41 protein-coding genes and 1 pseudogene are annotated in these 47,827 nt (G+C 62.4%); 19 read left to right on the top strand and 23 right to left on the bottom strand.

What is annotated here, in order from left to right:
- Positions 1-1,385 (top strand): methylenetetrahydrofolate reductase C-terminal domain-containing protein (locus tag APH35_RS20970; RefSeq protein ID WP_060515386.1); only part of this gene is annotated, 1,385 nt, incomplete at its 5' end.
- Here the strand turns inward: APH35_RS20970 and yjiA are convergent.
- The 3 genes from yjiA to APH35_RS20955 all read right to left on the bottom strand — a co-directional run bounded on the left by yjiA (position 1,345) and on the right by APH35_RS20955 (position 4,682).
- Positions 1,345-2,322: a GTPase gene (yjiA, locus tag APH35_RS20965; protein ID WP_060515383.1), complete on the bottom strand. Its 978-nt coding sequence runs from the start codon at positions 2,320-2,322 to the stop codon at positions 1,345-1,347. The two genes, APH35_RS20970 and yjiA, sit on opposite strands and share 41 nt — an antisense overlap.
- Positions 2,323-2,400: 78 nt before the next feature.
- Positions 2,401-2,598: a YbdD/YjiX family protein gene (locus tag APH35_RS20960; protein WP_003251633.1), complete on the bottom strand. Its 198-nt coding sequence runs from the start codon at positions 2,596-2,598 to the stop codon at positions 2,401-2,403.
- A 17-nt stretch (positions 2,599-2,615) separates the two neighbouring features.
- On the bottom strand, positions 2,616-4,682 hold the full coding sequence (locus APH35_RS20955) for a carbon starvation CstA family protein (protein ID WP_060515382.1): 2,067 nt from the start codon (positions 4,680-4,682) through the stop codon (positions 2,616-2,618).
- A 177-nt stretch (positions 4,683-4,859) separates the two neighbouring features.
- Between APH35_RS20955 and APH35_RS20950 the strand changes: the two genes are divergently transcribed.
- The gene (locus tag APH35_RS20950; protein WP_012274173.1) at positions 4,860-5,225 is read left to right on the top strand and encodes a PilZ domain-containing protein; all 366 of its coding nucleotides are present in this window, start codon (positions 4,860-4,862) and stop codon (positions 5,223-5,225) included.
- Between the two features lie 263 nt (positions 5,226-5,488).
- Positions 5,489-7,006 (top strand): nucleobase:cation symporter-2 family protein, encoded by a 1,518-nt coding sequence (locus tag APH35_RS20945; RefSeq protein WP_012274174.1) that lies wholly within the window; start codon positions 5,489-5,491, stop codon positions 7,004-7,006.
- A gap of 107 nt (positions 7,007-7,113) precedes the next feature.
- Here the strand turns inward: APH35_RS20945 and radA are convergent, their stop codons facing one another.
- Complete coding sequence (gene radA / locus APH35_RS20940) at positions 7,114-8,484, bottom strand: DNA repair protein RadA (protein ID WP_012274175.1); 1,371 nt, start codon at positions 8,482-8,484, stop codon at positions 7,114-7,116.
- 176 nt (positions 8,485-8,660) lie between these two features.
- Between radA and mscL the strand changes: the two genes are divergently transcribed.
- A complete protein-coding gene (gene mscL, locus APH35_RS20935; RefSeq protein WP_012274176.1) occupies positions 8,661-9,080 on the top strand; it encodes a large-conductance mechanosensitive channel protein MscL in 420 nt (139 codons plus the stop codon).
- A gap of 33 nt (positions 9,081-9,113) precedes the next feature.
- Here mscL and APH35_RS20930 read toward each other — a convergent pair whose 3' ends face one another.
- Positions 9,114-9,890 carry a ferredoxin--NADP reductase gene (locus APH35_RS20930; protein ID WP_041166589.1) on the bottom strand — a complete coding sequence of 259 codons (777 nt, stop codon included), beginning with the start codon at positions 9,888-9,890 and terminating at the stop codon, positions 9,114-9,116.
- A 210-nt stretch (positions 9,891-10,100) separates the two neighbouring features.
- Between APH35_RS20930 and APH35_RS20925 the strand changes: the two genes are divergently transcribed.
- Both APH35_RS20925 and APH35_RS20920 read left to right on the top strand, forming a co-directional pair.
- On the top strand, positions 10,101-10,808 hold the full coding sequence (locus tag APH35_RS20925) for an autoinducer binding domain-containing protein (RefSeq protein WP_060515381.1): 708 nt from the start codon (positions 10,101-10,103) through the stop codon (positions 10,806-10,808).
- A gap of 96 nt (positions 10,809-10,904) precedes the next feature.
- Entirely contained in the window at positions 10,905-12,029 is a 1,125-nt protein-coding gene (locus tag APH35_RS20920) for a methyltransferase (RefSeq protein ID WP_060515380.1), read from the top strand.
- Between the two features lie 117 nt (positions 12,030-12,146).
- Here APH35_RS20920 and APH35_RS20915 read toward each other — a convergent pair whose 3' ends face one another.
- Genes APH35_RS20915 through APH35_RS20905 form a run of 3 tightly spaced genes read right to left on the bottom strand, consistent with a single transcriptional unit; the run spans position 12,147 to position 14,759 of the window.
- Complete coding sequence (locus APH35_RS20915; protein ID WP_012274180.1) at positions 12,147-12,302, bottom strand: DUF2474 domain-containing protein; 156 nt, start codon at positions 12,300-12,302, stop codon at positions 12,147-12,149.
- Positions 12,303-12,311: 9 nt separating this feature from the next.
- The gene (gene cydB / locus APH35_RS20910) at positions 12,312-13,319 is read right to left on the bottom strand and encodes a cytochrome d ubiquinol oxidase subunit II (RefSeq protein ID WP_012274181.1); all 1,008 of its coding nucleotides are present in this window, start codon (positions 13,317-13,319) and stop codon (positions 12,312-12,314) included.
- Positions 13,320-13,322: 3 nt separating this feature from the next.
- On the bottom strand, positions 13,323-14,759 hold the full coding sequence (locus APH35_RS20905) for a cytochrome ubiquinol oxidase subunit I (protein ID WP_012274182.1): 1,437 nt from the start codon (positions 14,757-14,759) through the stop codon (positions 13,323-13,325).
- 344 nt (positions 14,760-15,103) lie between these two features.
- Between APH35_RS20905 and APH35_RS20900 the strand changes: the two genes are divergently transcribed.
- Positions 15,104-16,333: an MFS transporter gene (locus APH35_RS20900; RefSeq protein WP_012274183.1), complete on the top strand. Its 1,230-nt coding sequence runs from the start codon at positions 15,104-15,106 to the stop codon at positions 16,331-16,333.
- Positions 16,334-16,358: 25 nt separating this feature from the next.
- On the opposite strand, the gene APH35_RS20895 is transcribed toward APH35_RS20900, so the two are convergent.
- Positions 16,359-16,838, bottom strand: a complete 480-nt coding sequence (locus APH35_RS20895; protein WP_012274184.1) for a GNAT family N-acetyltransferase — start codon at positions 16,836-16,838, stop codon at positions 16,359-16,361.
- 199 nt (positions 16,839-17,037) lie between these two features.
- Between APH35_RS20895 and APH35_RS20890 the strand changes: the two genes are divergently transcribed.
- Positions 17,038-18,333, top strand: a complete 1,296-nt coding sequence (locus tag APH35_RS20890) for an NCS2 family permease (RefSeq protein ID WP_012274185.1) — start codon at positions 17,038-17,040, stop codon at positions 18,331-18,333.
- The gene (gene trmA / locus APH35_RS20885; RefSeq protein ID WP_012274186.1) at positions 18,330-19,415 is read left to right on the top strand and encodes a tRNA (uridine(54)-C5)-methyltransferase TrmA; all 1,086 of its coding nucleotides are present in this window, start codon (positions 18,330-18,332) and stop codon (positions 19,413-19,415) included. The genes APH35_RS20890 and trmA overlap by 4 nt, the downstream gene beginning before the upstream one ends.
- A gap of 43 nt (positions 19,416-19,458) precedes the next feature.
- On the opposite strand, the gene pcaG is transcribed toward trmA, so the two are convergent.
- Both pcaG and pcaH read right to left on the bottom strand, forming a co-directional pair.
- Positions 19,459-20,064, bottom strand: a complete 606-nt coding sequence (pcaG, locus tag APH35_RS20880; protein WP_012274187.1) for a protocatechuate 3,4-dioxygenase subunit alpha — start codon at positions 20,062-20,064, stop codon at positions 19,459-19,461.
- Positions 20,065-20,074: 10 nt separating this feature from the next.
- Positions 20,075-20,794: a protocatechuate 3,4-dioxygenase subunit beta gene (gene pcaH / locus APH35_RS20875; protein WP_012274188.1), complete on the bottom strand. Its 720-nt coding sequence runs from the start codon at positions 20,792-20,794 to the stop codon at positions 20,075-20,077.
- A gap of 200 nt (positions 20,795-20,994) precedes the next feature.
- Between pcaH and ypfJ the strand changes: the two genes are divergently transcribed.
- Both ypfJ and APH35_RS20865 read left to right on the top strand, forming a co-directional pair.
- Positions 20,995-21,888, top strand: a complete 894-nt coding sequence (gene ypfJ, locus APH35_RS20870; RefSeq protein ID WP_060494435.1) for a KPN_02809 family neutral zinc metallopeptidase — start codon at positions 20,995-20,997, stop codon at positions 21,886-21,888.
- 173 nt (positions 21,889-22,061) lie between these two features.
- Complete coding sequence (locus APH35_RS20865) at positions 22,062-23,981, top strand: methyl-accepting chemotaxis protein (protein WP_060515379.1); 1,920 nt, start codon at positions 22,062-22,064, stop codon at positions 23,979-23,981.
- 130 nt (positions 23,982-24,111) lie between these two features.
- On the opposite strand, the gene ggt is transcribed toward APH35_RS20865, so the two are convergent.
- From ggt to APH35_RS20850, 3 genes are all read right to left on the bottom strand, one after another.
- Positions 24,112-25,779 (bottom strand): gamma-glutamyltransferase, encoded by a 1,668-nt coding sequence (gene ggt, locus APH35_RS20860; RefSeq protein WP_060515378.1) that lies wholly within the window; start codon positions 25,777-25,779, stop codon positions 24,112-24,114.
- Between the two features lie 117 nt (positions 25,780-25,896).
- On the bottom strand, positions 25,897-26,793 hold the full coding sequence (locus tag APH35_RS20855; protein WP_060515385.1) for a LysR family transcriptional regulator: 897 nt from the start codon (positions 26,791-26,793) through the stop codon (positions 25,897-25,899).
- 87 nt (positions 26,794-26,880) lie between these two features.
- On the bottom strand, positions 26,881-27,471 hold the full coding sequence (locus APH35_RS20850; RefSeq protein ID WP_060515377.1) for an NAD(P)H-dependent oxidoreductase: 591 nt from the start codon (positions 27,469-27,471) through the stop codon (positions 26,881-26,883).
- A gap of 162 nt (positions 27,472-27,633) precedes the next feature.
- Here APH35_RS20850 and APH35_RS20845 point away from each other — a divergent pair, with 162 nt between their 5' ends.
- On the top strand, positions 27,634-27,948 hold the full coding sequence (locus APH35_RS20845; RefSeq protein ID WP_060515376.1) for a putative quinol monooxygenase: 315 nt from the start codon (positions 27,634-27,636) through the stop codon (positions 27,946-27,948).
- On the opposite strand, the gene APH35_RS20840 is transcribed toward APH35_RS20845, so the two are convergent.
- Positions 27,938-28,702 carry a sulfite exporter TauE/SafE family protein gene (locus tag APH35_RS20840; RefSeq protein ID WP_060515375.1) on the bottom strand — a complete coding sequence of 255 codons (765 nt, stop codon included), beginning with the start codon at positions 28,700-28,702 and terminating at the stop codon, positions 27,938-27,940. The two genes, APH35_RS20845 and APH35_RS20840, sit on opposite strands and share 11 nt — an antisense overlap.
- Before the next feature lie 78 nt (positions 28,703-28,780).
- Between APH35_RS20840 and APH35_RS20835 the strand changes: the two genes are divergently transcribed.
- The 6 genes and pseudogenes from APH35_RS20835 (at position 28,781) to APH35_RS20815 (ending at position 32,422) form a co-directional block, all read left to right on the top strand.
- The gene (locus APH35_RS20835; RefSeq protein WP_060494439.1) at positions 28,781-29,662 is read left to right on the top strand and encodes a LysR substrate-binding domain-containing protein; all 882 of its coding nucleotides are present in this window, start codon (positions 28,781-28,783) and stop codon (positions 29,660-29,662) included.
- A 24-nt stretch (positions 29,663-29,686) separates the two neighbouring features.
- Positions 29,687-29,853: pseudogene (locus tag APH35_RS28500) on the top strand (cation transporter); the annotation flags it as partial.
- Positions 29,854-29,949: 96 nt separating this feature from the next.
- On the top strand, positions 29,950-30,294 hold the full coding sequence (locus APH35_RS20830) for a cupin domain-containing protein (protein ID WP_003258412.1): 345 nt from the start codon (positions 29,950-29,952) through the stop codon (positions 30,292-30,294).
- 295 nt (positions 30,295-30,589) lie between these two features.
- Positions 30,590-31,078 carry an Hcp family type VI secretion system effector gene (locus APH35_RS20825; protein WP_012274197.1) on the top strand — a complete coding sequence of 163 codons (489 nt, stop codon included), beginning with the start codon at positions 30,590-30,592 and terminating at the stop codon, positions 31,076-31,078.
- 10 nt (positions 31,079-31,088) lie between these two features.
- Positions 31,089-32,066: a hypothetical protein gene (locus APH35_RS20820; RefSeq protein ID WP_012274198.1), complete on the top strand. Its 978-nt coding sequence runs from the start codon at positions 31,089-31,091 to the stop codon at positions 32,064-32,066.
- A complete protein-coding gene (locus APH35_RS20815) occupies positions 32,066-32,422 on the top strand; it encodes a hypothetical protein (RefSeq protein ID WP_256213805.1) in 357 nt (118 codons plus the stop codon). Before APH35_RS20820 ends, APH35_RS20815 begins: the two co-directional genes overlap by 1 nt.
- Before the next feature lie 136 nt (positions 32,423-32,558).
- On the opposite strand, the gene mmsB is transcribed toward APH35_RS20815, so the two are convergent.
- Positions 32,559-33,446: a 3-hydroxyisobutyrate dehydrogenase gene (gene mmsB / locus APH35_RS20810; RefSeq protein WP_012274200.1), complete on the bottom strand. Its 888-nt coding sequence runs from the start codon at positions 33,444-33,446 to the stop codon at positions 32,559-32,561.
- A 9-nt stretch (positions 33,447-33,455) separates the two neighbouring features.
- Positions 33,456-34,982, bottom strand: coding sequence for a CoA-acylating methylmalonate-semialdehyde dehydrogenase (locus APH35_RS20805; RefSeq protein ID WP_012274201.1), 1,527 nt, complete (start codon positions 34,980-34,982; stop codon positions 33,456-33,458).
- Positions 34,983-35,114: 132 nt separating this feature from the next.
- Here APH35_RS20805 and APH35_RS20800 point away from each other — a divergent pair, with 132 nt between their 5' ends.
- Positions 35,115-36,065 (top strand): LysR family transcriptional regulator, encoded by a 951-nt coding sequence (locus APH35_RS20800; RefSeq protein WP_012274202.1) that lies wholly within the window; start codon positions 35,115-35,117, stop codon positions 36,063-36,065.
- Between the two features lie 31 nt (positions 36,066-36,096).
- Here APH35_RS20800 and APH35_RS20795 read toward each other — a convergent pair whose 3' ends face one another.
- The 6 genes from APH35_RS20795 to recC form a co-directional block, all read right to left on the bottom strand.
- The gene (locus APH35_RS20795; RefSeq protein WP_060494114.1) at positions 36,097-36,588 is read right to left on the bottom strand and encodes an OmpA family protein; all 492 of its coding nucleotides are present in this window, start codon (positions 36,586-36,588) and stop codon (positions 36,097-36,099) included.
- 4 nt (positions 36,589-36,592) lie between these two features.
- Complete coding sequence (locus APH35_RS20790) at positions 36,593-37,864, bottom strand: diguanylate cyclase domain-containing protein (RefSeq protein WP_012274204.1); 1,272 nt, start codon at positions 37,862-37,864, stop codon at positions 36,593-36,595.
- Positions 37,861-38,427 carry a YfiR family protein gene (locus APH35_RS20785; RefSeq protein WP_060515374.1) on the bottom strand — a complete coding sequence of 189 codons (567 nt, stop codon included), beginning with the start codon at positions 38,425-38,427 and terminating at the stop codon, positions 37,861-37,863. Before APH35_RS20785 ends, APH35_RS20790 begins: the two co-directional genes overlap by 4 nt.
- Positions 38,428-38,507: 80 nt before the next feature.
- The gene (recD, locus tag APH35_RS20780) at positions 38,508-40,583 is read right to left on the bottom strand and encodes an exodeoxyribonuclease V subunit alpha (protein WP_060515373.1); all 2,076 of its coding nucleotides are present in this window, start codon (positions 40,581-40,583) and stop codon (positions 38,508-38,510) included.
- Positions 40,580-44,254: an exodeoxyribonuclease V subunit beta gene (recB, locus tag APH35_RS20775; RefSeq protein WP_060515372.1), complete on the bottom strand. Its 3,675-nt coding sequence runs from the start codon at positions 44,252-44,254 to the stop codon at positions 40,580-40,582. Before recB ends, recD begins: the two co-directional genes overlap by 4 nt.
- The gene (gene recC, locus APH35_RS20770; RefSeq protein WP_060515371.1) at positions 44,251-47,730 is read right to left on the bottom strand and encodes an exodeoxyribonuclease V subunit gamma; all 3,480 of its coding nucleotides are present in this window, start codon (positions 47,728-47,730) and stop codon (positions 44,251-44,253) included. Before recC ends, recB begins: the two co-directional genes overlap by 4 nt.
- Between the last annotated feature and the right edge of the window lie 97 nt (positions 47,731-47,827).

Genomic DNA, 47,827 nt, shown 5'->3' with positions numbered 1-47,827 from the left:
TGGCCCGTGCGCACCTGTGCGGCTGGCCGATGACCGTGGCCATCGGCGATCGCGTCGGCAGCCCGCTGGACATGTCGCCGCTGGACGCCCTCGCCTCGTTCGCCAACCCTGTGCCTGCCCTGCCGCATTTTTCCGGCAAGGATCGCGAACGCCATCACCTGCTCGCGCAACTGCAGCGTATGGACGCCACAGGCCTCGATCAGCTGTTGCTGCTTACCGGCGACCGCCTGCCCGGCCATGAACCAGGCCTGCGCCCGGTGCGCTACCTGGAATCGGTCGCCGCCCTGCAGATTGCCCGCCAGGCCTGCCCGCACTGGCTGCTGGGCGCGGCACTGAACCCGTTCAAGTACCACGAGGAAGAAGGCGGCGCCCAGTATTTCAAGGCCGAGAAAAAGCTGGCGGCTGGGGCTGACTTCTTCACCCTGCAACTGGGCTTTGATGCCGCCAAGCACCAGGAAGCCATGCACTGGATGCGCCGCCAGCCCACGCCCAAGCCCATGCTGGCCTGCCTCATGAGCCTCACCCACGGGCGCGCGACGATGCTCGACCATGTGGCCGGCGTCACCGTCACCCCGTCCATGCGCGACATGCTCGAAGCGGAGACCGCGCAGTCCAAGGTATTTGCCCAGGCGCGCAGTGTTGACCGCCTGGCCTTGCAGATCATCGGTGTAAAGCTGATGGGCTACGCCGGTGTGCACCTCTCAGGGGTGCACGAACTCAAGCAGTTGCTGGCCCTGGAAGCCCGTATCGAGCACTGGCAAACCCGGGTTCACACGCTGGAGCAATGGGCGCCCGCCTGGCAGGCCAGCTGGCAGATGCCCGGCCTGCCGGCAGTGATCTTCCATCCGCCGCAGGCGAGCTGGCGCCAGGGCGAGTCACAGGTCGATGCCTCGTTCAAGGAGAAAGCGCGCTATCACCTGATGCACGGCATGCATTCACTGCTGTTCAGCCGCCGCAACGGCCTGAGCAAGGCATTTGGCTGGGCGGTGCGCCAGCCTCTGTGGGCTACGCGCCTTGGCGCACAGGTGCTGCACAAGGTGGAGCGTGCGGTGAAACGGCCACTGGTGGGTTGCGATACCTGTGGCCGCTGCCGCCTCGAAGATACCTTGTACGTCTGCCCAGAAACCTGCCCCAAAGGCCTGGCCAACGGCCCCTGCGGTGGAACCGCCCTGAACCGCTGCGAGTTCGGCGACCGCGAGTGCATCCACAGCGTCAAGTACCGCACCGCCAAAGCCGTGCGGCAAACTGCCGTGCTGACCGAGCGGCTGATCCCGTGCATCGAGGTCGAAACCCGCCACCGCAGCTCCTGGCCGCAGTGGTTCGCAGCGCAGACGCCTCGGCGGCTCAGCCCGCAGCCAACGCCTCGAAGCCAGCCCGAATCGTAGCTTCGGGTAATTCATCGGCGATGAACACCATCACACTCTCGCGCGTTTCGCCAGCGCCCCACTCGGCGTCCCAATCGAAGCCATAGAGCTTGAGCACACCTTGGAATACCAGCTTGCGCTCCTCGCCGGCAATGTTCAGCACGCCCTTGTAGCGCAGCAGTTGTGTGCCGTGGGTTTCCAGCAGTTCGTTCATGAAGCCGCTGAGGCGATCGATATCCAACGCAGTGTCCGTGCGCAGCACCATCGTGGAGATACGGTCCGGCGTGGCGGGTTTGAGCACCGGGCGCAGTGTCGGTTTCAAGTTCGCACCCAGGTCAGGGTTGAGGTTGAAACCTCGCACATCCAGTAGTTCAGCCAGGTCGATGCATCCGTGTTCAACCACCCGGATCGCGGCCCGACCATTGATGCGGGCCAGGCGCTCGCGCAGCGCGTCTACCGCAGCCGGCTCGACCAAGTCTGTCTTGCTCAGCAGCAAGCGATCGGCAAAGCCGACCTGGGCCTGAGCGATGGTCTGGGTCAGGTGCAGTTCGGCATGCGCGGCATCGACCAGGGTGATGATGCCGTCGAGGATGTAGCGCTCACGCAGTTCCTCGTCGATGAAGAAGGTTTGCGCTACCGGCGCCGGGTCGGCCAGGCCGGTACATTCGATCACCAGGCGGTCGAAGGCGATTTCCCCGGCATCCAGGCGCTCGAGCAGCAGGTACAGGGCGCGGGTCAGGTCGCCATGGATGCTGCAACACACACAACCGTTGGCCAGGGTCATTACCTGCACCGGCTGGTCGCCCAGCAATTGGCTGTCAATGCCGGCCTCACTGAATTCGTTTTCGATCACCGCGAGCTTCAGGCCGTGCTCGGCCTTGAGCATGTGCTTGAGCAAGGTGGTCTTGCCGGCACCGAGGAAGCCCGTGAGGACGGTTACGGGAATAGGCGTCTGCACGCAGAAAGTCTCCTGAATCTGAAAATGACTGTGGGAGCCGGTTACCCAGGCTCCCACAGGTTCACACGTGTCGCAGGCTCAACAGCACTTGGGCCCGGACTTGCCGCCGTAACGCGCTTCTTGCCGTTCGCGGAAGAACGCTTCGTAGCTCATCACCGGCTTGTCCGGGTGCGTCTTCTGCATGTGCTCGACATAGTTGTCGTAGTCGGGCATGCCGACCATCAGGCGGGCTGCCTGCCCCAGGTATTTTCCCAGTCGACCCAAGTCGTTGAACATAACTGCAGTCCTCTCGATTACGCGTCAGGCAACGCCTGGAACGGGGTTTCCTTGTCGGTGCGCTCCTTGCGGCCCAGGGCGGCGTAGCCGACCTTGATGGCGAAGAACAGGATGCTGAAGACCACCAGCAGGAACAGAATCGTCAGGCCCGCGTTGGTGTAGGCGTTGAAGATCACGTGCTGCATCTGCCCGATGTCCTTGGCCGGGGCCAGCACTTGGCCTGCGTCCAGCGCGGTGCTGTACTTCTTGGCCAGGGCCAGGAAGCCAACCGCCGGGTTCGGGTCGAACAGCTTGATCAGGCCAGCAGCAGTGGTGCAGATCAGCAGCCAGACGGCCGGCAGCAGGGTGACCCAGATGTAGCGCTGACGCTTCATCTTGATCAGCACCACGGTACCGAGCATCAAGGCGATACCGGCCAGCATCTGGTTGGAGATGCCAAACAGCGGCCACAGGGTGTTGATGCCGCCCAGCGGGTCGATCACGCCCTGGTAAAGCAGGTAGCCCCAGAGTGCCACGCAGCCAGCGGTGGCGAGCAGGTTGGCACCCCACGATTCAGTGCGTTTGAATGCTGGCACGAAGCTGCCCAGCAGGTCCTGCAGCATGAAGCGCCCGGCTCGGGTACCGGCGTCCACTGCGGTGAGGATGAACAGCGCCTCGAACAGGATCGCGAAGTGGTACCAGAAGGCCATGGTGTTTTCACCTGGCAACACCTGGTGCAGGATCTGCGCGATACCGACCGCCAGGGTAGGCGCACCACCAGCACGGGCCAGGATGGTGTGCTCGCCGATGTCACGGGCGACGGCTTCAAGCTGCTCGGGTGTAATCAGGAAGCCCCAGCTGCTGACTGTCTGCGCCACCGACGCTACGTCTGCACCGACCACGGCAGCCGGGCTGTTCATGGCGAAGTACACGCCAGGCTCGATCACCGAAGCGGCGACCATGGCCATGATGGCGACGAACGATTCCATCAGCATGCCACCGTAGCCGATGTAGCGGGCGTTGGTTTCGTTATCCAGCAGCTTGGGGGTGGTCCCCGAGGAAATCAGCGCGTGGAAGCCGGACACCGCACCACAGGCAATGGTGATGAACAGGAACGGGAACAGGGTGCCCTTCCACACAGGGCCCGTGCCGTCGGTGAACTGGGTCAGCGCCGGCATTTTCAGCTCGGGGGCAATGATCAGGATACCGATGGCCAGGCCCACGATGGTGCCGATCTTGAGGAAGGTCGACAGGTAGTCACGTGGTGCCAGCACCAGCCAGACCGGCAGCACGGCGGCGACAAAGCCGTAGCCCACCAGCATCCAGGTGATCTGCACCCCGGTGAAGGTGAACGCCGGGCCCCATACCGGGTCCGCAGCGATCACGCCGCCCAGCCAGATAGACGCCAGCAGCAGCACTACGCCAACCACCGAGATCTCGCCAATGCGGCCCGGGCGGATGTAGCGCATGTAGATGCCCATGAACATCGCGATCGGGATGGTCGCCATCACCGTGAACATGCCCCACGGGCTTTCGGCGAGGGCCTTGACCACGATCAACGCCAACACCGCGAGGATGATGATCATGATCAGGAAGCAGCCGAACAGGGCGATGGTCCCCGGAATGCGGCCCATCTCCTCGCGCACCATGTCGCCCAGCGAGCGACCATTGCGGCGGGTAGACATGAACAGGACCATGAAGTCCTGCACCGCACCGGCCAGCACCACGCCGGCAATCAGCCACAACGTGCCGGGCAAGTAGCCCATTTGCGCGGCAAGTACCGGGCCGACCAAGGGGCCTGCGCCCGCGATGGCGGCGAAGTGGTGACCGAAAAGAATGTGTTTGTTGGTCGGAACGTAGTCCAGACCGTCGTTGTTGAGCACCGCCGGGGTGGCACGGCGAGGGTCGAGTTGCATCACCTTGGTGGCGATGAACAAGCTGTAGTAACGGTAGGCAACCAGGTAAATGGCCACCGCCGCGACCACGATCCACAAGGCGTTGATTGCCTCGCCGCGACGCAGGGCAACCACACCCAGCGCGCAGGCCCCTATGACTGCCAGCGCCAACCACGGAATGTGGCGTAGCAGGCTATTATTGTTGTTCATGGTTAGCTTCCAGCTGGTGGATTGGAAAGACCGCCCACCGAGTCTAGGGCGAGTCATCGCGCATTGCCACACTTGCTTTGGTCTAGAGCCTCTGCGGCCAGATTGCGGTACCTGATGCACATAACATTCTAACTATAGTCAGGATGTCACCTTAGGACCTACCCAAGGATCCATGCCATGAGCGATCACGACGAACGCCGCCGTTTCCAGCGTATCCAGTTCGACGCCCCGACCAGGCTTTGCCAGGGCGAACGTTGCTGGGAGGTGAAACTGCTCGACCTGTCCCTCAAAGGCCTGCTGGTCGAAAGCCCGAAAACCTGGGATCCCGACCTGAGCCAGGATTTCGAAGCCTACATCGTGCTCAACGACGAAGTGACCGAGGTGCAGATGCAGGTCGAACTGCGCCACGAAGAACCGAGCCGGCTGGGCTTCATCTGCCTGTACATCGACATCGATTCGATGAGCCATTTGCACCGTCTTGTGGAATTGAACGTGGCCGACAGCACCGAAATGATGCGCGAGCTGCGCGAACTCATCGAATAATGAAATCTCTTAGCTAGCTAATATCATTCCCACCGAGTGTTTCCTGTCTACCCAGACAGCTTTAAGCCTGGGTAGCAGAACTTTGTACACAGCTTTCCAATACAGCTTCTGACAAGTTGGTACGCCTTCTGCATTGGGATTTAGCACCCAATGCGGTCGTATCTGTGCGCGCTCCGATCAAAATATTGTATACAATTCTTGTGGCAATCATTTGAGGTAAGTGTCTACAGTAGCGGCACAACAATAAACAGAGAGCCTGCTCCATGACTACGTCCCCTAGCACGTCTCCCGCCAAGCGCCCCGAGGATGAAAACCTCGGCCTTGGTGCCAACCTGGCTTATGGTCTGCAGCATGTGTTGACCATGTACGGGGGGATCGTCGCGGTACCCCTGATCCTGGGGCAGGCCGCGGGCCTGAACGGTGCCGAAATCGGCATGCTGATCGCCGCCTCACTGTTTGCCGGTGGCCTGGCCACCCTATTGCAAACCCTTGGCCTGCCGTTCTTCGGCTGCCAGTTGCCGCTGGTGCAGGGCGTGTCGTTCGCCGGTGTGGCGACCATGGGTGCGATCCTCAGCAGCGAGGGCGGCGGTGGCCTGCCTGGCGTGCTTGGCGCGGTCATGGCGGCGTCGCTGATCGGCTTCCTGATCACCCCGGTGTTCTCGCGCATCACCAAGTTCTTCCCTCCCCTGGTGACCGGCATCGTCATCACCACCATCGGCCTGACCCTGATGCCAGTGGCCGCACGCTGGGTGATGGGTGGCAACAGCGCCTCGCCAGAGTTCGGCAGCGTGGCCAACATCGGCTTGGCCGGGTTGACCTTCGCCATCGTGCTGCTGTTGAGCAAGCTGGGCAGCGCGACCATTTCGCGCCTGTCGATCCTGCTGGCCATGGTGATCGGCACACTGATCGCCTGGTCGCTGGGCATGGCCGACTTCAGCAAGGTCACCGAAGGCCCGATGCTGGCCTTCCCCACGCCGTTCCACTTCGGCATGCCGGAGTTTCATATCGCCGCGATCCTGTCGATGTGCATCGTGATCATGGTAACCCTGGTGGAAACCTCGGCCGACATCCTCGCCGTGGGTGAAATCATCGACACCAAGGTTGACTCCAAGCGCCTGGGCAACGGCCTGCGTGCCGACATGGCATCGAGCATCCTGGCACCGATCTTCGGCTCGTTCACCCAGAGCGCGTTCGCCCAGAACGTCGGCCTGGTGGCCGTGACCGGGGTCAAGAGCCGCTACGTGGTGGCCACCGGTGGTGTGATTCTGGTGGTACTCGGCCTGCTGCCGATCATGGGCCGGGTGATTGCCGCCGTGCCTACCCCGGTACTGGGTGGCGCTGGCATCGTGCTGTTCGGCACCGTGGCGGCCAGCGGTATCCGTACTTTGTCCAAGGTCAGCTACAAGAACAACGTCAACCTGATCATCGTCGCGGCCTCGCTGGGCTTCGGCATGATCCCGATTGCCGCGCCGACCTTCTACCACCACTTCCCGAACTGGTTCGAAACCATCTTCCACTCGGGCATCAGCTCGGCGGCGATCATGGCCATCCTGCTGAACCTGATCTTCAACCACTTCACCACCGGCAACTCGGAAAACCAGTCGGTGTTCGCTGCGGCGTACGAGCGCACCATCCAGTATTCGGACATTTCCGCGCTGCGTGATGGCGACTACTTCAAGGACGGCAAGCTGTTCGATGCCGAGGGTAACGAAGTGCCGATGCTGGAGCTGGACGAGCATGGCAATGAAACGGTCAGGCGCGCTGCGGTTGCGGAGCATTGACTGCTGACTGAGCGGTGAGGTGGAGGGGGCCGATGCGCATCATCGGCCCCTTTTTCGTTTGCCTGTTCTGGCCTATCGCCGTCGATAGGGCCAGAACAGGCTACAAGTTACTCGAACAATGCATCCAGGGCTTGCTCCAGCCGGGTCACGGCAATCACCTGCAACCCCGCCGGTGGCTCTTTCGGCGCATTGCCCTTGGGCACGATGGCCCGCTTGAAGCCGTGCTTGGCCGCTTCCTTCAAGCGCTCCTGGCCACTGGGCACCGGCCGCACCTCACCCGACAGGCCGATCTCGCCAAACACCAGCAGACCATGGGCCAGCGGCCGATTACGCAGGCTGGACATGACCGCCGCCAGCAGCGCCAGGTCCGAAGCCGTTTCCAGCACTTTTACCCCGCCCACCACGTTGAGGAACACGTCCTGGTCATGGGTAGGAATACCGCCATGGCGGTGCAGCACCGCCAGCAACATGGCCAGGCGGTTCTGGTCCAGGCCCAGGGTTACCCGTCGCGGATTGGCCAGATGGCTATCGTCGACCAGCGCCTGCACTTCAACCAGCATTGGCCGGGTGCCCTCCCAGGTAGCCATCACCACGCTGCCAGGCACTTCTTCCTGGGTACGGTTGAGGAAGATCGCCGACGGGTTGGACACTTCTTTAAGGCCACGGTCGGTCATGCCGAACACGCCCAGCTCGTTGACCGCGCCAAAACGGTTCTTCACCGCCCGTAACAAGCGCAGTCGGCCATCGGACTCGCCTTCGAAATACAGCACGGTATCGACCATGTGCTCCAGTACCCGCGGGCCGGCCAGCGAGCCTTCCTTGGTCACGTGGCCAACCAGGAAGATCGCCGTGCCGCTCTGCTTGGCGTAACGCACCAGCAACGCCGTGCTTTCGCGCACCTGGGCCACGCCGCCGGGGGCCGATTGCAGTTGCTCGGTGAAAATCGTCTGGATCGAGTCAATCACCATCACCCTGGGTTTCTCGACGCGTGCCGTAGCGATGATGGTCTCGATGCAGGTTTCGGTCATTACCTTGAGCTGGTCCTGGGGCAGGCCCAGCCGCCGTGAGCGCATGGCAACCTGTTGCTGCGACTCCTCACCGGTGACATACAGCGCCGGCATGCCGACGGCGATGTTGCATAACGTTTGCAACAAAATGGTCGACTTGCCGATACCGGGGTCACCACCAATCAGCACCACAGAGCCATCCACCAGGCCACCGCCCAGTACGCGGTCCAGTTCAGTGCTGCTGGTGGTGAAGCGCGGGATTTCTTCGACGCTGACTTCGGCCAAGGTCTTGATCTGTGCCTGCTGCCCGGTCCAACCCGCGCGGCCGCTGCTGGGCGCAGCGGCGCCGCCGCTTTCGATCATGGTTTCGACCAGCGTGTTCCAGGCCCCGCATTCGCCGCACTGGCCGGCCCATTTGGGGAAGGTCGCGCCGCACTCGGTGCAGCCATACAAGCGCTTGGCCTTGGCCATGGGTGGGGTCTCCTGGAAAAAATCGCCATGATAGCCGAGCAGGACGTGTCTCGAACGCTTCGGGATGCGACAAAACTATTCGTTCTAACTGCAGTCAGTAGCCCTGAACACAACGCATGAAGCGTTTTAGTGGCTTACACTGCGTTAACCTTACCTTTTGTTACAAGGAACCAAACATGGGCATGCTCAACGAGTTCAAGGCTTTCGCGGTCAAAGGCAATGTCGTCGACATGGCGGTCGGTATCATCATCGGCGCGGCCTTCGGCAAGATCGTCTCGTCCTTCGTCGGCGACGTGATCATGCCACCACTGGGCCTGCTGATCGGTGGTGTGGACTTCAGCGACCTGGCCATTACCCTGAAGGCTGCCGAAGGTGACGTACCAGCGGTAGTGCTGGCGTATGGCAAGTTCATCCAGACCGTGATCGACTTCGTGATCGTGGCCTTTGCCATCTTCATGGGGGTGAAGGCGATCAACAGGCTCAAGCGTGAGGAAGCCGTGGCGCCGACTACGCCGCCGGTGCCTTCGGCTGAAGAGACACTGCTGACCGAGATTCGCGACTTGCTCAAGACGCAGAATCAGAATCGCTTGCCGTGAGGTAGCAGGGGGCTGCCTTGCAGCCCCCTGGCCTTACCAGTAGTTTTCGACCGCTACCTGCCCTGGCCGCTTGCTCAGGCTCAGTTGCAGGTCACGCGCTTTCAGCACTTTACGGGTTTCGTCGATCATTTCCGGGTTACCGCACAGCATCACCCGTGAATGCTCTGGCGACAGCGCCAGCCCCGCCGCCTTCTCCAGTTCACCATTCTCGATCAACGTGGTAATGCGCTGGTTCAACGCCCCTGGGTGTTGTTCACGGGTCACCACCGGAATGAACTGCAACTTGCCCGCATGCTCCGCCAGGTACTCGCGTTGCTCCAGCCCGGCGATTTCATCTACGTAGGCCAGCTCTTTGGCTTCGCGCACCGAGTACACCAGCTTGATGTTGTCGAAACGCTCCCAAGCCTCGAAGTCCTGCAGGATCGACATGAACGGCGCAATGCCCGTGCCCGTGGCCAGCAGCCACAGGTCGCGACCACCGACGAAACGGTCGAGGGTGAGGAAACCGAAAGCCTGACGGTCGATCAGCAAGGTATCGCCCGCACCCAGCCGGCTAAGCTCGCTGGTGAACTCGCCACCGGGTACCACGATGGAGAAAAAGTCCAGATGCTCATCATGGGGCGCGCTGACCATTGAATAGGCGCGCCACACCACGCTGCCATCGGCCTTGGTCACGCCAAGGCGGGCGAACTGACCGGAACGAAAGCGGAACCCCGCATCGCGCGTAACCCGCAGGCTGAAGAGGTTCGGCGTCAGCGGCTGAACATCGAGCAGGGTCTGGCGGGTGAACTTTTCGGCGCTAGCGGTCATATCGGGCTCCAGGGTTGGCGTGTGCACAGTGTCGCTTAAAGTGGCCTGGATAAAAACCACCGCTTTGTAGGGCCTCACCAGGGGTGATCGTGCCGAACTCGCAGAAAATCCTAAGTGCTATAACAAAAAAATCCCAACACCCAGGTAGGACTTTCCTACAATCATCGGGTACCCAAATGGATTGGATCCTACGCCCCGAGGAATGTCTCGATGCTTCACTGGAAACCCGAGCATCTTCATGCGTTCGTCAGCGAGCGCAACCCGCAGAAGCTGTTCGACATCGCTGTCCATCTGGCCCAAGAGCTGGGCATGGATTACCTTGGGCTCAATATCCGCATCCAGATCGCCACGCAGACACCAAGGCTGTACCTCTACAGCAACTACCCAAGTGAGTGGATCGAGCGCTATCAGCGCGACGACTTCTACAAGCAGGACCCAGCAGCGCACATGAGTCACAGTTCGACCACGCCCGTACTGTGGACTGACGACCTGTACCGAGAAGCCCCTCAATTTCGCGAAGCGGCCTGTCAGCACGGCTTGCGTCACGGTTGGACGCAATCGCTGCACGACCTGCAGCACAACGAAAGCCAGATCAGCGTGGCCAGGCCAGCCGAAAAGATCGACATCGTCGAGCTTTACGACAAGGCCGGCAGCGTCCAGTGGCTGTGCCATACCCTGCATGCCGTGCTTGGCGAACACCACCTGAACGCACTGTGCCCACCTCAACCAAGAATGAGCGAGCGTGAACTGGAAGTGCTGAAATGGTCGGCTGCCGGCAAGACCGCTGCCGACGTTGCCTGCATCCTGTCGCTTTCGCAAAGCACGGTGAACTTCCACATCCGCAGCGTGATCACCAAGACCAACGCTGCCAACAAGGCTGGCGCCATCGCCATCGCCGCCCTGCGTGGCTGGATCTGACCTTCACACCTGCGACCTTGGGCAAAGCCCTGTAGAATCGCCCGGCAAAGCCCGGAGCGAACCGCAACGGGCAGTTTCGTACCCGAGCCAGACGCCATGCCCCTGTTGACCACCCCCTACGCCGAACTCGACCTGATCCGCCAGCCGGAGCAGGCCAACGACCCGCTGCAGGCCTTCGATGCCGCCGACGAGTACCTGCTAGCGCAATTGCACGAACAGGCACCTGACGCCAACTGCCGGGTACTGGTGCTCAATGACAGCTTCGGCGCCCTGGCCGTCAGCCTGGCGGGCCGTCTGCAGGTGGTCAGCAGTGGTGACTCACATCTGGCGCACCTTGGCCTGGAAAAGAACCTGACGCGCAACGGTTTGACGTTCGATAGCGTGCCGTTCGTGCCCGCCAGCGAGCACTGGCAAGGCCTATTCGACCGAGTGCTGGTGCGCGTGCCCAAGACCCTGGCCCTGCTTGAAGAACAACTGATCCGCCTGCAGGGCCACCTGGCGCCTGGCGCGCAGGTGATTGCCGGGGCCATGATCAAGCACCTGCCACGGGCGGCCGGTGACCTGATGGAGAAGTACATCGGCCCTGTGCAGGCTTCGCTGGCACAGAAGAAGGCCCGCTTGCTGACGGCAACGGTGGCCGAACGCCCGCTCGCCCGCTCACCCTACCCTAGCCGCTACAACCTCGACGCGCCGGTGCTGGAGTTGGTCAACCACGCCAACGTGTTTTGCCGTGAGGGGTTGGATATCGGCACAAGGGCGTTCTTGCCCCACTTGCCCCGCGACCTGGGCAACGCGCGGGTCGCAGACCTGGGCTGCGGCAACGGCGTGCTGGCGATTGCCAGCGCCCTGGCCAACCCGGACGCTGAGTACACCTTGGTCGATGAGTCGTACATGGCCGTGCAATCAGCGCAGGAGAACTGGCGAGCTGCACTGGGCGAACGTGCCGCCAATTTCGTCGCGGCCGATGGGTTGGCCGGGGTAGAGAAACAATCGCTGGACGTGGTGCTATGCAACCCGCCGTTCCACCAGCAGCAGGTGGTGGGGGACTTCCTTGCCTGGCGCATGTTCCAGCAGGCGCGAGAAGCGCTGGTGGTGGGTGGGGCGCTGTACATCGTGGGCAACCGCCACCTGGGCTATCACAGCAAGCTGGCGCGGTTGTTCCGAGGGGTTGAGCAGGTGGCGGCTACGCCCAAGTTCGTCATTCTGAAAGCCCGCAAATAAGAGCCCGCGCCGCCCCTGTGGGAGCGGGCTTGCCCGCGAACACCGGCGAAGCCGGTGCCATCTATCGCGATGCCTGCTTCGCGGGCACGCCCGCTCCCACAGGCGCCCCCGCTGCTCTCAATGGGTGGTCAATCCCGCAGCCCCCATGAACAGCCGCATCACCCATGCCGCCACGCCCAGCGCGGCAACACTCATCGCCCAAATCAGCAGCAGCCAACCCAGCCGCTGCCACAGCGGTTTCTTGTCTTCCAAGCCATGTTTGCCCGTCATCATGCGGCCCTCCTAGTGATAACCGTCTTCGTGGGTCACCTTGCCGCGGAACACGTAGTAGCTCCAGAAGGTGTACATCAGGATGAACGGCAGGATGAACAGGGTGCCCACCAGCATGAAACCTTGGCTTTGCGGGGGCGCTGCGGCCTCCCAGATCGAGATCGACGGCGGGATGATGTTCGGCCACAGGCTGATGCCCAGGCCACTGTAACCCAGGAAGATCAACACCAGGGTGAGCAGGAACGGCGTGTAGTGTGCATTGCGCGCTACCGCCTTCAGCAGCCCGTAGAAGGTCACCAGCACCAGCAGCGGCACCGGCATGAACCAGAGCAGGTTTGGCATGCTGAACCAGCGGTCGGCGATTTGCGGGTAGGCGATGGGGGTCCACAGGCTGACGATACCGATCACCGCCAGCAGCACCAGCGCCAGCGGCCGGGCCATGTCGTGCATCTTCTGTTGCAGCGGCCCTTCGGTCTTCATGATCAGCCAGGTGCACCCCAACAACGTGTAGGCAACGATCAGCCCCAAACCACAGAACAGACTGAACGGGGTAAGCCAGTCGAGTGTGCCACCGGCGAAATGGCGGTCGACCACTTTGAAGCCTTCGAGGAAGGCACCCAACGCCACACCCTGGAAGAAGGTGGCGACCAACGACCCCCAGATGAATGCCTTGTCCCAGATATGCCGCTTGTCGGCCTTGGCCTTGAAGCGAAACTCGAAGGCCACGCCACGGAAGATCAAACCGATCAACATCAGGATAAGCGGCAGGTACAAGGCCTCGAGAACGACCGCGTAAGCCATCGGGAAAGCCCCGAACAGCCCCGCCCCGCCCAGGATCAACCAGGTTTCGTTGCCGTCCCACACTGGCGCGACAGTGTTCATCATCACATCACGGTCCTGCTCGCCCTTGACGAAGGGGAACAGCATGCCGATGCCCAGGTCGAAACCGTCCATCACCACGTACATCATGACGCCGAAAATGATGATCACGGCCCAGATCAGCGGAAGGTCGATACCCATGGCTCAGTTCCCCTTGTTCAGGCTGGCAGAGGTGGCCTCTCGGCCATCATCGGCGGCGGACAACGGCCGCGCCGGCGTGCGTTTCTGGCCAGGGCCACCCGGTGTGTGCTCGTCACCTTCCCCGGTCTGCGGCCCTTTGCGCACCAGGCGCATCATGTAGCCAAGGCCGGTGCCGAACAGGGCGAAATACACCACCACGAAGGCCACCAGGGTGAAACCAAGCTGGGCGTAGCTGTGGTTGGACACGCCGTCAGCCGTGCGCATCAGGCCATACACCACCCAAGGTTGGCGGCCGATTTCGGTGGTAAACCAGCCGGCCAGCAGCGCGACCAGCCCAGACGGGCCCATCCACAGGGCCACATGCAGGAACGGGCGCGAGCTGTACAGCGTGCCGCGCTTGCGCAACCACAGGCTCCACAGGCCGACGAAGATCATCAGGAAGCCGAGCCCGACCATGATCCGGAACGACCAGAACACGATGGTCGAGTTAGGCCGGTCCTCGGGCGGGAACTCCTTCATCGCCGGCACCTGCTTGTCCAGGCTATGGGTCAGGATCAGGCTGCCCAGCGCGGGAATCTCGACCTTGAAGCGGGTAGTCTCGGCCTTCATGTCGGGGATGCCGAACAGAATCAGCGGGGTCGGCTCGCCGGGTACGTTCTCCCAGTGGCCTTCGATCGCGGCAATTTTCACCGGTTGATGCTTGAGCGTGTTGAGGCCATGGAAGTCGCCAATCACCGCCTGGATCGGGGCGACGATAAGCGCCATCCACATGGCCATCGACAGCATCTTGCGCACGGCCGGGTTGTCACGCCCGCGCAGCAGGTGCCAAGCCGCCGAAGCACCGACGAAGAACGCGGTGGAAACGAACGCGGCTGTGGCCATGTGCATCAGGCGGTAGGGGAACGAGGGGTTGAACACCACTGCAAACCAGTCCACCGGCACCACCCGGCCATCGATGATCTCGTGGCCTTGTGGGGTTTGCATCCAGCTGTTGGAGGCAAGGATCCAGAACGTCGAAACCAGTGTGCCGAGCGCCACCATCACCGTGGAGAAGAAGTGCAGGCCACGGCCGACGCGGTTCCAGCCAAACAGCATGACACCCAGGAAGCCCGCCTCGAGGAAGAACGCAGTGAGAACTTCGTAGGTGAGCAGCGGGCCGGTGACGGCGCCGGCAAAGTCGGAGAAGCGGCTCCAGTTGGTGCCGAACTGGTAGGCCATGACCAGGCCAGAGACCACGCCCATGCCAAAGTTGACGGCGAATATCTTCGACCAGAAATGATAGAGATCACGGTAGACCTGGTTGTGGGTCCTCAGCCAGAGGCCTTCGAGGACTGCCAGGTAGCTCGCCAAGCCAATGGTGATGGCCGGGAACAGGATGTGGAACGACACGGTAAAGGCAAACTGCATTCGGGCGAGCTCTAAGGCCTCTATTCCGAACATGGTGCTTCCTCTTCAGATAATCCGGCGTCCGGGCTTGTGGCCCCAGTCGCCCACTGCCCCCACTGGGTCGAGTACGGCGCGTTGGAATTGTTCTGTTCGATCGCAGGGATTTCGGCCCAAGGGCCCGATCGTTACATCTGGAACGATTGATCCAGATCAACGACTGCTAGGAAGCATAGTCCCGAATGGCCTGACGGGCCGTGTGGTTGATTGCCGCGTGACCGGTTGCCCCACCCTCTTTCATAAACCGTGGAAAAGTGCCGACCTGGGCAAACAGTAACCGTTTGTTACAAACAGATGATACGCTGCGCACCCCTCTACTGCGCCGAGGCCCCTGGTTTCCGATGTCCGATTCCGCACCGCAGTTGTTGCGTCACCACCGCCCTTTCCTGGCCTTCTGGCTGGCCCGCGTGTTCACCGCCAGCGGCTTCCAGATGCTCACCGTGGCCATTGGCTGGCACCTCTACCAGTTGACCGGCAATGTGCTGGACCTGGGCCTGGTCGGTCTGGTCGAATTCGCCCCACGGGTGTTGTTCATGTTGCACACCGGGCATGTCGCCGACCGCTATGACCGGCGCAAGGTCGCTGCCTTGTGCCAAAGCCTGCAGGGGCTGATTGCCCTGGCGCTGGCGGTGGGCAGCGCGACCGACAACGTCACCCGCGAACTGATCTTTGCCCTGGCCTTCCTGCTCGGAGCCACGCGTTCGTTCGAAATGCCGGCAACCCAGGCCTTGTTGCCCAATGTGGTGCCACCTGGGCTGTTCCCGCGGGCGGTGGCGGCTTCGGCGTCGGCCACCCAGTCGGCCACCATCGTGGCGCCGGCAGTGGGCGGTTTCCTGTATGCGTTCGGCAGCATCTGGGTGTACGGCCCGACCGTTGCCCTGTACGCCATTGCCTGTGTGCTGACCCTGAGCCTGCAGGCACGCGGCCAAGTCGCCCAACGTGGGCGCGCCAGCATCGAATCGCTGCTGGCCGGCATCCGCTTCATCCGCAGCCGGCCCGATATCCTCGGCGCCATCTCGCTGGACCTGTTTGCAGTGTTGCTGGGCGGGGCCACCGCGCTACTGCCGGTGTTCGCCAAGGACATCCTGCTGACCGGCCCGATGGGCCTTGGCCTGCTACGTTCGGCACCCGCGGTGGGGGCGTTGCTGATGTCGCTGTGGCTGGCACGCTTCCCGTTCGAGCGCAAAGTCGGGCGGACCATGTTCACCGCCGTTGGCGTGTTCGGCGTGGCGACCATCGCCTTCGGCCTGTCGACCTCGTTCTGGTTCTCGCTGGCGGTGCTGGTGGTGCTGGGCGCGGCGGACATGATCAGCATGGTCATTCGCAGCTCGTTCGTGCAACTGGAGACACCGGATGAAATGCGCGGGCGGGTGAGTGCAGTGAACGGCTTGTTCATCGGTGCCTCGAACCAGCTCGGTGAGTTCGAATCGGGGGTGACGGCGCACTGGTTTGGCACAGTGCCGGCGGTGGTGATGGGCGGGGTGGGCACCTTGGTGGTGACCGGGGTATGGATAAAGCTGTTCCCGACCCTGGCCAAGCGCGATCAACTGCACAGCAAGCCCACCAACTGAACGCCGTGGCCCGATCACTGGCCGCTCAGAGCATCAAGGTCATGCAACGTTCATGGCCGCTGCGGGCCGTGTAGCCATCGCCACTGTCCATCCAGCCGGTGGCGCGGTACAAACCCAACGCCGCATGGTTGTCGCGGTCCACTGACAATTGCAGGCATTCGACATCCGGCCACATCGCGCGCACCACTGCCGGCAAGGCCTGCATGCACCCACGGCCCAAGCCACGCCCCTGCAAGCGTTTGTCGACCTGCAAGGCCGTTATCATCGCCGCACCAGGCTTGGCCCAGGCGGGTAGAAATGCCCCGCACTGAAGCAACAGCAACCCTTGCGGCACGCTGTCGAGCACAATCACCAGTGCACGCCGTTGATCGCTTTTGCAGTTGAGCAGCAGATACAACGCACTGGCCACATCACCGGCATGGCGTTGCTGCGCTGGGTGCAGCTGGATATCGAGCAATTGGGCGCGCTGGGCCTGGTTCAGGTCACGGTAGTCAATCAACTGCACAGCGCTGCTCCCACGAGGCCGCATGCCGCGCGGCGCAGAATCGGCAGTATATCGCGACATTGATTACCGCTCACCGAGCATGCTGGTATGATGCGCGGCTTTTTTCCTCCCCACACAAAACCACGGCAACCGGTACGGTCTGTGCTTTGCTGATGGGGTCGATACATTCATGGCGCCGGGGGCGCCTTGGGGAGCGGGCATGCTGGAAAGGCTGTTTCAACTAAAAGCACACAACACCAACGTGCGCACCGAGATTCTTGCGGGCGTTACCACCTTCCTGGCCATGGCCTACATCCTGTTCGTCAACCCGAGCATCCTCGGCGAGACCGGCATGGACAAAGGGGCGATCTTCGTCGCCACCTGTCTGGCTGCAGCCATCGGTTCCACCACCATGGGCCTGATCGCCAACTACCCGATTGCCCTGGCACCGGGCATGGGCCTGAACGCGTTCTTCACCTACACCGTGGTGCTGCACATGGGCCACACCTGGCAGGTGGCGCTGGGGGCGGTGTTCCTGTCGGCGGTGATGTTCTTCCTGCTGTCGATCTTCCGCATCCGCGAATGGATCGTGAACAGTATCCCGTTGCCGCTGCGTTCGGCGATTGCCGCCGGTATCGGCCTGTTCCTCGCGCTGATCGCCCTGCATAACGCTGGCATCGTCGTCGATAACCCGGCCACTCTGGTGGGCCTGGGCGACCTCAAGCAACCCGCACCGATCCTCGCCACCCTGGGCTTCTTCCTGATCGTCGGCCTGGAGTCGCTGAAAGTGCGCGGCGCCGTGTTGATCGGCATCCTGGCGGTGACCATCGCCTCGATCGTGATGGGCGTGACGCCGTTCGGTGGCATCGTCTCCATGCCGCCGTCGCTGGCCCCAACCTTCTTGCAGTTGGACATCGCTGGCGCGCTGGACGTCGGCCTGGTCAGCGTGATTTTCGCCTTCCTGTTCGTCGACCTGTTCGACAACTCCGGCACCTTAATCGGCGTGGCCAAGCGCGCCGGGCTGATGGGCAAGGACGGCCACATGCCGAAGATGGGCCGTGCCCTGATCGCCGACAGCACCGCCGCCATGGCCGGTTCGCTGCTGGGCACCTCGACCACCACCAGCTACATCGAATCCGCTGCGGGCGTGAGCGCCGGTGGCCGCACCGGCCTGACCGCCATCGTGGTGGCCGTGCTGTTCCTGCTGGCGTTGTTCTTCGCCCCGCTGGCCGGTAGCGTACCGGCATTCGCCACCGCCCCGGCCCTGCTGTTCGTCGCAGTGCTGATGGCCTCTGGCCTGGCGGAAATAAACTGGGACGATGTCACCGAAGCCGCACCGGTGGTGGTGACCGCCCTGGCCATGCCGCTGACCTACTCGATCGCCAACGGCATTGCCTTCGGCTTCATCTCCTGGACCGCCGTCAAGCTGATTTCCGGCCGCCACCGCGACCTGAACCCGGCCCTGGTGATCCTTTCCATCCTGTTCGTCATCAAGCTGGGCTGGTTCAACGCATGAGTGCTGCTTTCGACCCCTCCTCCTACGCCACCCAGCTGGACGCCAAGGTGGCCCGGCTGCGCGAGCTGCTGGCGCCGTTCGGCGCGCCGGAGCCGGCCGTTTTCGACTCGCCGCGCGAGCACTACCGCCTGCGCGCCGAATTCCGCCTGTGGCGCGAGGATGGCCAGCGCCACTACGCCATGTTTGCCCAGGGCGATAAGCACAAGGCGATCTTGATCGACGATTTCCCCATTGCCAGCCAGCGCATCAATGCCCTGATGCCGCGCCTGAAGGCGGCTTGGCAGGCCAGCGAGGAACTGGGCAACCGCCTGTTCCAGGTGGAGTTCCTCACCACCCTGGCTGGCGATGCGATGATCACGATGTGCTACCACCGCCCGCTGGACGAGGCATGGGAAGTGGAAGCGCGGCAACTGGCTGAAGCGCTGGGCGTAAGCGTCATTGGCCGCTCCAAGGGCAAGCGCCTGGTGATCGGCCGCGACTACGCGATTGAAGAACTCGACGTGGCCGGCCGTGTGTTCAGCTACCGCCAACCGGAAGGCGCGTTCACCCAACCCAACGGTGCGGTGAACCAGAAGATGCTCAGTTGGGCCTTCGAGGCCATCGGTGAGCGTGAGGACGACCTGCTGGAGCTGTACTGCGGCAACGGCAACTTCACCCTGCCGCTGGCTACCCGTGTGCGCCAGGTGCTGGCCACCGAAATCAGCAAGACATCGGTCAATGCCGCGTTGAGCAACCTCGACGAGAACGCTGTGGATAACGTGCGGCTGGTGCGGTTGTCGGCAGAGGAGCTGACCCAGGCGCTGAATGAGGTGCGACCCTTCCGTCGACTGGAAGGCATCGACCTGAAAAGTTATGAGTTCGGTACCGTGTTCGTCGACCCGCCGCGGGCGGGGATGGACCCGGATACCTGCGAGCTGACCCGGCGCTTCGAGCGGATCCTGTACATCTCGTGCAACCCGGAAACGCTGGCGGCAAACATTGCCCAGTTGCAGGACACACACCGTATCGAGCGGTGTGCGTTGTTTGACCAGTTCCCCTATACCCACCATATGGAGAGCGGGGTTCTACTGGTCAGGCGCTGACCGTCGCACATTTGGGGCCGCTTTGCGGCCCCAAAGGTTTGAATCAGAAGTCGAAGAAGACTGTCTCCCCTTCCCCCTGAATACGGATATCAAAGCGATATGCCGTCTTCCCATCCACTTCGCAACGCTTGGCAATCAAGGTTTCACGCCGCTGTGGCTGTTCGATCAGGTTGAGCACCGGGCATTTGGCATTGGCCTGGGCCTCATCATCGAAATACAGGCGCGTGTGCAGGTGAATGTTGATGCCACGGGCAAACAGGCTGATGTTGATGTGCGGCGCCATTGGCACGCCAGCAGCGTTGTTCACCACACCCGGCTTGACCGTGTGCAGCGTCCACTCACCGGCATCGAAGGTGGTAGCGGTGCGGCCAAAGCTGTTGAAGGCGTTTTCCAGGTTGTAGGCATCCTGGTACTCGCCGTTGGCATCTGCCTGCCACACCTCCAGGAACGAATCGCGCACCAGGTGGCCGTTACCGTCGTACACCTGGCCGATCAGCAGAATGTGCTCGCCCGGCGCGTCAGGCTTGGCCAGGCGGTTCCAGATTTCCTGGTCGCGGGTCGGGTTGCCGGCCGCTTCCAGGGCCAGGCCGATGTGCACGTAGGGGCCGGCAGTCTGCGAAGGGGTTTCCGGCAGCAGTTCGATTGGCATGGCGGGTTCCTCAGCAGTTTTCGAAGTGGGTCTTGCGCTGGCCACGCAGCACGATGTCGAAGCGGTAGGCCAGGCAGTCCATCGGGTTGGCGTTGCTCATGTCGAGCTTGGCGATCAACTGCTGCACGGCTTCAGGGTTGGCGATCGACTTGACGATCGGGCACATCGGGATCAGCGGGTCACCCTCGAAATACAACTGGGTAATCAGCTTGGTGGCGATCGACGGGCCGCTGATGGCGAAGTGGATGTGCGCCGGGCGCCAGTCGTTGGGGCCATTGCGCCATGGGTACGGGCCCGGCTTGATGGTGCGGAAGCTGTAGTAGCCGTCACGGTCGGTCAGGCAGCGGCCAACGCCGCCGAAGTTCGGGTCCAGCGGGGCCAGGTAACGGTCGTTCTTGTGGCGATAGCGGCCGCCGGCGTTGGCTTGCCACATTTCTACCAGGGTGTTCGGCACAGGCTTGCCATACTGGTCGACGACACGGCCGGCGACGATGATACGCTCACCGATCGGCAAGCCACCGTTGTTGAAGTTCAGCAGCAGGTCATGGTCGTGGGTGCCGAAGCCCAAGTGGGAAAAGTCCGGACCAGTGGTTTCGCTGATCGACTGCGGAATGCTGACCAGTGCCTGGCGCGGCGAGCGGGCGATGGACGTTTTGTAGTCAGGCGTAAGGGCTTTGGGGTGCCAGTTGCGATCACGGATCACGAAGCGGCTGTTGTCCTGTGCGGGCATGCCGGTTTCCTCTCTTGGAATTATCTGAACGCCTGGGCGTGGCAGGCGGACTTACAGTTTCCGACAGGTCGCGCACGATGAATATTGAAATCAACCACACGAAACATAACCAAATGGTTATACATAAACACTTTGCCCTGACACTTGCCGCTGTCGTGAACTAATCTTTGTCTTCTTGTTTCACGCTCGGGAGAGCACTCATGGAATGGCGAAAAGGCCGACGCAGCGACAACGTGGTCGATGCCCGAGGCGAGGGTGGCGGTGGCGGCGGCATGCGTTTCGGCGGCGGCAAAGGGCTGGGGCTCGGGGCGATTCTGCTGATCGTCGGTATCGGCTGGCTTACCGGGCAGGACCCCTTGCAGATTCTTGGCCAGCTCACCGGCCAGATGGAACAGCAGCAGCAACAAACGGCGCCCAGTGGTGCGGGCGGCAAGGCGCCGCCGGCCAACGACCAGCAGGCCGAGTTCGTCGCCTCGGTACTGGGCGATACCGAAGACACCTGGAAGGCCCTGTTCGCCGAGGCCGGCAAACAATACCGCGACCCCAAGCTGGTGCTGTTCAGCGGCCAGGTCAACTCGGCGTGTGGCTTTGCCTCCGCAGCGGTCGGGCCGTTCTATTGCCCGGCGGACCAGCGGGTGTACCTGGACATGTCGTTCTTCCGCGAAATGGAAACCCGCTTCGCTGCGGCCGGCGACTTTGCCCAGGCCTATGTGATCGCCCACGAAATCGGCCACCACGTGCAGACACTGCTGGGCGTTTCGGCCAAGGTCGATGCCGCACGTCGCAGTGGCCAGCGGATGGAGGGCGACAACGGCTTGCTGGTGCGCCAGGAGTTGCAGGCCGACTGCCTGGCCGGTGTTTGGGCCTACCAGGCCCAAAAGCGCCTGAATTGGCTGGAGCCAGGTGACGTCGAGGAAGCGCTGAATGCGGCCAATGCCATTGGCGATGACCGCCTGCAACAGCAGGGCCGTGGGCGTGTGGTGCCGGACTCCTTCACCCATGGCACTTCGGCGCAGCGGGTGCGCTGGTTCAAGACCGGGTTTGCCGAGGGTGAAGTGAACAGCTGCGATACCTTCAGTGCACGTAACCTCTGACACGGATTGGGGCCGTTTGGCGGCCCCAATCATCCAGTTACAAATCTGCTGAAAAAGCGTTTCAGCTTCCCCCATCATTGCCGATAACTCCTGCACGAGTCAGCGGGCATCCAGAACAACAACGCCTGGCGATCGAAGATCAAAAGAGCGAAATCAACTTCTGGAGAGCGTGCATGAACAGCTGGTTCGCCAACATCAGCGTCAACCTCAAACTCGGCCTGGGCTTCGGCCTTGTGCTGGTCCTCACTGGCCTGCTGGCCCTCACCGGCTGGACCAGCCTGGGCAGCCTGATCGACCGCAGCAACTGGATGGGCGATATCGGCCAGTTGAACAAGGATCTCACTGACCTGCGCATTGCGCGCCTGCAGTACATGATCGCCAACGGCGACGATACTGCCGCCGCCAACACCCAGGCCAAGCTGGACGCCTTCAGCAAGCAGCAAGCCTACCTGGCCACCACGTTCAAAAGCCCGGAAAACATCAAGCTGCTGGGTGAGCTGGGCGACACCATCAGCGCCTACAAGCTTTCGTTGAACAAGATGCGCCAGGGCTACGACGCCACCCGCAGCGCACGCGTTACCATGGACAGCTCGGCCACCCGTGCCGACCAGGCCATGGACGCCCTCAGCCAGGAAGTGATGGCACGCCCCGAGGCCGACAGCGTGCGCCTGGCCCAGTACCAACTGATCAGCAAGGCCCGCCAGCAACTGCTGCAGGTACGCATCGATGTGCGCGGCTACATCGCCGACAACAGCAGCGCCAACGAGCAGGCCGCCCTGCGCCAGCTGGATGCAGCGCTGGCCGACATCGACAACCTCAAGCGCCAGCTGCCCGCCGAAGACGCCCGCCTGCAACAGTTCGAAAGCTCGGTACTGGCTTACCGTGACGCCGTGCGCCAGTTCCGCGATGCGGTCGCCAACATCACCACCTCACGTGCCGAAATGACTGTGCAGGGCGCCGATATCGTCAAGCGAAGCGATGCGCTGTACCAGATCCAGCTGCAGCGCCGTGACATCGAGAGCACCCAGGCCCGCAGCCTGCAGGCCATCGCAACGTTGCTGGCGCTGCTGGTCGGTGTGCTGGCAGCGGTGCTGATCACCCGCCAGATCACTCGCCCGTTGCACGACACCCTGGTGGCCGTGGAGAAGATCGCCAGCGGCGACCTTACCCAGCACATGCGCGTCACCCGCCGCGACGAACTGGGCGTACTGCAGCAAGGCATCGCGCGAATGGGCACTACCTTGCGCGAACTTATCAGTGGCATCCGCGATGGCGTCACCCAAATCGCCAGCGCCGCCGAAGAGCTGTCGGCAGTAACCGAACAGACCAGCGCCGGCGCCAACAGCCAGAAGGTCGAGACCGACCAGGTAGCCACCGCCATGCACGAAATGGCCGCCACCGTTCAGGAAGTGGCGCGCAATGCCGAGCAGGCCTCGCATGCCGCAACCGGTGCCGATGACGAAGCCCGCGCCGGTGACCGAGTGGTGGGCGAGGCGATTGGCCAGATCGAGCGCCTGGCCGAAGACATGCACCGCTCCACCGAGGCCATGACCCTGTTGCAGCAGGAAAGCCAGAAGATCGGTAGCGTGATGGACGTGATCAAGTCAGTGGCCGAACAGACCAACCTGCTGGCACTCAACGCGGCGATCGAGGCGGCGCGCGCCGGCGAGGCCGGGCGTGGCTTTGCCGTGGTCGCCGACGAAGTGCGCGGCCTGGCCCAACGCACGCAGAAGTCCACCGAAGAGATCGAAGAGCTGATTGCCAGCCTGCAGCAGGGTACCCAGCAAGTGGCCAGTGCCATGCAGGGCAGCCGTAGCTTGACCGACAGCAGCGTCGAACTGGCGCGCAAGGCCGGGGCTTCGCTGGAGAGCATCACCAGCACGGTGTCGAGCATTCAGTCGATGAACCAGCAGATTGCCGCGGCGGCAGAGCAGCAGAGTGCGGTGGCTGAAGAGATCAGCCGCAGCATTCTGAATGTACGTGATGTGTCGGAGCAGACGGCGGCGGCCAGTGACGAGACGGCGTCGGCGAGCGTTGAGCTGACGCGGTTGGGTGGGCAGTTGCAGACACTGGTCAGCCAGTTCCGCGTCTGACTTGAAGCCCCTGGGGCCGCTTAGCGGCCCATCGCGACGCAAGGCCGCTCCTACAGGAAATCGCGTTCCCCTGTAGGAGCGGCCTTGTGTCGCGAAAGGAGGGCGAAGCCCTCCCAGCGCCCGAACAGGCTTACTTGACGATCATCCCCACCCCACGCCCACGCGGATCAGAAGCGGTCTCGAGCTTCGCCCCATCCACCCGGATCGCCTGGATATCGCCCATCTCCCAACCCTGGTCCTCCAGCACGTAACCCATCTTCTTCAGTTCATCAGCTACCGGCCCGGTCAGGGGCGCATAGCTGTCAAAGTAGATGGTGTCCTTGGGCAGCAACTGATGGTGCACCCGCTGCGCCGCCACCGCCTTGTCCAACGGCATGCCGTAGTCGTACAGGTTGTTCATCACCTGGAAGATCGAGGTGAAGATCCGTGAACCACCCGGGGTACCGATCACCAGCTCGACCTTGCCATCGCGGGTCATCAGGCTAGGGCTCATCGATGAAAGCATGCGCTTGCCCGGTTCGATGGCGTTGGCATCACCGCCGACCACACCAAAGGCGTTAGCCGCACCCGGTTTGGCGCTGAAATCATCCATCTCGTCGTTCAGCAGGAAGCCCGCGCCCTTCACCACCACGCCACTGCCGTAGTCGAGGTTGAGGGTGTAGGTATTGCTGACCGCATTGCCTTGCTTGTCGACGATCGAGAAATGCGTGGTCTGGTGCGGCTCCAGCCCTGGCTTGACCTGGTCGGTGTCGGAAATGGCCTTCGGGTTGACCTGCGCGGCGCGCTTGGCCAGGTAATCCTTGGCCACCAGCTGGTCCACCGGCACCTTGGTAAAGGCCGGGTCGCCAAGGTAGTCGGCACGGTCGGCGAACACCCGCTTTTCGATCTCTGCCAACAGGTGGATGTACTGCGCCGAGTTGTGCGCCACCCCTTTGAAGTCCGCCGCGCGGTCTTCCTTGATGCCCAGCAACTGGGCCAGTGCCACGCCACCGGAGCTCGGCGGTGGGGCGGTGTACACCACATTGCCGCGCCAGCTTACGGCCATCGGCTCACGCCACACGGCCTTGTAGTCCTTCAAGTCTTCTTTGGTGATCAGGCCTTTGTCGGCCTGCATCTGCGCAACCAGCAGGTCGGCGGTCTTGCCCTGGTAAAACTCGCTCACGCCCTTGTCGGCGATGCGCTCCAGGGTCTGGGCCATTTCCGGCTGTTTGAACAGCTCGCCAACCTTCATGTTGCCGAAGTAGTCGTTGAAGTTGGTCGCTGTCTTGAACATGCCCTGGGCATCGTTGCGGTACTGGTACTGTTTTTCCGCCACCTTGAAGCCGTTTTTCGCATAGCCGATGGCCGGGGTCAGCAACTCGCTCCAGGGCAGCTTGCCGAACTTCTGGTGCGCCTCCCACAAGCCCATCACCGTACCGGGTACACCAGCGGCGCGTACACCAACCAGGCTCAGGTTCTCGATGACCTCGCCCTTGTCGTCCAGGTACATGTTGCGCGTGGCGGCCTTGGGCGCGACTTCGCGGTAGTCGAGGAAGTAGGGCTTGCCGTCGATGAACAGGGTCATGAAGCCGCCACCACCGATGTTGCCGGCCTCGGGGTAGGTCACCGCCAGGGTGAAGGCGGTTGCCACTGCGGCGTCCACCGCGTTGCCGCCCTTTTTCAGAATGTCGGCGGCTACCTGTGCACCATATTGATCAGGTGCGGCCACCGCGCCGCCCTCCAGGTTGGCGGCGTAAACCGAGGAACAGCTCAGAATCGCGGCTGCGAGAGCCAGGTACTGGAACGGGACAATACGCATGACACTTCCTTGGTGTTGTTTTTGTTGAGCAGTCAGTAAGGCCGAAGCGCTTCGACTGTGCAATCAACCGTAGGAAGTTTCGCCGCCTGTGGGCAGGATTTGTCGCGTTCAGGCAACTCAGCAGGCGTACATCGCCAATTTGCGCTGGATGAAGTCCAGGAAGCACTGGATACGCAGCGCCAGCTGGGTGTTGCGGTAGTAGACCGCGTGGATCGGCTGACGGTAGCCATTATTGGCTTCGCCCAGCAGCACTTGGAGGCGCCCGGTGCGGATGTCTTCGTGGGTCATGAAATGCGACAGGCTGACGATGCCCTCCCCGGCTAGCGCCAGCTGGCGCAGGGTCTCGCCACTGGAGGCGAGCAATGCCGGGCGGATGCTGAAGCGGTCGCCCTGGGCGTGGCGCAGTGGCCAATGGTTGAGCGATTCGGGCTGGCTGAAGCCGAGCAGGCAGTGGTTGGCCAAATCCTCGACGCGCTGCGGTGTGCCGTGCTGCTCCAGGTAGGCAGGGCTGGCCAGTACCTGCACGGGGCTGCAACCCAGGTTGCGCGCATGCAGGCTGGAGTCGGCCAGCTCACCGATGCGGATCGCCACGTCGGTGCTCTGCTCCAGCAGGTCGATGATCAAGTCGTCGGTGTTCAGCTCCAGCTCGATGCCCGGGTACTGGCGGCGGAACTCGCCGATCCACGGCAGGATGGCATGCAGCATGAACGGCGCAGCGGCGTTGATGCGCAGCCGCCCGGAGGGGGTCTGGCGGTTCATCGAGAGGCGCTCTTCCATCTCGTCCATCTGCTCCAGGATCAGCCGCGAACGCTCGAGGAAGAAACGGCCCTCCTCGGTCAGGTCCATGCGCCGGGTGGTGCGGTTGACCAGCGTGGTGCCCAGCTTGCCTTCCAGCCGCGACAGGGTGCGGCTGACGGCGGAGGGGGTCTGGCCCATCTGCTCGGCGGCGGCGGAGATCGAGCCGCAGTCGATGACGGCGACGAATACCTGGAGTTCTTCGGATCGGGTTATCACACGATTGGCCTTGGCAGGGGTATGCGGTGATTGATAGCGGGTCATCGGAGTCTGTGCAAGGGGCCGCTGCGCGGCCCCAACCTCCCATTACTGCGCCTTGCCGAATACCTTGTCCAGATGGGCTTCATACGCTGCCAAGGCAGCCGGCACATCCGGCCGCTTCATCACATCCACCGCCAGGAAGGTCGGCAGGCCGCTCATGCCAAGGAACTGGTTGGCCTTGTGGAACGGGAAGTAAACGGCATCAACACCCTTGCCTTCGAAGAAATCGCTCGGGTCATCGAACGCCTGCTGCGGCGCGTTCCAGGTCAACGACAGCATGTACTGCTTGCCGTGCACCAGGCCGCCGCTGCCGTACTTTTGCGAGTGGTCCGAACGGGTGCGGCCATCATTGGCGTAGAGGCTGCCGTGGCCTGCCGTGAAGACTTCGTCGATGTACTTCTTCACCGTCCACGGCGCCCCCATCCACCAACCGGGCATCTGGTAGACGATCACATCAGCCCAGATGAATTTCTCCACCTCTGCCTGCACATCGTAACCACCGTCAATGAATGTCTGCTGCACGTCGAACCCGGCGCGGTCCAGATGAGCGAGGGCCGCTTCGTGCAAGGTTGCGTTGAGACGGCCATCAGAGTGAGCGAACTGTTTACCACCATTGAGCAGAAGGATCTTTTTCATGCTGGCCTCCACGGCCGAATCAAAATTCAGGCCGGCAGATTAGAGGCTCACGGGTGTGGGATACAGCAGTGACGGGGCAAAATACAATTGATCAGAAGTCACGAATTGGCAATGAATTATTGCCGTAGAATCAGCTCACCAACCATCATCGAGTAGCGCCCCATGAGTGAGCAGTTCGCCTTCATCCTCAAAGCCAAGACCCACCCGGAAATGGCTGATGCGTTCGAAACCCTGTTCCGCCCCTACGTCGAGCCAAGCCGCCAGGAGCCAGGCTGCATCGAGTACCACATGCTGCGCGACAAGGAAGACCCGAGCCTGTTCGTGTTCTTCGAAGTGTGGGCCGACCAGGCTGCGCTGGACGTGCATTCGGCCCTGCCGCACATGACAGCGTTCTTCGAAAAACGCATGGAATACCTGGAGCGCGATTTCGATATCCAGCGGGTCGACATGCTCAGCGCATCATCTGCTAACCGTTAATCAGCAGATGGCCGCCGAGTACGGCCAGGCCGATGAAGAAGCAACGCTTGAACAGCAGCGCACTGATGCGCTGACGCAGCCACTGCCCGGCCAGCATGCCAAGCAGGGCCGGCGCCAGCATCAGCAGCGATGCCCCCAGCGCCTGGCCACCCAGGGCATCCTGCCCAGCCAGGCCAACGGCCAAGGCCAGGGTCGAGACCGTGAATGATAGGCCCAAGGCCTGGATCATCTGCTCTCGGCTCAGACCCAGGCTCTGCAGGTAGGGCACAGCGGGCATCACGAACACCCCAGTCGCCGCCGTGACCACGCCAGTGACCAGGCCGCAAAGCGGCCCCAGCCAACGCTCGTGCCCCGCAGCCACATGAAAGCCCAGGCCGACCAACCCATACAACGCATAGACCAGCAAGGCGGCTCCCAACGCGTGGGCAGCCCACGGGCCGCTGTTGATTCCCAGCCAAGCGCTGCCCAGCCATGTACCGACAAAGATCATCACCAGCATCGGCCCCAGCCGCACCAGCAGCGCCCGCAGGTGCCCACCGCTGGCCAACTGCCAAAGATTGGTGAGGGTCGAGGGCACGATCAGCAATGCGGCAGCCTGCGCCGGTGACATGGCCAGGCCCAGCAAGCCCATGGCAATGGTCGGCAGGCCCAGGCCGATCACCCCCTTCACTGCACCAGCCAGCAGGAAAGTCAGTACCACCAGCAGCGAGAGTGCTGGGCCAATGTTCTGGAAGAAAGTGAGCAAGGTAGTCATGGGGCCGATGATGGCGTACAGCGAACGAGGTGAAAATCTGCCATATACTCAGCCAGCCTCTTGCCGAGACAGAGCCACATGCACTTCGACCTGATCGACCTCAAGCTGTTCCAACACACCCTGGAGTGCGGCAACATCACCGCCGGCGCCAGCCGCAGCCATCTTTCACTGGCAGCGGCCAGTGCGCGCATCCGCGCCATGGAAGCCTCGCTGGGTATTCCTTTGCTTGAGCGTAACCGTCGTGGCGTACAACCGACGCCGGCCGGCCAGGCGTTGTTGCAGCATGCGCGGCTGATAACCCAGCAAGTCGAGCGCTTGCAGTTCGACCTAAGCCAGTATGCGCAGGGGCAGCAAGGCCAGGTGCGCCTGCTGTGCAACACCGCTGCGCTTACCGAGTACCTGCCCGAACTGCTGGCCAGCTTCCTGGCGGAAAACCCCGGTGTCAGCGTGGACGTGCAAGAGCTGCCGAGCTTGCGCATCGTGCAGTCGATTACCCAGGGCATCGCCGACCTGGGCATCGTTTCCACCGCTGCCCCCAGCGAGCATCTGCAAACCCGGCCGTTTCGCGACGACCCGCTGGTGCTGGTGACACCGCTGGGCCACCCGCTGGCCCATGCAGCCGCGCCCAGCTTCATCGAAAGCCTGAGCCATGGCTATGTCGGCCTTGGGGCTGGCAGCGCGTTGGCACTGTACCTGGAAGAGCAGGCGCTGCGCGAGGGGCGGCGCATGCGGATTCGGGTGCGGGCAGAAGGGTTTGACGGGGTGATTCGCATGGTGGCGGGCGGTGCAGGTGTCGGGGTGGTGCCGCTGGCAGCGGTGCAGCGCTGGCAAGGGATGTTGCCGTTGCATTGGGTAGCGCTTGAGGAACCATGGGCCAACCGCAAGTTGCTGGTATGCGCGCGGGATTTTACTGCGCTACCGGGCTATGCCGCAGGGCTGGTCACCACACTCTGCGGCTGAGGCAAGCAACAAGTGCAGGTAGTGCCGGCCAGCATCACCGACCTGCATTTATGGCGCGTGGGCAAAGACCGGTACGCCTGCAATCTCGGCTGGCCAGCCAAGTCGCTCTCAGCGCCAACAGCGTGCGCCAGGCTCTGGGCGGGCACGAAGAACTGGCGCACATCACCGTCGAGGTAAAACGCCTGGCATAGCGCGGGCAGGCAGCTGGACGTCGAGCCCAGGCAACTGCGGCTCGGCCGATGGGCCTATGGTGACCCGTCATTCAGCCAGTCACCAGGAGTTGTGCCATGTCCGATTTCATCACCGTCCTGCGCGAAACCTGCCCGACGCCGGTCGTGGACGCCACCAAGTGGAAGCGCATCGGCGGCGATCCGCACACCGTCAACCTCAATGCCTACCTGTCTGCCGACGGCAGCAAGATCATGGGTACCTGGATCTGCACCCCAGGCAAGTTCGAGGTCAACTACGAGAAGTGGGAGTTCTGCCACTTCCTCGATGGCTACTGCATCATCACCCCGGAAGGCGAAGAGCCGAAACACCTGAAAGCGGGTGATGTGTTCGTGATCGAACCTGGGATGAAAGGTACCTGGGAAGTGGTCGAGACCGTGCGCAAGTATTTCGTCTTTGCCTGATCAGAAATTTCCACCCGATATAGGCCCTGTGGAAAACGCTAAATTTCCCACAGGGCCAGAAACACTCTTGAACAATTTGTTTGAACAAGGCAACAAAAGAGCGTGAATTAATCAAAGCATTGAACCACAGTTACATGGCCTTACACATCCCCGCCCATTTCTGTAGTCCTTTTCTGAATCTAATCCCTACCTCTCAATGCGTATTGCCCTCGCACTCACTCAGGCCTAGCCTGCACTGACTGCCCCCATTCGTGGGTAGCATTGCCCAATCAAAAGTTGCCAGGGAGAGGTAGACATGGCTTTCGATGCATATATTCAGATTGACCGTATTCCAGGCGAAGCACGGGACGAAAAATACAGTCAATGGATTGAAGTACTTAGCTATGACTTTGGGGTCAGTCAAAGTACATCCGCCACTGCAAGCTCGGCTGGTGGTGCCACATCCGGCCGAACCTCCGTCACCAACTTCACATTCACCAAATACCTCGACAGTGCCAGCTGCAAGCTGATGGAGGCCAGTTGTACAGGGCAGCATCTCAAAGCGGTGAAGCTGGCACTCTGTCGCGCCGGCGGTGACAAGCTCAAGTATTACGAAATCATTCTTGAAGAAGTCATCATTGCCGAGTACTCGCAGAGCGTCGACACCGGTGTACCGCTTGAAGTAGTACAGCTCAACTACGGTCGAATCAAGACCACCTACACCCAGCAACGGCGCATCGATGGCGGCGGTGGCGGCAACATCGCCGGCGGCTGGGACCGTATCGGCAATAAAAAATACGCGTGAGGCTCAAGTCATGTCCGAAGCCCGCGCGTTTCTCAACCTCAAGCTGCAAAACTATCATCGGCTCAAATCCGACCTCGCACTGAGCGGCCATGCGCTGGAAAAATTTGATGTTCTAAATTCGCACATTGCCAATACGGTGGTGCGTAGCGGTGAGCTTATCATCATTGGCGACCCCACCACGGCTTCCTGCACCAGCCAGGAAGCCTGGATGATGAGGCAGGCTGCCATTGTGCACATGGGGCTGATGCGCAACGGCCAAGGTGTGGATAACTTCTTTCTGGATAATTTCGAGACTTTGAAAAGCCTGATCGCGCATGCGTCCATGGGCGCTGGAATGGTCAGTGACGGATGGAGCAGGCACCTGAAGGCTATCGAGGTCACCTTGATGGATATCGAGAAGCTCCACCAGCAGTTTCTTGGGTCAGGAACGATGACAGCCCGCGAACAGTTCTATGCGAAGCGATCGGCCTTGTTCATGAAACTGGATGAACAGTTGGGCAAGATGGCGGCTTATGGTTCAGGCCTGAGAAACAAGGGATCGATCAAAAGGACGCTGGGAATATCCACCAAGCGTTATATTCACACAGGCGAAATAGCCGGTTACGCCAACAAGGTAGCCAGTGTCGCGAGGGCATCCAGCTTGATCAAACAAGGAACTTACATAGGCGTAGCACTTGAAATCGCAGCCACTGGACTGGATATCCACAACGCTTGTACGCTCGGTCACGAAGAGGATTGCACAAGGGCAAAGTACATCGACGGAGGCTCACTCGTGGGAGGCCTTGCAGGAGGCGGTGCAGGCGGATATTTGGGTGGAGCTATTATCGCGCCAGTTTTATGCGCAGCGATCGGGTTACCAACAGGTGGAACAGGTGGGCTTCTTTGTGCAGTTATAATTGGTGCCGCAGGCGCCACAATTGGAGGCAAGGCTGGTGGGGAGAAAGGTGAAGCTTACGGCGATTTTTTGTATAGAGCGCTCTCAAACTGATGGCTATTGAAGATGGGATCATTGCAGCCGTCATTATAAATTTGATTATCATCACAATGATCACTCAGTTTTTAGTCGCCTCACGACGCACAGAATATTTTGAATCCCTATTCCCCAAAAGCAAATATATAAAACAAAACAAACTACTCTACGAGCGAGCCGGATCAATCGGCAAGATGATGCGCACGGGCGCAATCTCAACAATACTTGCATTACCATGTTTTTTTACAAAAAGAAATCTAGTAGATAGGCAAGAGATCGAAGGCTTTCCGAAAAAAACCAAGATCTTACTTGTAACACTTTGGGCGCTGCACATCACTCTATTCAGCGCCTTGATAATAGCGCATTACCTATAACGGTTTAGCAAGCGCATTACGTAACTTGCAAACAATATGGCTGCCAACACAATAAAAAATCGCGGGCGGGTCCCCTTCCCTCTGGTGCGCAGTTACAGAGGAAAGGCCGCCCGGCCCGCGATGAAGTCCTCGCTTGTCAATCCTTCTTGCGATACCCCTCGACGATGGCCGAGAAATCCTTGCCCCCTTCGCCGCGCAGGCTCATGGCCTGATACAGCTGCTGGGCCACAGCCCCGAGGATCACCGGCTGGTGAGCCTGGCGTGCCGCTTCGGTAGCCAGCCCCAGGTCCTTGAGCATCAGTTCGGCGCCAAAGCCACCGGTGTAGCCACGCGATGCCGGCGCGGTTTCAATGATACCCGGCCACGGGTTGTAGGTGTCCGAGCTCCAGCAACGCCCGGTCGAGCTGTTGATGATGCCGGCCAGCACCTTGGTGTCGATACCCAACGCGTTGCCCAGGGCCATGGCCTCGGACACGCCGATCATCGAAATACCCAGCAGCAGGTTGTTGCAGATCTTGGCAATCTGCCCGGTGCCGACTTCCCCGCAGTGCACGATGTTGCGGCCCATCTGCTCGAGTACCGGCTTGAGGCTGGCGAACAGCTCGGCACTGGCGCCGACCATGAAGGTCAGGGTGCCAGCCGCCGCGCCGCCAGTACCACCGGACACCGGCGCGTCACCCATGTCCACACCTTTGCCCGCTGCGGCCTTGGACACATCACGGGCGGTCTGCGGGTCGATGGTGCTGCAGTCAACGGTCGGCGTGCCGGGACGAATACCGGCCAACACGCCGTCCTCGTTCAAGTACACGCTGCGCACGTGGGCTGCGGCCGGCAGCATGGTGATCACCAGTTCGCTGTTGGCTGCCGCGTCCTTGGGCGACGGGCTGATCTGCCCGCCCAGTTCTGCCAACTCGGCCAGCACGGCCTTGTTCAGGTCGAACAGGTTCAGCTGGTGCCCGGCTTTGATCAGGTTGCGGGCCATGGGCGCGCCCATGTTGCCCAGGCCGATGAATGCGATACGCATGACTTCTCCTTAGCGCAGGCTGATGGTGGTGTTCACACCGTCGTTGACGCTGTCGTCATCGAACCAGCGGGCAGTGACGGTCTTGGTCTGAGTGTAGAACTGCACCACTTGCTTGCCGTACGGGCCGAGGTCGCCGAGCTTGGAGCCACGTGAGCCGGTAAAGCTGAAGAACGGTACCGGTACCGGAATCGGGATGTTGATGCCGACCTGGCCGATATCGATTTCGCTCTGGAACTTGCGTGCTGCCGCGCCGCTTTGAGTAAACAGGCCGGTGCCGTTGCCGAACGGGTTGGCGTTGACCAGGGCGATGGCCTCGTCGAGGGTATCGACTTCCAGGGTCACCAGCACCGGGCCGAAGATTTCCTGGGTATACACCTGCATATCGGTCTTCACGCCCGAGAACAGGGTCGGGCCAACGAAGTTACCTTGCTCGTAACCCGGCACCTTGACGTCGCGGCCGTCCAGCTCAAGTTTGGCGCCTTCCTTGATACCGCTTTCGATCAGGCCCAGGACGCGCTCCTTGGCGCGCTTGGAAACCACCGGGCCAACGTCGGTGCCTGGCTCACAGCCGGCATTGACCTTGAGCTTGCTGGCGGCTGCCTTGATATCTGGCAGCCATTCGCGGGCCTTGCCCACCAGCACCGCCACCGAGGTGGCCATGCAGCGTTGGCCCGCCGCACCAAAGGCAGCCCCTACCAAAGCATTGATGGTTTGCGTACGGTTGGCATCGGGCAGCACCACCGCATGGTTCTTGGCGCCCATCATCGACTGCACGCGCTTGCCGTGTTGGCTACCGAGGTTGTAAACGTGGGTGCCGACTTCGGTTGAGCCGACGAAGGAAATCGCCTTGATGTCCTGGTGGGTGCAAATGGCATCCACCACCTGCTTGCCGCCGTGCACCACGTTCAGCACACCGGCCGGCACACCGGCTTCCAGCGCCAGCTCCACCAGCAGCATGGTCGACAGCGGGTCTTGTTCGGACGGTTTGAGCACGAAGGTGTTGCCGCAGACGATGGCCATGGGGAACATCCACAGCGGGATCATCGCCGGGAAGTTGAACGGGGTGATGCCGGCGCACACACCGATCGGCTGGCGCAGGGTGTAGGTGTCGACACCGCTTGCGACGTTTTCGGCAAATTCGCCCATCTGCAGGGTGCCGATGGAGGCGGCGTGCTCGACCACTTCCAGGCCGCGGAAAATATCGCCTTCAGCATCGGCCAGGGTTTTGCCTTGTTCGGCACTGAGCACCTGGGCAATGCGTTTGGTGTGTTCGCGGATCAGCGCCTGCAGCTTGAGCATGATGCGCATGCGCGCGCCGATCGGGGTGTCGCGCCAGGTCTGGAAGGCTCGGTGGGCCGCGGCCACGGCAGCGTCGACTTCCTCGACGGTGGCGAACGGTACGCGCGCCAGCACTTCCTGGCTGGCCGGGTTGACGATGTCGCGCCATTCGGTGGTTTTGGACTCGACCCACTGGCCGTCAATCAGCAGCTTCACCTGCTCGACCTTGGTGCTGTTAGGGGATTGCGGTGCGTTCATCTGCGTTCTCCTTGGAATTATTGTCGGGACGAGATCGCCAGCGCCGGGCAAACGCGAGATGGCGTCCTGAGGCTTGTTTCGAGTATAGATGTGCAAACATCCAACAAGAACGCACAAAAAAACCGGATCATCATGCAAAAAGACCTCACATCCCTGAGCGCGCTCAACTGGGACGATTTGAAGTTCTTCCTTGAAGTGGCCCGCACCCGCAAGGCCAGCAGTGCCGCCAAACGGCTGAGTGTGGACTACACCACCGTGTCGCGGCGCATCAGCTCGCTGGAGGGCGCGCTGGGTACCTTGCTGTTCGAAAAGTCGCGGACCAACGGCTTTGTGTTGACCGCCGAGGGCCAGCGCTTGCTGGGTTATGCCGAATCGATCGAGAGCACGCTGCACATGGCCTGCGAGCAGGTGTCCGGGTCGGGTGTGGCGTTGTCGGGGCATGTGCGCATGGGCTGCACCGAGGGCTTTGGCAGCTTCTTCATCACCCCGCAGCTCAGCCATTTCGTCGATGCCTACCCGGCGATTTCGGTGGACATCCTGCCGCTGCCGCACTTCATCAGCCTGTCCAAACGCGAGGCGGACATCGTCATCGCGCTGGAGCGGCCGGAGCATGGGCCTTATGTGTGCTGCAAACTGTGCGACTACCGCTTGCGGCTGTATGCGACCCAAGACTACCTGGACAACCACGCGCCGATCCGCCAGGTGGCGGACTTGGCCAAACATCCGTTCATCAGTTACGTGGATGACCTGGCGTTCAGCTCCGAGCTGCTGTACCTGGCCAACCTCATCCCCAGCGCCAGCGCGCATTTGCGCAGCACCAGCGTGATCGCGCAGTACACCGCAGCGTTGCAGGGGCGAGGGTTGGCGATCTTGCCGTGCTTCCTCGCCGCGCAGGACCCTCGGCTGGTGACGGTGTTACCGGAGGAGATCGAGGTGACGCGCCAGTTCTGGATGTACTGCCGGGAGGACTTGAGAAAGTTGAAGCGGATTACCCTGTTGTGGGATTACATCCGAGGTGTGACGGAGACGAATGCGCCGTTGCTGATGGGTGACACACGCCAGATGCGCTTTGCTCAGGAATGATGGGGTTGCTGTGCAACCCCAAACCCTCCCGTCAGTAAGACGCCACCACGATAGACACGCGCCGGTTCTCGGTGCGCCCGGCACTGGTGCGGTTGTCCGCCACCGGCTGGGTACTGCCCAGGCCACGGCTCTGGATGTTCTGCGGCTGCATGCCGACCCCGACCAGCGCCTTGGTCACGCTCTGAGCGCGGCGTTCGGACAATTGCTGGTTATACGCCGCCTTGCCCGAGGCGTCGGCGTGCCCGTCCACCCGCACGCCCTGGATGCCAACGCTGAGCAGTGCCTTGCCAATGCGCTCGACAATCGCCTGGCTCTGGCCGTTGAGGCTGTCCAGGTCACTGCCGAACAGCACCTTGCCAGACAAGTCGTACGCCCAGCCTTCGTCGGTCGGGGTAAAGCCCTCGCGCTTGAGCACGGCAATCTGTTCGGGGGTAAGGCCCTTGGGAGGGGCGGTCTGGCAGCCAGTCAGTGCCAGCACGGCGAGCAACAAGGCCCACAGCGGGAAACGTAAAGCCTGTATCACGGGTTCAGCTCCTGTTCTTGATTTCGTTGGCGGACCGTTCCGTCTGCGCCACTTGCCAATGGCCACGGCGTTTACGCTTGGCCTGGTACATCGCCGCATCGGCGGCATTGAGAAGACTGGCGGGGTCAGCGCCGTCATCCGGGTAATAGGCAATACCGACACTCAGTGAGGTGGCGATACTGCGGCCACTGTCCAGCTGCACCGGCAGCTTCATGCTGGCAACGATCTTCTCGGCGATGTGTTCGGCGTCCTTGCGCGACTGCAAAGGTGTCAGCAGCACGGCGAACTCATCACCGCCCAGGCGCGCCACCAGGTCGTGTTCGCGCAACTGGGCGCGTACGCGGTCGGCCACGCTGATCAGAACCTCGTCGCCTACGGCATGGCCGAGGGTGTCGTTGATTTGCTTGAAGTGATCGCTGTCGAGGAACAGCAAGGCCAAGTGGTCCTGCTGCCGTGCAGCATTGCGCACGCTGCGGCTCAGGCGCCCCTCGAAGAAGGCCCGGTTGGGCAGGCCAGTCAGGCTATCGTGGCTGGCCTGGTGGGCCAGGCTCTGGTTTTCACTCTGCAGGTGGCTGTGCCACACCTCCAGTTCGTCCAGCAGAGCATTGAAGTCGTTACCCAGCTCGTTGAGCTCGGCAATCGGCGCTTCCGGCACACGCCGGTCGAAGCTGCGCTCGCGGCGGGCGGCGTGGGCGACACTGGCCAGGCCACGCAGAGGGCGGGTGATATCGCTGAGCAGGCGCCGCGACAGGTACTGGGCAGCCAAGGCGCTGAGGATGGTGCAGAACAGGATGCCGGCCAGACCGCTGAGCAGGAACAGCAACAGGCTACGGCCCTGGCCGACCAGTTCGATATGCCCGACCTGTTGTTGCTGGTGCAGGATCGGCAGGTTGACCGGCTCATCCAGCAACGCGGTGGCAACCTGCACTTCCAGTTGCGCGAGCATGTCGGTGTCGCCGCGTTGCCAGTGCGCCAACAGCTCGCCTTCGTCGTTGAAGACCTTGGCCTCAGCCACTTCCTCGGTACTGGCGATCAGCGCCAGCGATTCATTGGCGGCGGCGCTGTCATCGAACACCACCGCTGCCTCTACGGTGTAATTGATCGAGCGGGCAATCAGCTGCAGGTTTTGGTTGGCGTAGACACGCAGGGCGAGCACGCCCAGCAGGGTCAAGGAAATACCCGCCAGGCCCACGGCAAGCAAGGCGACGCTGAGGTGGCCACGGCCCAGCACCGAGCGCAGGGTGGGGCGCACGCTACGCTTGCGGGTCGGTTTCATGGCTGCACCGCCCGGCGCCGCGACAATTGCAACACACTGGGATGAATACGCACGCCAGAGCGCGCCACCGAGTCGAGGTTGACATCAAAGGCCACCTGCTGGTCGCTGACCCGCAGGCAGAACAGGCTGCCGACCGTGCAGGGGTCATCCGCCTCGCTGATGCTCAACACCGGATGGCCGCTGACACGCTGGAACAGCTGGTCGCGCTGGCCCTGGTCGAGCTTGCCGATATAGATGGCATCGCAGGCCTGGGCGACCTGGGTATCTTCTGCCAACAGGCGCCGCACCTGCAGGGGGCGACCGGATTCCTGGACATGGCCTTTGATCAGGTCATCGGCGTATTCGGTCGGACCGACCAGGCACAAGCGCAAGGGTGAGGGTTCTATAGGCCAGCGGGCGTAGCTGAAGATACCCAATACGACCTGGGTGACTGCCTGGGCGCGTTGTTGAGCCCGAGCGGCGGTTGTGGCGGAGTCTGCCTGGGCAGGGCCTGTGTAAAGGAACAGGGCGGCCAGCAATAGCGAAAGCGCACAGCTTGTCACTCGCCTTGCGGCCACGTGCATGTGGGGAGTCTCTTAAAATCCTTTCTCGAATTGGCGCAACGATAGCACAAGGCCGCTCCTACAAGGGACCGCGTTCGGTATCAGACTTGTTCCAGCATCAACCCTGAAATACGCCGCACCTTGCGCGCCACCGCTTCTTCAAAAATGCCCTGCCGAGGCTCGACCAGGCTGAAGCAGTGCTTGGCGCGGGTGATGCCGGTGTACACCAGTTCCTTGGTCAGCACCGGGTTGAGCGCATCCGGTAGCACCAGCGCCGTGTGGCTGAACTCCGAGCCCTGGGACTTGTGCACGGTCATGGCGAACACCGTTTCCACTTCGTTGAGCCGGCTGGGCAGGACGAAACGCACGCCGCCACTGCCATCGTTACGCGGGAAGGCCACGCGCAGCAGCGGCTCACCGCGCTCATCCGGCAAGTGCAGGGCGATGCCGATGTCACCGTTCATCAGGCCCAGGCCGTAATCGTTGCGGGTCACCAATACCGGGCGCCCTTCGTACCAGTGCTGCTGGCTGTCGATCAAGCCAGCATTGTGCAGCACCCGCGCCACCCGCTCGTTCAGGCCTTCGACGCCCCAGGCGCCACGACGCACTGCACACAGCAACTGGAAGTCCTCGAAGCTGTGCAGCACCTTGCCGGCCCATTGCTCCCACGCGGGGTCGTCAGCAGCGGTTTCGAGTGCTGGCCGATAGCGGCCAAGGGTACGCAGGTAGCTGCGGTAGCCTTGCGGGCCGTCGCTGCCGCGGTTGAGGCCATCGAGCAACAGGCGGTCGAAAGCACGGTCCTGCTCGTGCTTGAGTGCCAGGCTGTGCACGTCGGCGGGTGGCGTGGCCAGCAAGTTGCGCGCCGCATGGGAGTCCTGCCGGTTGACCAGCCGGGCCAGTTGGCCAATGCCGCTGCCTTCACCGAAGCGTCGCGAAAAACGCAGCATCACCACTTGCTGGGCCAGTGGATTGCGCTGTTCGTCGCCAGCCTTGAGGCCACTGCCGGCCAGTGACTCGCCACTGATCTGTTCCAGCCATGCTGCGGTCGCCGGCGAGTAATAGCCCTCTTCGGCATCCCGGCACAAGTCGCCCAGCACCGCACCGGCTTCCACCGACGCCAACTGGTCCTTGTCGCCCAGTAGTACCAGGCGTGCCCGAGGCGGCAAGGCATCGAGCAGGTTGGCCATCATTTCCAGGTCGATCATCGATGCTTCGTCGACCACCAGCACATCCAATGGCAACGGGTTGCCAGCATGGTGGCGGAAGTGCCGGGAGCCCGGGCGGCTGCCGAGCAGACGATGCACGGTGCTGACTTCTGTGGGAATGTGCCCACGCACTTCGGCGCTGACCTGCAGGCGCTCGACCTGCTGGCCAATGGATTCGGTGAGGCGCGCAGCGGCCTTGCCGGTCGGCGCGGCCAAGCGGATGCGCAGCGGCCTGCCCTGCTCCACTGCCGGCCCTTGCAGCAAGGCCAGCAGGCGCACCACAGTGGTGGTCTTGCCCGTGCCGGGGCCACCCGTGATTATGCTGAAACCGGCACGGGTGGCCAGCGCGCAAGCGAGCTTCTGCCAGTCTACCTGGCCAGCTGGCGCACCACCGTCGAACAGCTGAGCCAGGCGATCGGTCAGGTCGGTCAGCGGCGCTTCGGCCTGGGTCAGGCGCTGGCGCAGGGTATGGTCGATACGCCGTTCATAGTTCCAGTAGCGGCGCAGGTACAGACGCTGGCCGCTGAGCACCAGTGGCCGCGCTTGCTGGCCTGGGCTATCGCCCTCGGCCACCAGCGCGCTGGCAGCGATGCGCTGGCACCAGGCATTCAAATCGAGGTTGGCCAGCAGTTGCGAGGGAAGCAGCAAGGGGCCTGTCAGCGCATCGCCCTCCGGCGGCAACGACAGGGCGAAATCAGGCTCGGCCAAGGTCTGTTGCAGGTCGAGGCAGACATGCCCGTGCCCCAGTTGATGACTGGCCAGCGCCGCCGCCAGCAATAACAAGGGATCACTGCCGGGAGCGCGCTCTTCCAGGAACGACACGAATGCGCGGTCCAGCGCGCGCAGCCAGCCCCGTTCTACCCAGCGGTCGAGCAGTTGCAGCAGGTCACCGCTGTCATGCTGTGGTGCCAGCGCCAGCAGGTGCTCGGCGTGCAACGGCGTGGGCAACAGGTCGACAAGGCTTCGGCTCATTTCACGGCTCCGGCAAACAGGTCCTGCTGTACGGGTGGGTGCTCGCCACGGAACAGCGCATCGAGGCTTTCGATCAGCTCACGCGGTGGCTTGGCGTGATACACGCCATGGCCGCTGCTGCTGGCACCACGCAGGAAGATGAACAGGGCACCGCCAACATGGCGGTCGTAATCGTAGTCCGGCAGGCGGGCACGCAACTGCCGGTGCAGGGCCAGCAGGTACAGCACGTACTGCAGGTCGTAACGGTGCTCGATAATGGCCTTTTCCATGGTTTGGGTGTCGTAGGCCTGGATGTCCGGGCCCAGCCAGTTGGACTTGTAGTCGGTGACGTAGTAACGCCCGTCCAGCTCGAAGGCCAGGTCGATGAACCCTTTGAACATGCCGTTGAGCACGGTCGGCTGCGCCGCCGGGCGCGCCAGGCCGGGGTGGGTGTGGCGTGCGACAAGGCGGTCGAGTTTTTCAGCATCGACCTGGTGGCTGGCGAACCAGAACTCCATTTCGATCTGGTAATGATGCAACTGGCCCAGCATTACGCTCTGGTCGCTGCCTGGCAGCGGTAACGCCTCGCCCAGCAAGCGTTGCATCCACTGGCTCAGGGTGGGGATCCAGCCGGTCCAGTCGCGACGGTTGCAGCGCTGGCCAACGGTGCGCTCAATCAGCTGTGGGTTGCCGCTGACCTGGCTAAAGCCTTCACGACCCGCCCATTCCAGCAAGCCATGCAAGAAGGTGCCTGGGTTTGGCCCCCGCGGGAAACGGTGGATATCGCCGCTGTCAGCCGGGACCTCGCGCAACACCTGGGCATCGACCGCCTCGTCATCCAGCAGTTGCTGGGCCTGTGAGCTGTCGGCACCGAGGGTCTGGTCGCCTACGCGCAGGGCGCTGTAAGAAGCGATCCACCAGTGCTCGGCGGCCGCGCGGCGGGGCTTGCGTGCGGGCAGCAGCTCACGCTCGGCGTGCGGCACGCGATACGCCTGCTCATTGGCCTGCGGCAGGCCCGGGCAGGTAATGTGCGGGCATGTCGACGCCAACGCCTGCAACCAGTCCGTCAGCTGCTGCGAGCCTGTCAGGGCAAGGCCGCCACCCAGCAGGTAACCCAATGCCGATCGGTGCAGCTGCGAACTCTTCTGGTTGCCACGCTTGAGGTCGGCGACCCCCAACCAGCACGCATGCTGGGCGCGGGTCAGGGCCACATAGAGCAGGCGCAGGTCTTCGGCCAGGCGCTCGTCGTCAGCGCGCTCGATCTGTTCCTGATCCGGGGTGAGGGTGAGGTGGGCGTTACCTTCGCTGTCATGCCAGGCCAGCGGCAGGCGGCTGCCGTCCACCGGCTTGCTGGTGCAGATGAACGGCAGGTAAACCAAGGGATACTCCAGGCCCTTGGACTTGTGGATGGTCACGACTTTGACCAACTGTTCGTCGCTTTCCAGGCGCAGGATCTGCTCTTCACCGGCCTGCCCGGAATTGGCGAGGTGCTCGGCCAGGTGGCGGATCAATGCCTGTTCGCCGTCCAGCTCACCAGCAGCCTGCTGCAGCAATTCGGCCAGGTGCAGCAGGTTGGTCAGTACCCGCTCGCCATCGCTGCGGCGGATCAGCGTGCGCGGCAGCTGGAAGTCATGCAGCAGGTGCCGCAGCATGGGCAACACGCCCTGGCGTTGCCAGGTATCGCGATAATGGCGAAAACGCATGACCCAGCCTTCCCAGACCCGCTCGTCCTGGTTCAGCTGGTCCAGCGCGGCCAATGACAGGCCCAGTGTAAGGCTGGCCAGTGCGGCCTTGAGCAGGCGCTCGGAGTCGGGCTCGGCGCAGGCCTTGAGCCAGGCCAGCAGGTCGTGGGCTTCCTGGGCGGCGAACACCGAGTCCTTGTCGGACAGGTACACACTGCGTACATCGCGCGCGGCCAGCTCGGCGCGGACCACCTGCGCTTCGTGGCCATCACGCACCAGGATGGCGATGTCCGAGGGCAGGCAGGGACGCAACTCGCCTTCGGCATTCTGGAAGCCTGCCGTGCCTTGCTGGCCACCATTGAGCAGCGCGACGATATGGCTGGCGCAGCTGGCTGCCAGCTGCTGGCGGTAGACACTGCTGGAAACCGGCTCTTCGCTTTCCAGTTGCCAGCACTGCAGGGCTGCACTGGTTTCGCCGTCAATCAGCAGCTGTTCGCCACGGCCCTTGGCGCGCACCTCGATGAACGGCAGCGGGTTGTCATCCGCCGCGCGGAACAGGAATGCTCCCCGCCCCGTTTCACGCACTTCGGCCTGCAGGAACACCTGGTTGACCGCTGCGACCATGGCCTTGCTGGACCGGTAGTTGGTGTCCAGGCTGTGCAGGCGGTCGCGGGTGGCGCGCCGTGCAGCGAGGTAGGTGTAGATGTCGGCACCACGGAAGGCGTAGATCGCCTGCTTGGGGTCTCCGATCATGAACAGGCCAGTGTCTGCGCGATTTTCGCTGATCTGATAGATGCGCTCGAAAATGCCGTACTGAACCGGGTCGGTATCCTGGAATTCGTCGATCAGCGCTACCGGGAACTGCTCGCGGATCAAACCGGCCAAGCGCTCGCCGGCCTCGCTGGCCAAGGCGTGCTGCAGGCGCACGAGCATGTCGTCGAAGCCCATTTCCGCGCGCCGGCGCTTCTCTACTTCGAAACGTGCCGATACCCAGCTGGCAGCATGCTCAAGCAAGGGCGCATCCGGGCTGTCCAAGGCCTGCAATTGTTGCTGCAAGCTCTGCATGGCGTTGAGGCCGGGGTGCTCAGGCGGCTCACCCTTCCAGGCCTCGGCCATGCCCGCCGGGGTCAGGCGGGTAAAACCCGTGCCCAAGTCGAGGTCAACCAGCTGTTCATCACCCGCCCAGGCACAGAGCTTGTCGAACCAGGGCTCGAAGTAACGGGCCTGCATCTTGCGGCCGTCGACCTGCTTGGCGGCCAGCGCATCGCGGCAGATTTGCCGCAGTTGCTCGGCCCACTGCGCCCATGGCGCCTTGAGCCGGGCCAGCTGCTCGCCACGTTGCTGCAGCGATGCCTGGATCAATGCTGCCGGCTCTGGCCCATCCTGCTGAGCACGCACGCGGCCAAACAGTGGGCGAATGCGCGGCAGCAAAGCGTCGGGGCTACCCCAGTTGCCGCGCACCCAGGCCAGTGCATCGCCTTGCATGCCATAGCAAAAACGCCGCCAGTAATCGCGCATGACCTGGCCCAGCAACTCGCTGTGGTCGGTTTCCAGGGTCTGGGTGAACAGGCTGCCGCTGTCGAAGGCATGCTCGCGCAGCATGCGCTGACACCAGCCATGGATGGTCGATACCGCAGCTTCGTCCATCCACTGCACGGCGATTTCCAAGCGGCCGGCACAACGCGGCCAGGCTTCTTGCGGGTAATCATCACGCAATTGGTGCAACAGCGGGTCGGCGCCTTCCAGTTCGCCACGGAAGAACCGTGCAGCCTCAGCCAGGCGGGCGCGGATACGTTCGCGCAGCTCTTTGGTGGCAGCGTCGGTGAAGGTCACCACGAGTATCTGCGGTGGCAGCAACTCGCGGTCGAAGCCTTGTTCGCCACCGTGGCCAAGGATCAGGCGCAGGTACAGCGCCGAAATGGTGAAGGTCTTGCCCGTGCCGGCGCTGGCCTCGATCAGCTGGCTGCCGTGCAGGGGGAAACTCAGTGCCAGGGGACGGTCCTGGGTCATGCGCCTTTCTCCGGGTTGCCCAGGGTCTGCCAAGGGGCGGTGAACAACGGGCGGTACAAGGTTTCGCACCAGCCTTCAAAGGTTTCGTCAGCCGTCAGTGCAGCAAAGTCGCGGAACTGGCGGGCCAGAGCGATGCTCTCACTTCGCTCGCCAAAGCTGGTGCGCTCGTCGCCTTCATAGGCACGGGCTGCGGCGGCCAAAGCCTTGTCGGCGTCGTCCTGGGCCAGCCAGGCGAACGCGGTCTTGGCCGCGACGGGCAGCGGCGCATTCATCGCCGCCTGACGGGCCACCAGCAGGTCGCCCAACAGCTGAGCAGCCTGTGCTTGCGGTAGCGGTGCAAGTAACAGGGTCAGGTCGCTGGCTACCAGTGCACTGTTGTAGGGATAGCCGGCCGCACAGGCGGCCAGGTGCGTAACCCAAGGTGCGATCAGACGATGCCACTTGAGGTTGTTGCGCCCGGCGCTGATTGTGTTGGGTACCGTGGTGATGCTGAGCAGGCTCTGGTCCTGAGCCTGGAACACCCGGCCCAACCAGCCTTCGAGACGGTGCTGAGCGTGCTCGAAATGCACCGGCAAAGCGCCCTCGACCAGCTGAGGCCAGCGTTGCAGCAGCTGTTGGTGACGTTGCAACAAATCGGGTAGCGGTTCGATCAACTCGCTTTGCAGCGATTCTCCGAAACCGGCCAGCGGCAGCAAACCGCAGGCCTGCAGGCGCCGGGCCTGGGCACGCAAGGCCTGTTCGGCATTGTCCGGCTCGGCCAAGGCTGCGCCAAGCAGGCTTTCACTGGCGCCATAGCGTTGCAGCGTATCGAGGACGAAGGGTTCTTCGTCCGGGGTTGGTGCTTCCAGCGCTTCAAAGTACACCTTCAAGCGCTGGCTGAAAAAGTGCCGTACCGGATGGCGCAGAAAGTCATTCAGTTGGGTCAGGCTCAGGGCTTCATCACCTAGGTATGGCGGCAGGCCGGGCTCGCCCTGTTCATCTGTCTCGCCATGCTGGTGCAGCAGTTGCCATTCATGGGCAAAGCTGAACAACGGGCTGCCTTTCTGGAAGTAGCGTGCGCTGAACGGCTGCAAGGGATGCTCCTGAGTCAGAGCGTGCAGCAGTTGCTCGCCCGGTTCGGCTGGCTGCCCCTGCTGCATGCCGGCCAGATGCCATCCCGTGGCGATGTGATCGCGCAACTGGCCGATCAGTACCGAGGCCGGGCGTTCGCTATTGTCACGGATACTGCGCCCGACCCAACTGACATACAGCTGGTCGCGTGCCGACAACAGCGCCTCCAGCAGCAGGTAACGGTCGTCTTCGCGGCGAGAGCGGTCACCGGGGCGGTAGTCGCTGGCCATCAAGTCGAAGTCCAGCGGTTGCTGGGCGCGCGGGTAGTCGCCATCGTTCATGCCCAGCAGGCAAACCACCCGGAACGGGATGGCGCGCATGGGCATCAGGGTGCAGAAGTTCACCGAGCCGGCTAAGAAGCGCTGTGACAGCTTGCCCTGATCGAGGCCCGACAGCCAGGCTTCACGCACCACGGTCAGCGGCAACGGGTCTTGCAGGCCAACGGTCTCGCACACTTCAAGCCAGCTATCGCGCAGATCTTGCAGTTGCATCAGCAGGTACTCGTCACGCTCGCCCTCGGCCAGGAAAAACACCTGTAGCAAAGCATGCAGGCGCTCGCCCCACTGCGTGACGGTGGCGGGCTCGGACAAGGCCTGACAGGCGACTTCGAGCGCATCGAGCAGCGCGACCAGTGGGCCGATCAGTGCAGCGTCCAGGCCACCGATTTCATCGTAGGGTTCAATGCCGTCACAGGCCACGCCCACACCCACTGCATAGCCCAACAGCATACGCCGCAGGCCGAAGCGCCAACTGTTCTGTTCGAGCCCGGCGGGCAAACCAAGACTGGCCCGCTGCTCGGCGTTGAGGCCCCAGCGTATGCCGGCCCCCTCGATCCAGCGGTGTAGCGTGGGCAGGTCGTTTTCGCGAATACCAAAGCGAGCGCGCACTGCCGGCACGTCCAGCAGGTCAAGCACTTCGCTGACCGCGAAACGGCTGTCTGGCAGTTTGAGCAAGTGCTCAAGAGCGATCAGCAAAGGTTCGCGGCCGCGCTGGCCCTGGTCGGTCAGGGTGAACGGGATGTAGCGCGGGTCGTTGCGCTGCAACTGGCCAAAGACAGCGCGGATGTGCGGCGCGTAAGTGTCGATGGCCGGTAGCATGACGATCACGTCACGCGGGCGCAAAGTTGCGTCGGCGCTGAAGCGGGCCAACAGTTGGTCGTGGAGGATTTCCACTTCACGTTGCGGGCTATGGGCGATGTGGAAGCGGATCGAGCGATCCTTTGCAGTGTCCACGGGCGGCCACAGCTCACGGGTTTCGGTGAGCGGGCGCAACTCCAGGATGTCGTCCTGCAGTTGATTGAGCAGCGTGGTGGGCGAAGCGTCACTGAACAGGTCGATGCGGCCATCGCTGAACACGCCCTGGTAGCTGCCCGGGTCGTCGTAGCTGTCGAGCAGGTTGATGTAGTCGCGGCCTTGTTTGCCCCAGGCGGCCAGCAACGGATGGGCATGCTGGTGCAACGACTGGTCATCCAGTTGCAGGGGCATGCCCTGCTTGCGTTGCTGGCGTTTGTACTGGTGGCGTAACAGGTCCTTGTCGGCAACGATGTCGGCCCAGTGGTGGCGGCATGGGTTATGAACGCACAACAGCACCTGGCTGAAACGCGCCAGACCGGCCAGTGCTTCCAGGGCCTGGGCGGGTAGTGAGGAGATGCCAAACACGATCACCCGCGGTGGCAGCCCTGCAGGTGCCTGCTCCAGGCTATTGATCCGCTCGATGAAGCGTTGGTGAACCCCGGCACGGCTCTGCGCCATACCCTGCTCGCCAACATCTTCCAGTAATGCTCGCCACAACTCGGCTTGCCAACGGTTGCCCGGCGGCAGCGCTTTGCGCTCGCCACGGGCGGTGTTGAGGACATGCTCGCCTGCGGCCCAGTCCTTGAGCCAGTCGGCGCGGTAGACCTGGTACTGGTCGAATAGGTCCGCTAGCCGTTCGGCTAGCTGGTAGCGCTTGCGCAGGTCGCTGTCGTCGGTAAGGAAGCGCCGCAGCGGCTCGAAATGGGGGCGTTCGATCAGGGCGGGTAACAGGCGCATCAGGCGCCAAGTGAGTGGGGTCTTGTCGAGCAGGGAAACTTCGGGAATTTCGTCACGGCCCAGCACGCTGCGGTATAGCTGCCACATGAAGCTACCGGGTAGTTGCACATCGATTGCGGCGGCGATGCCACAGCCGCCCAGGTCATCTTCCAGCGGGTCTTCGGCCAGGGCCAACTTGAGCCATTGGGCGATGCCATTGCTTTGCACCAAGGCTATTTCGTTTTCCAGCGGCGCCAGGGGATAGCGACGCATCCAGCTCACTACCAGGCTGCGCAGGTCGTCGAGGCGGTTGCCGTGGACGATCATGAAGCCGGGGTGGAGAGTGGTAGTAGCCATAGTGCATTCCCTGGGAGCGGTTGATTCCGGTGCAAAACCATATCACGAGGCATGCCTTGGACCATGGCATGCATGGAGACAAATCTTTTTCTGGCCC

Origin of the sequence: Pseudomonas sp. NBRC 111132, assembly GCF_001320565.1 — a bacterium.
Classification (GTDB): domain Bacteria; phylum Pseudomonadota; class Gammaproteobacteria; order Pseudomonadales; family Pseudomonadaceae; genus Aquipseudomonas; species Aquipseudomonas putida_P.
This window is presented reverse-complemented; position numbering and strand designations above follow the sequence as displayed.

Bases quoted from the DNA above. Each gene is read 5' to 3' on its own strand.
- trmA (WP_012274186.1), top strand. From the start codon at position 18,330: ATGAGTGCTGCTTTCGACCCCTCCTCCTACGCCACCCAGCTGGACGCC.
- recC (WP_060515371.1), bottom strand. From the start codon at position 47,730: ATGGCTACTACCACTCTCCACCCCGGCTTCATGATCGTCCACGGCAAC.
- APH35_RS20960 (WP_003251633.1), bottom strand. From the start codon at position 2,598: ATGTTCAACGACTTGGGTCGACTGGGAAAATACCTGGGGCAGGCAGCC.
- APH35_RS20915 (WP_012274180.1), bottom strand. From the start codon at position 12,302: ATGATGACGGGCAAACATGGCTTGGAAGACAAGAAACCGCTGTGGCAG.
- APH35_RS20920 (WP_060515380.1), top strand. From the start codon at position 10,905: ATGCCCCTGTTGACCACCCCCTACGCCGAACTCGACCTGATCCGCCAG.
- APH35_RS20865 (WP_060515379.1), top strand. From the start codon at position 22,062: ATGAACAGCTGGTTCGCCAACATCAGCGTCAACCTCAAACTCGGCCTG.
- pcaH (WP_012274188.1), bottom strand. From the start codon at position 20,794: ATGCCCGCACAGGACAACAGCCGCTTCGTGATCCGTGATCGCAACTGG.
- APH35_RS20835 (WP_060494439.1), top strand. From the start codon at position 28,781: ATGCACTTCGACCTGATCGACCTCAAGCTGTTCCAACACACCCTGGAG.
- APH35_RS20830 (WP_003258412.1), top strand. From the start codon at position 29,950: ATGTCCGATTTCATCACCGTCCTGCGCGAAACCTGCCCGACGCCGGTC.
- APH35_RS20790 (WP_012274204.1), bottom strand. From the start codon at position 37,864: ATGAAACCGACCCGCAAGCGTAGCGTGCGCCCCACCCTGCGCTCGGTG.
- APH35_RS20850 (WP_060515377.1), bottom strand. From the start codon at position 27,471: ATGAAAAAGATCCTTCTGCTCAATGGTGGTAAACAGTTCGCTCACTCT.
- mmsB (WP_012274200.1), bottom strand. From the start codon at position 33,446: ATGCGTATCGCATTCATCGGCCTGGGCAACATGGGCGCGCCCATGGCC.
- APH35_RS20955 (WP_060515382.1), bottom strand. From the start codon at position 4,682: ATGAACAACAATAATAGCCTGCTACGCCACATTCCGTGGTTGGCGCTG.
- APH35_RS20840 (WP_060515375.1), bottom strand. From the start codon at position 28,702: ATGACTACCTTGCTCACTTTCTTCCAGAACATTGGCCCAGCACTCTCG.
- mscL (WP_012274176.1), top strand. From the start codon at position 8,661: ATGGGCATGCTCAACGAGTTCAAGGCTTTCGCGGTCAAAGGCAATGTC.
- APH35_RS20925 (WP_060515381.1), top strand. From the start codon at position 10,101: ATGCTTCACTGGAAACCCGAGCATCTTCATGCGTTCGTCAGCGAGCGC.
- APH35_RS20815 (WP_256213805.1), top strand. From the start codon at position 32,066: ATGGCTATTGAAGATGGGATCATTGCAGCCGTCATTATAAATTTGATT.
- APH35_RS20800 (WP_012274202.1), top strand. From the start codon at position 35,115: ATGCAAAAAGACCTCACATCCCTGAGCGCGCTCAACTGGGACGATTTG.
- recB (WP_060515372.1), bottom strand. From the start codon at position 44,254: ATGACCCAGGACCGTCCCCTGGCACTGAGTTTCCCCCTGCACGGCAGC.
- cydB (WP_012274181.1), bottom strand. From the start codon at position 13,319: ATGGGTATCGACCTTCCGCTGATCTGGGCCGTGATCATCATTTTCGGC.
- APH35_RS20905 (WP_012274182.1), bottom strand. From the start codon at position 14,759: ATGTTCGGAATAGAGGCCTTAGAGCTCGCCCGAATGCAGTTTGCCTTT.
- radA (WP_012274175.1), bottom strand. From the start codon at position 8,484: ATGGCCAAGGCCAAGCGCTTGTATGGCTGCACCGAGTGCGGCGCGACC.
- pcaG (WP_012274187.1), bottom strand. From the start codon at position 20,064: ATGCCAATCGAACTGCTGCCGGAAACCCCTTCGCAGACTGCCGGCCCC.
- APH35_RS20825 (WP_012274197.1), top strand. From the start codon at position 30,590: ATGGCTTTCGATGCATATATTCAGATTGACCGTATTCCAGGCGAAGCA.
- APH35_RS20950 (WP_012274173.1), top strand. From the start codon at position 4,860: ATGAGCGATCACGACGAACGCCGCCGTTTCCAGCGTATCCAGTTCGAC.
- APH35_RS20930 (WP_041166589.1), bottom strand. From the start codon at position 9,890: ATGACCGCTAGCGCCGAAAAGTTCACCCGCCAGACCCTGCTCGATGTT.
- APH35_RS20785 (WP_060515374.1), bottom strand. From the start codon at position 38,427: ATGCACGTGGCCGCAAGGCGAGTGACAAGCTGTGCGCTTTCGCTATTG.
- APH35_RS20805 (WP_012274201.1), bottom strand. From the start codon at position 34,982: ATGAACGCACCGCAATCCCCTAACAGCACCAAGGTCGAGCAGGTGAAG.
- APH35_RS20820 (WP_012274198.1), top strand. From the start codon at position 31,089: ATGTCCGAAGCCCGCGCGTTTCTCAACCTCAAGCTGCAAAACTATCAT.
- APH35_RS20945 (WP_012274174.1), top strand. From the start codon at position 5,489: ATGACTACGTCCCCTAGCACGTCTCCCGCCAAGCGCCCCGAGGATGAA.
- ypfJ (WP_060494435.1), top strand. From the start codon at position 20,995: ATGGAATGGCGAAAAGGCCGACGCAGCGACAACGTGGTCGATGCCCGA.
- recD (WP_060515373.1), bottom strand. From the start codon at position 40,583: ATGAGCCGAAGCCTTGTCGACCTGTTGCCCACGCCGTTGCACGCCGAG.
- APH35_RS20890 (WP_012274185.1), top strand. From the start codon at position 17,038: ATGCTGGAAAGGCTGTTTCAACTAAAAGCACACAACACCAACGTGCGC.
- ggt (WP_060515378.1), bottom strand. From the start codon at position 25,779: ATGCGTATTGTCCCGTTCCAGTACCTGGCTCTCGCAGCCGCGATTCTG.
- APH35_RS20900 (WP_012274183.1), top strand. From the start codon at position 15,104: ATGTCCGATTCCGCACCGCAGTTGTTGCGTCACCACCGCCCTTTCCTG.
- APH35_RS20845 (WP_060515376.1), top strand. From the start codon at position 27,634: ATGAGTGAGCAGTTCGCCTTCATCCTCAAAGCCAAGACCCACCCGGAA.